This window comes from Clostridium sp. JNZ J1-5, from assembly GCF_053901425.1.
In genome coordinates this window covers 2,610,072-2,667,742 of record NZ_CM132773.1, presented here as the reverse complement: position 1 = coordinate 2,667,742, position 57,671 = coordinate 2,610,072, and the positions used below count along the sequence as shown (strand labels likewise).

Below are 57,671 nucleotides of genomic sequence, written 5' to 3'. Positions count from 1 at the left end.
AGTCTTAAAGCAGTTCTTGCTGCATCCATAGCAACATTTCCGCCACCTACCACAGCCACCTTATTTCCAACCTTAACCGGTGTTGCATAGTCTTCTTTATAGGCTTTCATTAAATTGACCCTTGTTAAAAACTCATTTGCTGATAATACTCCATTAAAATTCTCACCAGGTATACCCATAAATTTAGGAAGTCCTGCTCCCGATCCTATAAATACGGCATGAAAGCCTTCTTCTTCCATAAGTTTATCTATATTAGCTGTTCTACCCACTATTACATTAGTTTCAATCTTAACTCCCAATGATTTAATATTTTCGATTTCAGTTTTAACTACTGTATCCTTAGGAAGTCTAAATTCTGGAATACCATATACTAAAACTCCACCTGGCTCGTGAAGCGCTTCAAATATTGTAACATCATAACCTTTCTTAGCTAAATCACCAGCACAAGTAAGCCCAGATGGACCACTTCCTATTACTGCAACTTTTATATTTTTCTTTGGTTCAGTTTGTGAAAGATTAATATGATTTTCTCTTGACCAATCTCCTACAAATCTTTCTAATTTTCCTATAGAAACTGGTTCTCCTTTTATGCCTAGTACACATTTACCCTCACATTGTGTTTCTTGAGGGCAAACTCTTCCACATACTGCTGGTAATGAGCTATACTTAGCTATAGTTTTTGCAGCTTTTTCAAACTCTTTATTTTTAATATTTTCTATAAATTCAGGTATATTTATAGAAACTGGACATCCTTTTACACATAGAGGATTTTTACAATTTAAACATCTAGTTGATTCTTCTACCGCTTCATCTTCTGAATATCCAAAAGATACTTCATTGAAGTTAGTTGCTCTTACTTTTGCATCTTGTTCTCTTACTGGAACTCTCTTCATTCTATCCATTATATATTACCTCCACAACATCCGCAGCCTCCACCATTTTTATGATGATGTGGTTCTTCTCCTTGTTGTTCCTGCTTAATTTTCTCTCTTCCTTCTTCTGTTTTATACATGCTCTGTCTTCTCATAGCTTCATCAAAATCTACTAAATGGCCATCAAACTCAGGTCCATCTACACAAGCAAATTTTGTAGCTTCCCCTACAGATACTCTACAAGCTCCGCACATTCCTGTACCATCAACCATAAGAGGATTCATGCTTACAATTGTCTTAATTCCATATGGTTTGGTAGCAAGTGCAGCAAATTTCATCATTATTATTGGACCTATAGCTACAACTAAATCATACTTTTTTCCTTCATTATCTACTAAATCCTTAAACTTTTCTGTAACTAACCCTTTAAATCCATAAGAACCGTCATCAGTTGTAACATATACATTTTCTGCTACAGACTTCATTTCATCTTCTAAAATTAATAATTCTTTGGTTCTAGTTCCCATTATTACATCAGCTTTTACTCCATGATTGCGTAGCCATTTTACCTGTGGATAAACAGGGGCAGCTCCTACACCACCAGAAATAAATAGTATTTTTTTATCTTTCAATTCTTCAATATCTTCACTTACAAACTCAGAGGGTTGACCAAGTGGACCTACAAAGTCTTGAAAGCTATCTCCTTCTTCATATTTTGCCATATCTAGAGTCGAACGACCAACTGCTTGATACACAATTGTAACAGTACCATTATTTTCATCATAGTCACAAATTGTAAGAGGCACCCTTTCCCCCTTTTCATCTGTTTTTACTATTACGAATTGCCCTGGCTTAGCTGACTTTGCTACTCTTGGTGCTTCTATGTCCATTAGGTATATATTAGGTACTAACAGCTTCTTTTTTACAATTTTAAACATAATTCCACCCCATATTCTATTTATTTATTAAACTTATCATAAAGTTTATTAGAATTTCAAGTTCTAAAATGTTTATTTATACACAAATTTTATGTATATAATATAGTTTTATACTAATAATACGCAACTTTACATACTAATCCTGTATATTTATTCTTAACTATATGACAAACTTCACTTTATATTATAAATAATAAAAGTCCCCCAGTAAAGAGAACCATTTAAAATTAGCGTTAACTTTAGTTTTAAATAACAAAAGAGTTGTTTACATATGAAATGTAAACAACTCTTATTATATGTTCATACCAGATTATTTTGCGTAGTTGTGGAATCCTCTTCCAGACTTTCTTCCAAGTAAGCCAGCTCTTACATATTTTCTAAGTAATGTGTGAGCTCTATATTTTGAATCTCCTGTTTCTTTATATAATACATCCATTATTGCAAGACATACGTCTAATCCAATAAGGTCTCCTAAAGCTAAAGGTCCCATTGGGTGATTAGCTCCAAGCATCATAGCCTTGTCTATATCTTCAGCTGATGCTATACCTTCTGCTAATATACCTACAGCTTCATTTATCATTGGAACTAATATCTTATTTACAACAAATCCTGGAGCTTCTGCAACTTCTACTGGATCTTTTCCTATAGCTACAGACATTTCTTTTACAGCATCAAAAGTTTCTTGTGATGTTGCCATTCCTCTTATAATTTCAACGAGCTTCATTACTGGAGCTGGGTTGAAGAAGTGCATTCCTATAACCTTATCTGCTCTCTTTGTTGCTGAAGCAACTTCTGTTATTGATAATGAAGATGTATTTGAAGCAAGGATTGTTTCTGGTTTGCATATTTTATCTAATTCAGCAAATATTTGCTTCTTTATTTCCATATTTTCTACTGCTGCTTCTACTATTAAATCACAATCAGCTGCCATGTTTAGGTCAACTGTTCCAGTTATATTTGAAAGTATTTCTTCTTTTTTAGCTTCTTCCATTTTGCCTTTTTGTACCATTTTAGAAAGGTTCTTGTTTATTCCTGCAAGTCCTCTTTGTACGAATTCATCTTTTATATCTCTTACTATTACTTCATATCCTTTTACTGCAAAAGCTTGAGCTATTCCAGCTCCCATTGTTCCAGCACCAAGTACACATACTTTTTTCATATTGTTCATTACCTCCCCGATAAATGTTATATACCCTATTTTCTTAAATGTTTTTTTAAATGTTTTTCTATAAGATTTATAAAGTATATAGTTAATGTTTACTCTGAAAATCAGAGTAAACATTAACATCATACTATACTTTTAATTATTTATAGCTTTTAACTTGAGCTACTAATTCAGGTATAATCTTAGTGAAATCCCCAACTAATCCTAAATCAGCAACGTGCATGATTGAAGCATCAGCATCTTTGTTGATAGCGATTATGTAATCACTGTCTTGCATTCCAGCTAAATGTTGGATTGCTCCTGAAATACCTACTGCAATGTATAATTTTGGTCTTACAGTTTTTCCTGTTTGACCTACTTGTAATGCATGATCTATCCAGCCATTTTCTACAGCTGCTCTTGATCCTGCTACTGTTCCGCCTAATGCGTCAGCTAATTCTTGTAGTAATGCAAAGTTTTCTTTGCTTCCTACTCCTCTACCACCAGAAACTAATACTTCAGCTTCTCCGATATCTGCTACTTCTTTAGCTATTTTTACTGCTTCTACTACTTTTATTCTTAAGTCTGCTGCTTCTAATACTGGAGTTACTTTTTCTATTTTAGCTTCGCTTACTTTTGATTCATCTTTAGCTAATTTATCGAATACTCCTGGTCTTACTGTTGACATTTGTGGTCTGTGTTCTGTACACATGATTGTTGCCATTAAGTTTCCACCAAATGCAGGTCTTGTCATTAATAAGTGTCCAGTTCCTTCTTCTACATCTAATCCTGTACAGTCAGCAGTTAATCCTGTTCCTAATCTTCCTGCTATTCTTGGTCCTAAGTCTCTTCCTAAGAAAGATGCTCCTATGAACATTACTTCTGGTTTCTTTTCGTTTACTAAGTCGCATATTACTTTTGTATATGCATCTGTTGTAACGTGTGCTAATCTTTCATCTTCTGCATATATTACTTTATCTGCTCCATATGCTAATAATTCTTTAGCTATGTTATCTATTTTGTTTCCTAAAAGAACTGCAGTTAATTCTACTCCTAATTTATCTGCAATTTCTCTTCCTTTTCCTAATAATTCTAGAGCTACTTTTTGTAGTTCTCCATCTCTTTGTTCTGCAAATACCCAAACGCCTTTGTAATCTGCTATATTCATTAATCTTACCTCCACTCTACTTATATACTAAATGTAGTGTTTTTCTTTTAATTTTGAAGCTGCAAATGCTGCTGCTTCTTTAGCTGACATGTTAACAACTTCACCTTTACCTTTGTTTTCTTTTGGCCAAGATTTCTTAACCTTTGTAGGTGATCCTTTTAATCCTAATAATGCTTTGTCAACATCTATATCATCAGCACTCCATACTTGAACTTCTTTGCTGAAGATTTCAAATATGTTTCTTGCATCCATGTATCTTGGTTCATTTAATTCTTTTATAGCTGTTAATAGACATGGCATTTGAACGTCTAATACTTCATATCCATCTTCTAAAGCTTTAGTTACTTTTAATCCATTTCCTGCAACTTCTACTTTTTGTACATAAGTTACTTGTGGAAGTCCTAAATGTTCTGCTATTTCTGGTCCTACTTGTGCAGTATCTCCATCAATCGCTTGTCTTCCAGCTAATATTAAATCATATTCTAATTTCTTTAATGCTCCTGCTAATGCATGAGATGTAGCTAATGTATCAGCTCCTGCGAATGCTCTATCTGTTACTAATATTGATTCGTCTGCTCCCATTGCCATTGCTTCTCTTAATGCTGCTTCTGCTTGTGGAGGTCCCATTGTTATAACTGTTACATGTGCTCCATTAGCATCTTTTATTCTTAATGCTTCTTCTAAAGCGTGTTTATCTTCTGGATTTATTATTGATGGAACTCCTTCTCTTATAAGTGTTCCTGTTACTGGATCTATTTTAACTTGGTTTGTATCTGGAACTTGTTTTAAACAAACAACTATCTTCATTGTTCAATTCCCTCCTTAATTAATCTCTTATCTGAATAAGTCTCCTGAAATAACCATCTTTTGAACTTGAGATGTTCCTTCATAGATTTCAGTTATCTTAGCGTCTCTCATTAATCTTTCTACTGGATAATCTTTAGTATATCCGTATCCACCAAGCATTTGAACAGCTTTAGTAGTTACTTCCATAGCTGTTTCAGCAGCAAATAATTTAGCTGTTGCAGCTTCTACTCCATAAGGAAGTCCTGCTTGTTTATTAGAAGCAGCTTTGTATACTAGGTATCTAGCAGCTTCAATTCTAGCTTTACAATCTGCAGCCATCCAAGCCATTCCTTGGAACTTATATAATGCTTTTCCGAATTGTTTTCTTTCTTTCATGTATGCTACAGCTTCTTCTAAAGCACCTTCAGCTAATCCTAATGCTTGAGCAGCTATACCAATTCTTCCTCCATCAAGAGTCTTCATTGCGATTCCGAAACCTTTTCCTTCTTTTCCAAGTAAGTTAGCAGCTGGAACTACGCAATCTTCAAATACAAGTTCAGTAGTTGATGAAGCTCTGATTCCTAATTTATCTTCTACTTTACCTATTGAGAATCCAGGGAAAGATTTTTCTACTATGAAAGCAGATATTCCTTTAACACCTTTGCTCTTATCAGTCATAGCGATAACTATGAAAGTATCAGCATATCCACCATTTGTTATGAAGATTTTTTGTCCGTTAAGGATATAGTTATCTCCATCTTTAACTGCTACAGTTTGTTGTCCTGAAGCATCTGTTCCTGCATTTGGTTCAGTTAAACCAAAAGCACCAATTTTTCTTCCACTACATAAGTCTGGAAGGTATTTTTTCTTTTGATCTTCTGTTCCGAATGCATCTATTACAGCTGCACAAAGTGAAACGTGAGCTGAAAGGATAACACTGTGAGTACCACATTTCTTAGCTAATTCTTCAACAGCTAAAATGTATGATAAGTAGTCAGAACCTGCTCCTTCATATTCTTTTGAAAAAGGTAATCCCATTAATCCATATCTAGCCATTTTTTTAACGTTTTCTATTGGAAACTCCTCTGTTTGGTCAATTTCACCAGCGATTGGTTTCACTTCATTTTCAGCAAACTCTCTAACCATTTGTCTTACTAATTCTTGCTCTCTAGTAAATTCAAAATTCATTACCTTAACCTCCTATCTGTTTTTAAAGCCTTCTAATTTTCTCTTTTCAACAAATGCTGTCATAGCATCAGTTTGATCTTCTGTTGAGAAGCATTCTCCAAATATTTCTGCTTCAATCATTATTGCTGTATCCATGTCTACTTGCATACCTCTGTTGATAGCTTGTTTACATAGTTTTACAGCAATTGGTGCTCTACCTGCAATTTCACTTGCAAGTTTCTTTGCTTCTTCCATTAAAGCTTCTGGTGCAACTACTTTGTTTACAAGACCTATTCTAAAAGCTTCTTGAGCATTTATTATTCTTGTTGAATAAATCATCTCTTTAGCCATACCCATACCTACAAGTCTTGCAAGTCTTTGAGTTCCTCCAAATCCTGGAGTGATTCCAAGGCCTGCTTCTGGCTGTCCAAATTTTGCCTTTTCTGAAGCTATTCTTATGTCACAAGCCATTGATAATTCACAACCGCCGCCTAGCGCAAAACCATTAACAGCAGCTATAACTGGTTTTTCTAATGTTTCCAATTTTCTGAATACTTTGTTCCCAAGTACTGCAAAGTTTCTTCCTTGTAAAACATTCATATCTTTCATTTCTGATATGTCTGCACCAGCTACAAATGCCTTTTCTCCAGCTCCAGTTAATATTATTGCAAATATTTCGTCATCATTTGCAATTTGATCAATAACTACGTCTAGTTCTTTTAGGGTTTCTGAGTTTAAAGCGTTTAATGCCTTTGGTCTGTTGATAGTCAAAACGGCTACCTTATCCTCTTTTTGAAGTAGAACATTTTTAAATTCCATAATAATCCTCCCCACAGCTCAACTTAGCGCGTGTTATCGCGTTTTATTTTTTAATTGTTATGATATTAACAATTAAAATGAAAAAATTTTTTATTTTTTTACCATTAATAAAACCTACATTTATTATTATATAACTTATATTTGTATATTTCAATACAAATATAAGTTATTTTTGAAAACGTAATCATGCTTTTAATATCACTTAATAACTATTTTTTTCCATTTAATAAGTAGGTTAATGTCAATAAACTATCACTTAAATGTACATTTTCGACAATAACATCTTCACTAGTATATAAATCTACTGGTGCAAAGTTCCATATTCCTTTTACTCCATTAGCAACCAAAATATCACATACATTTTGTGCTGTTGTTCTTGGAACACATAAAACTCCCACATTAATGTCATTTTCTTTTAGAAAACTTTCTAATTCATCTATATCTTTTATTTCCACATCTCTAATTTTTATTCCTACTAATTTAGGATTAACGTCAAATATAGCTTTAAGTTTAAATCCTAATTTTTCAAAATTTGTATAATTTGCAATAGCCTGACCTATGTTACCTGCTCCTATAATAACTGTATTATACTCTTCATCTAATCCTAAAATAGAGCTTATTTCACCATATAAATCTTTTACATTGTATCCATAACCTTGTTGACCAAAATCACCAAAATTATTAAGATCTTGTCTTATTTGCGAAGCTGTAAAACCTATTTTTTCGCTCAATTCTTTTGACGAAATCCTATCTACATCATTTTTCATAAGCTCTTGTAGATATCTATGATATTTTGGCAGTCTTCTTATAACAGCCATAGAAATATCTCTTTTCTTATCCAATTTTCTGCACCCCTTATCTATTTTTTAACATTTTCCAAATAGCAAACTACTTTTACATAATACTATTATTCCTAAATATTCATTAATAATTTTACTATACTTGATTTGTTAATACAATAACGCTATTTTTTCTTTGCAAAAAATATTGTAAAAATGTATAGTTTTATATTAAACCCATCCTAATATTTCAATATTTTCCAAATTTCTTTTTATATTTTTGGTACAAAAGCTCAATTTCCATATAATTATTGTTAAATTAATAACTACTATTCTCTATAACAATTATAAATTTGCACTACAAAAATTTAATCTTCCATAGTACAATGTATTAGGGAAGGTGAACGAAATGATAGTTTTAAGTTGCAAAGATTTATCAAAAAGCTATGGCATAGATACAGTATTGAAAAAAATAACATTTAATATAGATGAAGGGGAACGCGTAGGATTAGTAGGTCCGAACGGAGCTGGAAAATCTACTCTTTTTAAAATTCTAAATAGACAAATGGATTCTGATAGCGGTGATATTTTTATTGATAAGAATAAAAAGATTGGCTATCTTGCCCAGCACCTCTCTCTTGAAACTAATAATTCTATATATGATGAAGTTCTTTCAGTTTTCCAAGACTTATTAGATTTAGAAAATAAGTTAAGTCACTTAGAAAATGAATTAAATAAACCGTATGATGCTTCAAATGCAGAATATCACAATAGAATAATCAGTGATTATACTACTTCATCAGAAATTTATACTAATCGCGGGGGTTATACATACAGAGCACAAATAAGCAGAGTTTTACAAGGATTAGGCTTTAAAGAAGAGGATTTTTCTAAGCCTATTCATATATTAAGCGGTGGCCAGAAAACTAGAGTAGCTCTATGTAAGTTATTACTTTCAAACCCAGATGTTCTTTTATTAGATGAGCCTACCAATCATTTAGACTTAGATGCAATTGAATGGCTTGAAGAATATTTAAAAACATATAAAGGAACAATTATTGTAATATCTCACGATAGATTTTTCTTAGATGCAATTACAAATAAAACTTTTGAATTAAGTAACGGATTTATTGAAACTTATAATGGTAATTACTCAACCTTTATAGAGCTAAAGAAAAAAAGCTATGAGGAGAAATTAAAGGCGTATAATCTACAGCAAGCAGAAATTAAAAGACAGGAAGAAATAATTGAAAGATATAGATCTTTTAATAGAGAAAAAAGTATCCGTGCAGCTGAAAGCCGACAAAAGGCATTAGATAAAATTGAAAAACTAGATGCTCCTACTATAGAAAAAAAATTAACTAGACTTAAATTTGATACTCAAATAAAAAGTGGAAATGATGTTCTCCATATTGAAAACTTATCAAAATGTTATGGAGATAAAATTTTATTTAGAAATTTGAATCTAGATATAAAAAGATCAGAAAGAGTTGCTTTAATTGGTGATAATGGTCGTGGTAAAACTACTTTATTTAAGATGCTTTTAGATGAAGTTAAAAGTGATACTGGAAGTTTTACTCTAGGGAAAAACGTCTTTATAGGCTACTATGACCAAGAACAATCTAATCTAGACAATGAAAAAACAGTATTAGATGAAGTTTGGGATGACTTTCCTCGACTTACAACCACTGAACTTAGAAATGCTCTTGCAGCTTTTTTATTTACCGGTGATGATGTTTTCAAAAAGATATCCTCATTAAGCGGTGGTGAGAAATGTAAGATTAATCTATTAAAACTTATGCTGTCTAAATCAAACTTCTTACTTCTTGATGAACCTACTAACCATCTAGATATAATGTCTCGTGAAGCTTTAGAAGATGCCATTCTTAATTATGATGGTACTATACTAACAATATCTCACGATAGATATTTCTTAAATAAAATTGCCGAAAAGATATACGAACTTAATGAAGATGGTATAAAAACATATCTAGGAAATTATAACTATTATATTGAAAAGAAAAGAAATCCTTTACGATATGCAGAACTAGAAGAATCTGAAGGAAAAACTAAAACTCAAATTCAATATGAAAAGAAAAAGAAAAGAGAAGAAGAAAAATTACAGCGAGAAAAACAATTAAAAGTAAAAAAATTAGAAGAAACTATTTCAGACTTAGAAAAAAGTATAGACGAACTTCATAATCTACTTTGTCTTGAGGAAGTCTATTCAAATCCTCAGAAAAGTGAAGAAATTAATAAGCAAATTTCAAAATATGAGTCAGACCTTGAAAAACTTTACTCTCAATGGGAAGAAATAATTTAAAAAACACCGATTAATTAATCGGTGTTTTTTGATGGAATTTATATTTTAAATGGGGTTGGATTTGGCACTACATTTACTGAAAATGTTTACATTAATGATTATACTATATCTTATGTATAATTTCCAGTATTTTTGTGCAATTTTTTTAATATTTTTATAATTTAATTCCACAGTATGGACAAAATATCGCTTTACTTTTAAACTTATTTTCTAATTCAGCTCCACAGTTAATACAAAACTTAATTTGTGGCTTACTGTTAAGCACACCTAATAATTTTTCCTTATCTACAGGTGTTTGGATAACAGCATCTACCTCCCTTTCCTCAAACTCCTCAAATTTTAATGGGTTACTTGAAGATAAAATGCATCTTGTATTTTTGCTAAATTCTTTTATTTTCTTTATAAGTACATCACCTGTTGTATTTTTCATAATTAAGTTTACTATAACTATATTAGGCAGAAACTCTTTAAACGCGTTAATTGCTCCGTATTCGTCCCCTATTTTTACCTCATATCCAAGTTTTATTAATATATCCTTAATTATAATCTGCTCCAACTTACAATCATTAACAACAAGTACCTTTTCCAATCCTTTTCTCACCCCCCAATTTTATTAGCAGTAAAGGATTTTTACCTCTTACAAATAATATATAAATATTATAGAATAATTCCTTCTATATAAAAAGGACTATCATAAAAATTTTCTAAAAATTAACTTATTCTTCTAAGTCAGCATCTTTTTAATCATAATAAATAGTATAGGTTTCATGTTATCTATATTATCCGGTTCTTCTAGTATTATTGAGCTATAACATACAGAACTTATAAGCTCAATAAGCATGAATATTACTTTTTCCTCCATATCTAAATCTATATCAATTCTCAATATCCTATTATTATCTGAAAAGAATTTTTTAATTCTCTCTACTTCTCCATGATTTTTAGGATCCCTTAGAGCTTTTCTAAATATTCCCCAAGATAAATTTTTATTTATAAGCTTTAATAGTTTTTTGTTTTCTTTTAAATATTCTATTACATAGTCAGTAAATAAAATTATCTTATCTTCAAAAGTAATAGTTTTTCCATTTAGGTCAGCTTCTATTCTATCTATTGCTTCTTTTAACAAAATAGAACTTTTTCTTAAAACTATTCTATCCATGATATCATATTTATCTTCAAAATATAGATAAAAAGTTCCTTTACCTACGCCGGCTTTTTTAGCAATATCATCTATAGATGTCTGATTTACCCCTTTATTAGTAAAAAGTTCATAAGCTGCTTCATATATTTTTTTTCTTTTAGCTAATTTTTTTTCAGCAACCTTTGTTAGTTCTTTTGATACTGTCATTAAACGGCCTCCACTTTACTCAAATTTTGCTTTAATTAAAATTTACAATATAGCTCACTATTATACAATATTTATTATCTCTCCCCTAATTTTAAATTAGGTATAGCATTTAATTCTAAAGGTGCTCTCTTTCCTTTTATAAATTCATAATATGCAGCACTACCTATCATAGCCGCATTATCTGTACATAATATAGGCTCTGGAAATAATACTTCTATTCCCTTCTTGCTTCCTTCTTCTATCATTGAGGCTCTAAGACAAGAGTTTGATGCAACACCTCCAGCTATAGCTATTTTATTTACACTTTTTATTTTGCATGCTTTTAAAGCATTTTCTACAAGAACGTCTACCACAGCTTTTTGAAATGAAGCCGCTACATCAGCTCTATTTATATCTTCATTCTTCATATCCATCTTATTTAAATAATTAAGTACCGCTGATTTAATACCACTAAATGAAAAATCTAAACAATCCTTATCATGGAAATTTGCCTTTGGAAAAACTATAGCCTCTCTATTACCCTCTTTTGATATTTTATCAATTTTAGGTCCACCAGGATATCCAAGCCCTATAGCTCTAGCTACTTTATCAAAAGCTTCTCCAGCCGCATCATCTCTAGTTTGACCTAGCACTTCAAATTCCCCATAATCTTTCATATATACAATAAAGGTATGCCCTCCTGAAACTACAAGACATACAAAAGGAGGTTCTAAATCTTTATATTGAATAAAATTTGCGCTAATATGACCTTCTATATGATTTACTCCAATTAAAGGTTTTTTTAATGCATAGGCAAGACCTTTAGCGTACTGAACTCCAACAAGTAAAGCCCCAACAAGCCCAGGTCCATAGGTAACTCCTATAGCATCTATATCATTAAATGTAAGCTTTGCTTCCGCCAATGCTTGCTCTGCCACTATACTTATTGCTTCAATATGTTTTCTTGATGCAACTTCCGGAACTACGCCGCCAAATTTAGTATGTATATCAATTTGTGATGATATTATATTAGATAATACTTCTCTTCCATTTACAACTACTGATGCTGCCGTTTCATCACAACTAGTTTCTAATGCAAGTATTTTTATATCAGTGTCCATATTTTCACCTTTCCTATATAAATAAATATTAATGTATCTGTTAATAATTTTCAGCAATAATTATACTTTATATAACATAAATCCGCAAATAATTAAGGTAGATTTATCTAATTTTAATATAGCACAAATTTAATATTAATTTAATCGAACATATGTGCTATAATTAACTTGCTAGATTCATCCTATTATTAAAGGAGTTAATATTATGTCTAACAATTATGCTAAAATTATAATACAAGGTTCTCCAATTTCTAAATCTAATTTTAAACTGTCTAATTTAAGCGGAAGATCCATTTTACCATTTAATTCCGGAAAATATCATGATAGATATGCGATATACGAACAGCAAATAGCATATGAGGCACGCCTTCAAAATCCAAATATTTGTTTTACAGAATCACTAATTGCTATATTGAAAGTGTACTATAAAAGTAAAAAAAGACATCCTGATACAACAAATATACCTAAAAGCATATTTGATGGCATAGAAAAGAGTGGACTTATAATAAACGATGCTCAAATAAGAAGGCTCATAATAGAAGAGTATTATGATGATAAAAATCCACGTTTTGAATTAGAACTATTTGGTGAAAGTACTTATTGTATGAATTATGAAATAAAAAAAAGAGAAGAGCCTATACCATCAATAGAATATTCTCCTCCTTCTAACAAAAAATCTGAAGGGTTATATCCTAAGAAATCTAAAAAAAATAATAATAGCCTTATTTCATGCGAAATCTGTGGTAATTTAATAAAAAATAAAGAAGATATTATATCTGCAAATAAAGGCAAGATGTTGATCTGTAAATCATGCCTAAAAAAATTATTTTAATAAAACCTATGGAATTAAAGTCCATAGGTTATTTGTTTATACTAAGCATATAACTTAAATTATATTATTTTCTTAACATAATCAGCAGCGTTTCCTCCTGCCCTGTACCCCTCTTCTGTTATTTTATCTACAAGGTTATGGACATATAGTAAATCTCCACAAGCAAATACCCCTTCTATCTCCGTTTCCATTGCGTTATTCACTTCTGGTCCTTTAGTAGAATAAGAAATTTTTATGCCTGCTCTTTTGACAAGTTCATTGTCAGGGAATAATCCAACAGATAGAACTATTGTGTCACAACTAATAAATTCTTCTGTTCCTCTTATAGGGGTTTTATCTTTATCAACTTTAGCAATAGTAACTCCCTCCACTCTATCATTACCTTGTATATCTAATACTGTATAAGATAGTTTTAGTGGTATGTTAAAATCATATACACATTCTTTTAAGTTCTTTTCACTTCCTTCAACATAATCCATAACTTCTACAATAGCTTTTACCTTGGCACCTTCTAGAATAAGTCTTTCTGCAATTATAAGAGCTATATCTCCTGACCCTAAAATTAAAACCTCTTTTCCTGGCATATATCCTTCTAAATTTATAAATTTTTGCACTGTTCCTGCAGTATATATTCCGGCACTTTTACTTCCAGCTATATTTATAGCCCCCCTTGGCTTTTCCCTACATCCTGTAGCTAAGATAACTGCCTTAGCTTTGATTTCAAGTATACCATCTTCTTCATTGACAGCTAGTACTACCTTATCTCTATTAAAATCAAATACATCTGTGTTTAATTTATATTCTATATTCATTTCTTTAATTTTTTTAATAAATATCTCTGCATATTCTGGACCTGTTAATTCTTCTTCGAAAGTCTCAACCCCAAATCCGCTATGAATACATTGATTAAGTATTCCTCCAAGACAACTTTCTCTCTCTAATATTAAGACCTTATTAATTCCTTCTTTTTTAGCTCTTATCCCCGCTGCTAGGCCTGCTGGTCCTCCACCTATAATGACTATGTCGTACTCTAGCATTTGAACTTCCTCCATTCATATTGCTCTCTAAAATATTTTACCATATTTCTATCAATCCAAAAATAAAAAATCTTGATTAAAAGCATTATACAATATACTTCTAGTCAAGATTTTAATATTCATATTGATAATCAACACCCTTTAAGGTTATTTTATCTAAATTAATATTTTTATCCTTTATATCTTCTGGAAAATATAAAATTGACCAAGGTCTTGAAGTATTTGCAGGCAATTCTCCAAATTCTTCTTTTACAAAATTAAAGTTAGCTGATGCAACTGTCTTTCCTTCTTGTATAACTTCTAGTTTTGCATCTATATCGAATATAGTATAGGGATGTCCGCTGCGGACAAATAGATCAATGACTAAAGATCCGTCTTCATGAAATTCTGCTTTCATTATGTTAAATGTAATTTTATCTTTAGGTACATCTCCTAACCTATTAAGAAAGACTTGTAATTCTTTTTTAGTTTGATCATCAATTTTAGATAAATCCGCCATAGGTCCAAAGCTATATTTTTGATTTTTAATATTATTTTGTTGTACATTAACATTTTTATTGTCTATCACTTTATTAGAAGGTTCTATATTATCTGTTGTACATCCTAAAAATAAAAAAATAGGTAATATGATCAAAATAATTACTTTCTTCATATTATATATCTCCTAATATAATATTTAATACTATATGCAAAACAGTGTAATTATATCACTCTATCTTCTTACTGTCTACGGAAGCACATACATTAAATTGAGAAATTTTAGACTTACTCTATTTTACCTTTTCTCCACAGTTAGAACATATTTTAAAAGAAGATTTAATTACCTTCCGCACTTTTTTACATACAACATTATTAACGTATCTTAATTCTTTTTCTTTACTATTAATTCCCAAAATATCGAAAAAAAACATAATTATGTTCTCCTCTAAAAACCATTGATTTCAAAGCTATTATAGACAAAATACAAAATGAAGGCAAATAAGTTAGCCTTCATTTTGTTTCCTTATCTTATAATACCATATTTATACCGTACTAAAGCTATTGTTCCAAGAACATTTACTTTTATTTAATTTATATTTTACAATTTAAATCTTTGTATTAGATTATTTAGTTTTTCAGCAATTTCAGCTTGGCTTTGAGAAGTAGCCGCAACTTGTTCCATGGCTTGTGTAGTTTCCCTAATACTAGTCATTATTTCAGTAGAATTAGCAGCTGTTGTTTGTGCTGAAGATGCAATATTTTGAACTACTTTAGCTATTTCATCTACTGTTGCATTTATTTCTTCAGACATGGATGCTATATCTTCAGACATTTTACTTACAAATTGAGCATCTTCATCATAGCTGTTTCCTGTATCAACTAACAAATCATAATCTCCTTTAACATCTTTATCAATAAATTGAAGGATATCCTGAGAGTTAGTTGATAAATTTTCAAAAGAATTTTGTACTTTTATAATAACATTTTGAATATTTTTTACATTATTTGAAGATTGTTCTGCAAGCTTTCTTATTTCATCTGCTACCACTGCAAATCCTTTACCCTGTTCTCCTGCCCTAGCAGCTTCTATTGCTGCATTTAAAGCAAGTAAATTAGTTTGCTCTGCAATTTGTGCTATAGAATCAGCCATTATCTTAATTTCATTAACAACTTTCCCCTCTTCTATAGCCTTAACAATATTACTTTGTTTTAATTCATATAGGTTTATTGCAGATATTTTTGATGTATTTCCTTTTTCTTTTATCTCTTTTGCTCTTTCTTTTATTGTTAAAGATTCATTACTTCCATCTGTTGCCCTATTAGAAAGTTCACTTACACCTGAGTTCACTTCTTGCACAGAAGCAGAGATTTCTTCTGTAATAGCACTTGCTTCTTGTGTCTCTTTTACTATTTCTCCAGTAAAATTGTTTATACTCTCAAATTTTGAAGTTATTTCTTCAACAGTCGCAGACAGTTCCTCACTTGTAGCGGTTACTTCTTCAGATTGCTGGATAATTTCATTTACTAATTCTTTTATATTATGCCTTGCATTATCTAATGAAGTACCAAGTTGCCCAAGCTCATCCTTGCTATTAAGATTTATTTTTTTAGATAAATCTCCATTACCAATAGCCTCTGCAAATTCTAAGCCCTTTTTTATTGATTTTGAAATATATATTGCAATAATCATTCCTAAAGAAATTGCTACAATTAAACCTATTATCATAAATAAAATCAATAATTTACTTACATTATTATGTAATGATACATTTTCATCATTTTTTTCCTTTGCCATAGTTTCATTTAACTTTATCAATTCGCTTATGGAATTAAACATATTAGATCTTGCCTTCTGAAATTCTGGCCAATACTTTTCTGCTTCACTATAATTATTTTGTTTAACAAATCCAATCATTTTATCTCTAACGATCCTGTAGGTCTCAAGGTGTCCTTTAAATACATTCCAAATGCTCCTAGCTTTATCTGATAAAGGTAGCTTATCATACACCTCCATATATCCTATATTCTCTTTTTTTAATTGTTCTAATTTATTTAACCTTTCTTGCTTTCCAACTTCATTTCTATCTATAAACACTAAACCTTGGAGCTCTGCCCTTATGTTTAATAAATTTTCCGTCAACAAGTGTAGCTCATTAATGCTATTAATGTTATAACTATACATTGTCTCTCCATTTTTACTTATTTTTTCAACGCTATAGATTCCAATGCCACCCACAAGTATAATAACTAGAACCATAGATGTAAAAGATAATAATAGTTTAGTCTTGATTTTTAAATTTTTGATTATTCCCACCTTTATCACTCCTTTATTATATTATGTTAATGTTTAATTATATTAAACGATTTCATTATTAAAACAATATTTTATAATAACTATTATCGTTTAATTTTTATTTTAGTTTATATTTTATATAATAATGCTAATACTAAATATTCAAGAATTATTCTACTTATAAAAACTATAAGATGTTTTTAATTTGAACAGCTTGTCTATCTCATTTTTTAGAAGTAGTCTGTAAAAATAGTATCCCTGAACTATGCTTTCTCCTATTTCTTTAATTAATGTATAATCTTAATACTAAATTGTTATTTTAACATATGAATTGTAAAATTAAGCTCTGAATTTTTCTTCAACTATACCTATCTGCTATAAAAAAATTCATAAAAAATCAGCTAACTGTAATTTTTGATTACAATGCAGCTGAATTTTTAAAAATATACTTAGCTTACCAAAATTTATAATAAAATTAAAATTCGAATTATCATTTTATGGGAAAATAATATTCTGGAGTATTTTCATTAATAATCTTGAAAGTATAACCTAGTTTTTTATAGTGATCTATAATTCTTGGTAGTGCTTTACAAGTATTTTCATGCATATAATCACAATGCATTAATAATATAATATTATTATCATTATCTATTTTTTTTTGTAGCCTCTCTAAACAATTTATCTGGAGGTGCTTTTGGATTCATTCCATCGGGAATAACCATATTCCAATCATATATCTTAAAATTAAGATTATGGAGTTCTTTTAAAAATTCTTTATTTAAACGACTTCTACTTCCACCAGGAAATCTAATTATACTTGGTGAAACATTTACAACCTTTTCTATTTCATCTCTGCAACTATACATTTCTTTAATAAATGCTTCTTTGCTGCAATATATATTTTTAAATTTATGTGTATAGGTATGCAGTCCAATACTGTGTCCTTCATTGCAAATTCTCTTTACAACTTCTTCATATCCCTTAATTTGATTTCCTATAATAAAAAAAGTTGCATTAACGTTTTTTTCTTTTAATACATCTAGCACTTTAGGCGTAACGCTACTTGGTCCGTCATCAAAGGTCAAATAAATTATCTTTTCCATCTGAGTTTCTTCAGTAAAATATTCTTTTGAATTTACTTTATCGATAAAACCAAAATTTATAAAAATATTAGCAATAAAAATATATAGCATATAAAGGGCAACTCTTTTATTTCTAGTCACGTTTTCACCCACCTTCCAAAAATTAATCTTAAACTTTAAGCTAAGATAAAATTTAATTTATAAAAATTTTTTGTAATAATTAATCATATAAAAACTTCTTATATTAGTCTTAACCAATAGATAAATTATATTAATGTTTAATTTTCCTAATAGTTAGTTAATTAACTAACTATCTTTTATAGTACTTTTATTATATATTCATAATTTTTTTAAAAAAATAAATGTAAAATGTAAATTTTGTAGTAAAAAGGAGAAAATCATTTAAAAATATATTGATTTTATTTGCAAATCAATATATAATAAAACATATTTGTTAATAAATTAACTATCGATTTTTATTTTTTAATATTGCTTATTTTAGTTATATTAGTGTAGATAATAATATTAATAATATTTAATTATTTACTTATGCTACTATTATTGAACAACTTTAACCTTGGAGGTGCTTTTAATGTCAATAAACAATGCCAAAATTTCTGTAATAGGAGCTGGCTATGTAGGATCTACTATCGTTCACGCTTTAACACTTCAAAAAATTGCTTCAGAAATAGTTTTAGTAGATTTAAATAACGATAAAGCTAAAGCTGAAGCTTTGGATATAGGACACGCTACTTCTGCTCTTGGTGATGTAAAAGTTATACACGGAGAATATAAAGATACTAGCGATTCTGATATTGTAATCATAACTGCTGGTATTGGCCCAAAGTATGGAGAAACAAGACTTGATATCGTAAATAAAAATCTAAAAGTTTTTAAATCTATGATACCTGAGATTGTTAAATATAACCCCAACGCTATACTCTTAGTGGTATCAAACCCTGTAGACATATTAACTTATGTTACTTATAAACTGTCTGGCTTCCCACATAATAGAGTTTTAGGTTCCGGAACAGTTCTTGATACATTAAGGTTAAAATATACTCTTGAAAAAAAATATAACATCGATTCAAAAGATATAGATACTTTAATAATCGGAGAACATGGAGATTCACAAGTTCCTTTATGGAGTCAAACCAACATCCATGGAATAAACATAGACTCCTACTTTAAAGCCATCAATGAAGATTTTAATAATGAAATAAAAAAAGAAATTGGCAAACAAGTTGTAAATTCTGCATACGATATTCTTCAAGGTAAAGGATATACAAATTTCGGAGTTGCTCTTGCTGTTACCCGAATAGTAAAGGCTATAGTAAATGATGAAAATGCCTTACTTCCTATATCTGCACTATATAATGGTGAATACGAAATAGATAATGTATACATTGGAGCACCATGTATGATAGGTGAAACTGGGCTTAAAAAAATATTCCAAATACCTATAAACCAAGAAGAATCTTCTCAGCTTAGAGCTTCTGCAAACAGTCTTAAATCATTAATAAAAGATTTAGATATTTAGTAAAAAAGGAGTTAAGTTACACAATCCTGTAATTTAACTCCTTTAAAAGTTTTTCCTATTGAATGAGTTATCTTCATCAATTATTTACTGACATCTGACTTTAGAATTGAATATACTTCCAAATCTACAACACCTTTACCTGTCCATATAAAACCTTGCCTAATTGTCCCTTCCTTTATAAAACCATTTCTTATTAAAACATTTTGTGATTTAACATTAATTGGCATAATATAGGCTTGTATCCTATTTACATCTATTACCTCAAATAAATAATCCATCAATATCTTAACAGCTTTAGTAGCAATGCCCCTCCCCCAATACTTTTCATTTAATGTATATCCAATATTGACTAAATTTACACGTTGATTAACCTCAAAAATTTCAGCAATTCCAACAAGCTTTTGTGAGGCATCGTTTAGGCAGATACCTAGGAAAATAGTTTTCTTCTTTTTAAAGTCTCTTTCAAAATGGGAAATCATATTTTCAACAGCATCTATAGTTTTTTTAGCATTTCCAGGTTTATAACTATATAACTTCTCATTACTATAAATTTCATAAAGATCATTTAAATCAGATATTTCAATTTTTCTTAAAGTTAAATCCTTTGACTCAATACACTGAAACTCATTAAATAATACATCATAATTCATATTTCTTAAATCCATCCTTTTTACATTCTGGTAAATGATTCTTAAAAAAGATTATACCATGATATGAAGTTTCGTTGCATTTAATAGAAAGATTATATATTAGAGTCCAGATTCATAAGAAGCATTTTTAAAATATTTTTTAAACAAGCAGTAGAGAACAATTCTGCATCAACTGCTACAGAGTTTTCAGCTATTTTATTGAATAAGGATCAGGAAGGTATGATAAAACTTATATCAAATGATTAAAAATATTTTTAAATAAAAAAATCACACAAGCTCTTATATACTTAGTGCGATATTTTTTACTTTGTTTAGTTTTTGTTTTTTCCGTTTTGGAAATGGCATGGGCAATAGGACTTGAACCTGCAGCCAACGGTTTTGGAGTTCTATTTTGGCTCTAAACCATTTCCCATACTATATATGTATACACCTACATAAGTTTTAAGTTTATTAATCTATATAGTTTGTGCTAATTAGTATACTACTTAAAAATAGCCTTTGCAATAAAATATTTACTTCTCTAGAATAAAATAAAATCTCTGAAATTAATCAGATGTAAGTTTTTTAGTTTAATTTTACAACTACTTGCCCACTAGTTAAAAGTGAACCATCAAATTCCATTTCTAATCCAGTTTGACCTTTTGGAACTTCAACTACATATACACCTGTAAGCTTTCTTCCAGCACCAACAGTTCCATCTAATTGTCCAGCTTTTGCCGCAGTTTGACCCATAAGAGAATACTCACAAGCTCTTCCATCTTTGTCTACAACTTTAAACATCATCATTGATGAAACAGCTTGTTCTTTATCAGATGTATTTTCCACAGTGCAATCTATAGCAACAAACTCATTTCCGTCTTTTGGTTTTGAAAATTCATCGCCTTTTACTGTATATACCTTATTTACTGTAAATCTGAAATTACTTAGTTGAACTATATCTCCAACTTTAAAAGTTTTAGTTTCGTTTTTATTAGTTTTTGCACTTGTTGTAGATGCAGTAGTAGGCTTAGTTTCGCCTACTTTTTTAGGCTTATTTCCTATTGATGCAATTCCACCTAATATAGATAATATAATAATTCCAGTTAAAATTTTGTGTTTCATAAAAAAGTTTCTTTGATCTTTTCCACAATGAACACACTTTTTCACACCTTTTGCAATCTCTTGTCCGCATGCTTTACAATTTATTAATTTCGGCATTAAAATTCCTCCTCGTATAATGTTAATTTTCGTATTTTATCTTATCATATTTTATATAATGTGTAATTATGAAACCTGTTCCTCCGAAGGAAGAATTGTGTAAATATAATAAATCTTATTTCTACCTATTTTTCACTAAAATTAAATGTTACTACTCAGATTGGTCTTAGAGATTTTGCATTAACAAAAATTTGTACTTATTAAGCAAAAATGTATTTGAAAAATATCTCATCGTCAGCATCAAATTGTGTTTTCTGTTGTAAAAATCCAATTTCTTTGTAAAGTTTAATTGCTACAACATTTTGAGGGTGCATGCTTAGCCATAATTCCCCTTTAGCCGCAAATGGTTTCATTAAGTCCAATATCAGTCCTAGAGCTACTTTTGCATACCCGTTTCCTTGATAACGGTAATCAATCATAAATTTGAGCAAATTCATATCTCCATCATTATCTAAAAGACAACATGCAAAACCTACAATGATATTATCATTGTATATTCCAAATACATTCATATTCGGATGATGTTGAACCATTTTTAGTATCTCATCAAAATCAACATTTACATAATCCTTCTGGTATTCTGCTATTTCTAATTGTCTAATTTCATCTAACAAAGTGTTTTTAAATTTTTTTATTGTTATCATTCAATCTCTCCAAGTTTATAATTTGATTACGAATCTATTCTACGATTGTGAATTAACAAAACTAGGTTTTCTCGTATAATTTTCTCTTCATAGTTTGTATCCTTAATTAGCTTGTTTACTTTTTTAGCACCCATTCCTAGTTTTTCTGACAGACTTTCAATACAAAAATAGTAAATTCTAATTTTTTTTCATCCATTACAGCACCTCCAAATATACTTGTTTTATTCTTTATATTATCTATATCATGACCTTTATTTACTTTAAAATATAACTAATTATAATTCATAGCTACATATTTATTAAATCACCTTTATACAATCTTAGCTATATGAAATGATTAAAAATATTTTTATATAAAAAAATCGCACAAGCTCTTATAAACTTAGTGCGATTTTTTACTTTGTTCAGTTTTTGTTTTTTCCGTTTTGAAAATGGCAGGGGCAGTAGGACTTGAACCCACAACCAATGGTTTTGGAGACCACTACTCTACCAATTGAGCCATACCCCTTCGACACGATTAATATTATATCATGCATATTAAACATATGCAACATATTTTTTAATACTTATTTAATTAACTTAAAGCACCTAAACTCTTAAATTTTTTATATCATATATAATTTACCATAATATATACTTAAAGCATGTATTGTGGCAAATTATACTAATTAAACTATAGATTTTACAAATACTATGTTTTATAATAAAAAATATTGTGTTAGAATTATTATAAAATTAATGATAACATTTCAAAGTGAGGTAAAAACATGAATATAAGTCTATCTAAGACTATACGAGCTATGTCTATAGCTCTTGATTTAGCTGAAATTAGTTCAATTGGGGATAAAGAAGATATAATTGAAGATGTATCAAATATAAATTATTCAGATCATGAATTTACTAACCATTCAAAACGTACTGCTTATATAGCACTTAGAATAGGATATGCTTTAAACTTATGTAAGCAGGATATGAAAAATCTCCATTTAGCTGCTATTTTACACGACATAGGAGCAACAAATAGTTTGAAATCTAGTCATATTCCAGGAGGGTATATAAGGGAACACTGTATAAAAGGCTATGATATATTACAGCCCTTTTCTACTTTTAATAAGATATCAAATATAATTTTATATCATCACGAAAACTATAATGGTACTGGTCCTATGAATTTAAAAGGAAATAAGACTCCAATAGAAAGCCAAATTGTAAGATTAGCTGATTTAGTTGAACTATTATATGAAGAGAACGTTCCTCCATATAAACAACAAACTAGAATAATCAATTGGGTAAAATCTAATGCTGGTATAATACTTTCACCAGAAGTTTCTAATGCATTTTTTGATGTTGCATCTAAAGATTTATTTTGGTTTGACTTAGAAAACATAGCCTTTATAGGCTCTATTTTGGATAATATCTCTCCTAAATTAGATATTTATCTAGACTTAGATGATTTTGAGACAATAGCCTTTATTTTTTCTAATATAATAGATTCTAAGAGTAATTTTACAGCTAGACATTCTATAGGAATTTCAGAACTCGCCCTTAAAATATCAAAATACTTAGGATACTCAGAAGAAAAGTGCAAGAAAATGAAAATAGCAGGCCTTCTACACGATATTGGGAAACTAGCTATACCATCTAAAGTATTAGACAAAGAAGGTCCTCTTGATAAAGACGAGTTTTCTATAATAAAATCTCATGTATATTATACTTACATAATATTGGACAAAATAGACAATATTGAAGATATAAGAGATTGGGCTTCTAATCATCATGAAAAATTAAATGGTAAAGGTTACCCTGCTGGATTGTCTTCTGAAGCTTTAAGTGAAGAATCTAGAATTATAGCAGTTTGTGATATATATCAAGCATTAACAGAAGATAGGCCATACAGAGATGGATTAAGTAAAGAAAAAGCTCTATCTATGATGGACAGTATGGCAAATGAAAATCTTATTTGCAAAAGCGCTCTAAATCATTTAAAAAACGCTTTATCCCTTAGCTAGCAACTATAAAAACTTACATAGGTTGAATTTTAAATTCAATAAGGCACTCTTAAAGAGTGCCTTTGCTTGTTATCTACTTTTATTTTATCCTATTTTAGTATAAAATAACTAGTATAGCTATTTGGTTATAACGTATTAAACTTAGGAGTGAATATACATGGAGTTTATAATTGATAATGTTGATAAAACTATTAATTTAGGTGTTGAAATAGGTAAAAGAGCACAAAGCGGAGATATAATTTGCCTAATAGGTGACTTAGGCACTGGTAAAACTCATATTACAAAGGGCATAGCCACAGGACTAGGCATCCAGGACCATATAACTAGTCCCACTTTCAATATAGTAAATGAATATAATGGAAGGCATAAATTATACCATTTTGATGTATATAGAGTTAACGATCCTGATGAAATTGAAGCTATAGGCTTTGATGAATACATATTCGGAGATGGTGTAACCATAATTGAATGGGCAAATTATATAGGAGAATTAATTCCAAAAGAACATATTAAGATTACAATAGAAAAGCTTCCTGACAAGGGAGAAAACTTTAGAAAAATAGATATACAATTTAATGGCAGCAGATATGATTACGTAAAGGAGATTAAAATATGAGAGTTCTTAGCGTAGATTCTTCATCAGCAAGTGCTTCCTGTGCTATTGTAGAAGATGGAAAATTACTTGGAGAAATAACATTTAATGATAAAAAACAGCATTCTATTATATTAATGCCTCAAATAGATGCCTTGCTTAAAAATTTAAGTTTAGATTTAGATAATATTGATGGGTTTGTAGTATCAAGTGGTCCTGGTTCCTTTACAGGTCTTAGAATTGGCATGGCCACTATAAAAGGGTTAGCTCAGGGCACAAATAAACCGCTTATTGGTATTTCTTCTTTAGACGGCCTAGCTTACAATTTGGCTTATACTAGTGGAATTATATGTCCAATAATGGACGCCTTAAGAGATAATGTTTATACAGCTTTATATAAATTTACTCAGGGAAAATTAGAAAGGCTTACAGACTATATGGCTCTTCATATCGATGAACTAATTTCTCTTATAAAAGATAATGAATCAGAATCCGTTAGCTTTATAGGTGATGGTGTATATAAATTTAGTGAAAAGCTTTCTAGTAGTCTTAACAACGTATACTTTGCTCCTGCAAACATAAATTTAACTAGAGCATCTTCCCTTGGTGAACTAGGATTGCAAAATCTAAAAAAGGGACTTAATGATAGCCTATTAACCTTTTCACCTATTTATCTTAAAAAGTCTCAAGCTGAAAGAGAATATGAAAATAAAGTAAGGGGACTTACAAATGAATGATTTATTTATCTGCCCTATGGATGAGAGTAATGTTATAGATGTTCTAGAAATAAATAATATATGTTTCAATCCTCCATGGAGTTTGGAATCTTTAAAAAATGAATTAAGAAATAAATTTACAAGATATATCATAGTAAAAAAAGACGATATAGTTATAGGTTATGCTGGAATATGGATTATTATAGATGAGGCCCATATAACAAATATCGCAGTAGATCCTGATTTTAGAGGTATAGGTGCAGGCAATGTTCTCATCGAAAATATAATCGATATCTGTAAGGAATTAGAAATACCATCTATAACTTTAGAAGTCAGAGAAACTAATACCGTAGCTAAAAATCTATATAAAAAGTATGGTTTTATTGAAGAAGGTATTAGAAAAAATTATTACGAGGATGGTACAAATGCCGTTCTCATGTGGAAAAGAAACGTACTTTAAGTATAGTGCGGCAAAATAGCGACCTTGGTAACTACAAAATAAGGTGCTAAAAATCGAAGTTATATAATTCAACAGAGAATCTTCGCTACGTTAAGAACTTCTAAGACTTGCTCAAAATTCCCTTAATGAATTATATAACTTCTAACTTTTAGTACCTTAAATTAGACTAACTATATGAAGTCAAGGTAATTTTAAAAGAAAAGTTATATTTTTAGTTTCTTAAAAAAGTGCATGACAAATAAAGCAACCTAGTTGCCTTTTTTAAAAAGTCAGGATTACATTTGTGGAATAAATGTGGTATTGGTTTTTAAAAGATAAAATACAACACGTATAAGCTTTTTAGCAACATGGCTCATGGCAACATAGTAATGCTTACCTTCTGACTGTTTCTTTGATAAGTATAATGCAAAGGTTGAATCTCTCATTGAAACAGTTCTAGATGCAGTAAGTATAGCCCAACGGAGATATGTAGAGCCACGTTTTACCATCGGTGTATGAGAAGCACTGTATTTACCAGATTGATATGTAGAAGGATCTAATCCAGCGAATGCTAAAAGTTTAGCTGGGCTTGTAAACTTCTCTATATCTCCAATTTCAGAAAGTATTATAGCTGCTAGAGTATATGAGATACCTGGAATACTCATTATTGGAGAATTAATCTCGGTAACAACTTCTTTTATTTGAAGGTCTAAAGCATCAATCTCAGCTTGAACTGATTGAATTAACCTAATAGTTTGTTGTAATTCAAAAGATAAAGATTTTGTGCTAGTTCCAATTGAATGCCTAGCGGCTTCTTTTAAAGCGGTAGCTTTATCTTTTCCATATTTGCCCCTAGAAGCCTTACTTAGAATACTAGTAAGCTTAGTGAGATGGCAATTAGCCACGTCCTGCGGACCAGGTAACTCCGACAGGAGGCAATAAGAGGAATTTTGATGAATTGACCAAAAGTATTTAGGTAGTTCAGGAAACATGATATCTATTAGTCTTGTTATTGATATTTTTAATTTTCCTCTATAACCGATTAAACGATATCTATGTCTAGTTAGTGACTTTAGCTCTTGAATCTGATATGATACTGGTGAATAGGATTTTGTATCATCAGAAAAGAGCATTTTAGCAATAACTAATGCATCCGTTTTATCGGTCTTAGTTTTCCTAAGGGTTTGAGCCTTACGGAAAAGATTTGTAGCTAAAGGGTTGAGAATAGAAAGCTTGAAACCTTTAGCATACAAGAAGTTTTGGAGATTAGTGCTATAATGACCTGTTGATTCAAGTCCTATTTTTACGTTAGAAATATCCTTGTCAGGCAGAGAGGAAAGAATTGAGAAATAAAGCAATTCAAAGCCTTCACGAGAATTGGATATACGTAAAGAATCATTAATAATAACACCATCTGAATCAACGATACAGCAGTCATGCTTCTCTTTAGCTACATCGATTCCAATATAAATCATAAGAACACTCCTTATAGTTTAGTCCGCTATGTTCCACTCACTTTATGCTAAATGTATCCTTGCTCTATATAAAACGTCATGCGTTATCTAACTAATTAACAAATAAGCATAAAGCTGTGGTTATATCCTAATTTAAATAGTCTAGCTATATGTAAAAAAACTAATCCACAGCGTCTTATGTTATTATAGTAAATTATCTTTAAGAAAGGAAAAGTATAATGAATTTACTATGAGTTCATTATACAAGGTAAAACAAGGTCGCTATTACTTACACTATAAATATATGAGTAATTGTAGAGGATGACATGATTTTAGGAGTAGCCTGTTGAATCTGTATCAGTGAATAAAAGATAGATTATTTTATAGGATGCTTTTTTATAAATTGTTTCGAAAAATATCCACATGCTACCGCATTTATTAAAGGTAATTTTTTAGCCATCTTCACAATATATACTTAGTAACTTTACAGTGTGGCTACGCCATGCAAAATTATCATTTTGCTTTTTGAAGTCCTTTTAGTATTTACTGTAGTATTTATTAGTTGCAAATAATTAAGGCATGTAAGATTACTGGCTAGCATATATGTGTCAATTGAAGAAACTTTGAAGGAATAACTAGTAGTACTAAAGGTTTCTCAATGATACATATATGCGTTAGCCAAGTAATTTTACATGCCGCTATTTTGTCGCACTATATTTATATTATTAATTTTCAAAAGCACCTTTTTTACTTTTTTCAACTTCTTCTTTATGAAGTATTGGTGAAACGCTTTTATATATAGGTACTGTTATTACTGATACTACAATTCCTTTTAATAAATTAAAAGGTAATATAGACCACATTACTAGATCTTTTACATTCTTTATGCTTGGATTAACTTTAGCGCCCATAGCTACGAAAGCCTCTATTGGAGCCTTAAAAGCTTTAGCATATAAAGGTAAAAATATAGTATAGTTTAATACAGATGCTACTATAGACATTGCTATTGAGCCTGCTAATAATCCCAATATTGCTGTCTTTTTAGATTTTTTTATCTTATATATACTTCCAGCAGTACCAACTAAGATTGCTCCTACTATAAAGTTAGCAAACTCTCCAACAAATCCAGTCTGAGTTCCCTTAAATATTAATTTAAGTATGTTTTTAAATAATTCTATTCCTACTCCTTCCACAGGTCCTAATGCAAAGGCACCTAGTAAAGCTGGCAGATCACTTATATCTATCTTTAAAAATTCTGGAAAAAGTGGTACTGATACCTCGAAGAACATAAGAATAAATGCCATTACTGATAGCAGTGAAATTTTAATCATTGTGTTTAGTTTTCTATTTTTCATCTTAATACCCCCTGTTTCTATCTTCAAGGGTATGGGCAGTTTAAAAATCAAAAAACCCTGACAATTTAAAAATAGCCAGGGCAAAAAAATCTAATGTAACTACCTATACCTTCTTCCATCCAGACTTTACTGTCGGTCTTGGAATTTCACCAAGTCAGCCGTATTCCTACGGGTCGCGGACTATACCGCCGGTCGGGAATTACACCCTGCCCTGAAGATACAATATTTAATTTATACATTTATTATATACTTTTTATATTTAAAATTCAACTTAATTTTTATGATTCTATTTCTTTCATAGACAATGATATTCTACCTCTTTTATCATCCACTTCTATTACTCTAACCTGAACAATATCTCCAACCTTAACTATATCAAGAGGATGCTTTACAAACTTATCTGCTAATTGACTTATATGAACTAAACCATCTTGATGTACTCCTATGTCTACAAAAGCTCCAAAGTCAGCCACGTTTCTTACAGTTCCATTTAAAACCATCCCAGGTTTCAACTGATTTATATCTACTATGCCTTTTTTAAATATAGGTTTAGGAAGTTCTTCTCTAGGATCTCTACCCGGTTTCTTAATCTCTTTTATTATGTCTTGAAGTGTAGGAACTCCAATTCCTATATTTTCTGCTAATTTATCTATTCCAGCTTCCTGTACTTTGCTGTCAATATCCACTAATTTTCCTATTTTAACATCTGCTTCACTATAACTTAAAATGTTTAAAAGAGCTTTTGCAGCTTTATATGATTCTGGATGTACTGCTGTGTTATCTAAAACTTCCTTACTTTCTGGTACTCTTAAAAATCCTGCACATTGCTCGTAAGCCTTTGGTCCCAATCTTTTAACTTTTAAAAGTTCTTTTCTATCCTTGAATTTACCATTTTCTTCTCTATAATCAACTACATTTTTTGCAATAGTAGAATTTATTCCTGATATATATGATAGAAGTGAAGGTGTGGCTGTGTTTAAGTCTACCCCAACGCTATTAACTCCATCTTCTACAATTCCTTTTAAAGATTCATCTAGTCTTTTAGGCGTTACATCATGTTGATATTGTCCAACTCCAATTGATTTTGGATCAATCTTCACAAGCTCAGCCATTGGATCCTGAAGTCTTCTTCCAATGGATATAGCTCCTCTAATAGACACATTTATATCAGGATATTCCTTAGAAGCTAATTCTGATGCTGAATAAACGGAAGCTCCTGCTTCAGATACTACTACATAAGATAAATCTTTTCCCTTTTCCTTTTTAACTTCATCAATGAGTTTTGCTATAACTTCTTCTGATTCTCTGCTAGCTGTACCATTTCCAAGAGATATAACATCTACATTGTGTTTGTATACTAATTCCTTAAGTTTCGCAATAGAACCTTCTATATCATTTTGAGGTGCTGTAGCATATACTGTTGCAATGTCTAATAGTTTTCCTGTATCATCTAAAACAGCAATCTTACAACCTGTTCTAAAACCTGGATCATATCCTAGAACTACTTTCCCTTTTATAGGAGCCTGCATTAAAAGCGCTTTTAAATTAGCCTTAAATATTTCTATGGCGCCTTCTTCTCCTTTGTCTGTTAATTCGGCTCTTATTTCTCTTTCTATTGAAGGATAAATAAGTCTTTTTAGTGAATCTTCAACAGCTTCTTGTATGTATTTATCTGTAATAGAGTTTCCCTTTAATGAATTTCTATTTAAATAATCTATTATCTTATCTAAGTTACTAGTAACCTTTACTGATAATATCTTTTCCTTCTCTCCTCTATTTATAGCAAGTATTCTATGAGAAGGAATGTTACGAACAGCTTCAGAGTATTTATAATACATCTCATAAGGGGTTGGCTCTTCACTACTTCCACTGCACTCTATTACTCCTTCTCTTCTTACAAATTCTCTTATCCATTTTCTAAATTCCGCCTCATCAGAAATTATTTCTGCTATTATATCCTTTGCTCCGTTTATTGCTTCCTCTACAGAATTTACTTCCTTATCTTCATTTAAAAATTGTTTTGCATATTCATCTATTTCTCCTTTAAACTCTCCACTTAAAATAGTTTCAGCTAGTGGTTGAAGTCCTTTTTCCATTGCAATAGTAGCTCTTGTTCTTTTCTTTGGCTTATAAGGTCTATATATATCCTCAACTTCCGTTAAAGTTTCACACTTTTCTATGCTTAACTTTAATTCTTCAGTGAGCTTACCCTGTTCCTCAATAATTCTAATTACATCTGCTTTCCTATCTTCTAGATTCCTAAGGTATGTTAATCTTTCTGCTATATTTCTTAACATTACATCATCTAATCCGCCAGTTCTTTCTTTTCTATATCTTGCAATAAACGGCACTGTATTGCCATCATCTAACAACTCTATAACACTATCTATTTGTTTTATTGCAACTCCAAATTCTTTAGATAACTTTTCATTAATTTTAGCCATAATATCCTCCATTTCTGATTAGTTCAATATATCCTCTTTAACTTATTCTAGTTTTGCAATCTAAAACCTTTCACTAAAATAAGAATTATTAGTTAACATTTGCCTTCATAATTTTACCCTAACCTAAATAAAAAGTCCAATAATTCATCATATACAACTTTATACCTTCATAACTATAGTTATATATTAATTTTTAAGGAGTAATTTATGAGAAGATTGATAAGTCAAATTATATTGTCAATATGTTTAATTATATTAAATCTTAGTTTCCAAATTTATTATGCAGTTCATCCTTTTAATAATAAAAACGTACTTAGCACAATAAATTATCTATGCTCCGATTACTTTAAGGGTAGGCTTACTGGGACTATAGAAAATAGGGAAATTGAAGAATATATTAAACTTAAATTTATAGAAAATAACTTAAAACCCTTTATGGGAGATTATACCCAGTCTTTTAAAATTAATTACCCCCATAGGATAACTGGAGAACCTCGTCTAAATATAATTGATAATGAAGGGAATACAATAAAACAATTTGATTACGGTAAAGATTATAAAGAAGATATGCTTAATTTTAAAAACAATACAATTAAATTTGATAAACAAAATCCATCAATAATTTCAAAAGATACTTTAATTCAAGTGGAGGAAAATCTAGACTATTTCCTATTTTATGTACCTTCTAAAGACAACTTAAATTTTAGAAGCTCTTTTGTTAACACTGCCCGCTGGAGTATGTGCGTAATGGTGACTAATAATACATTAAATTTAATAAATAAGTATTTAAGTGAAGGTTATTCAGTTGATTGTTTTATCCCTTTTACTATCAAAGAAGCCATGGCTAGAAATATTATGGGTTACATAGAAGGCAGTAATAGTTCTTTAGCTCCAATCATTATATCTGCTCATTTTGACCATTTGGGGACAGACTTAAATAATACTATCTACAGAGGGGCACTTGATAATGCTTCTGGTACATCCTTTATGCTTGAAATGGTTAAATATATATCTTCCCTAGGAAAACCAGAAAGAAGTATACTTTTCCTAGGATTCAATGCTGAAGAATTTGGTTGTGTTGGGTCATCTGAATTCGTTAAAAAGTATAAAGAAAATATAATGAATAGTAAGGTCTATAACTTTGATATGATTGGCAGTGACAAAGGGGTTCCACTTTGTATTGTAGGAGGTAAAAAAGATACTGCTAAAACTGATTTTCTAAGATCAGTGTCAAATACCTGCTCAGATGAGAAAATTCATTTTAATTATCTTTTTGAAGATGCCAGTGATCATAAAGCCTTTAGGGAAAATAATATAGACGCCATAACTTTCTGTGATAATGATAATTCAAAGATCCATACGCCAAATGATATTCCTGAAAATATAAGCCTTACTGCTATTGATAGATGTTTTAATGTAGCATCAAAAGAAATAGTAAAATATGCTTTTAATAATAACCTAATGATTCTATACTATAGAGAAGCACTACTATCTTCCTTAATAATTTTAGTAGTCACTATATTTATTTCCAGTAGAAAAAAATATAAGTATTAGTTAACTCTATATTTTAACTTTAAAGCAGCTTTAGCCTATCAATGGAAAGTTTTAAATGAATGTAAAAATCAACATTAATGGGGCTGCCGCATTAAGGAATTTACATACAATATATACTGTTTTGCAAGTTTAAAGTTAAAACAATATATTGTAGTATTTATTCTTAGTGCCACAGCCCCATTATATCAATTAAATTCTATATTCACATTTTCAAATCCCATGCCTTTTAATATTGCATCTAGCAATATTTTAGCATTGTCATTTGCCTTCTGTAAAAATCCTTCTGATATAATTTTTTTCTCTAACTGAATTTTATTTTTATTCAGCTCATCAAAAATCTGTTGACTATCTACTTGATTAAATATAGTATATCTTTCATCTAAAATAGTTACATTCTTAGTATCTATAACATTATCTAAAATTTTTGCTTCCTTTATTTTTATATCAACTTTATTACTTTTCTTATCCACAGTTATCACCGTATCTTTCAAATCAACTCCAGCTTTTATATATCCAGTATATCTTACCAAAAGTGCTTTTGTAGTAAATGGTACTGAAAAGTCACTTATTTTTTTACTATCTTTTATAAAAAATACATCTGTATAAGTATTTTTACAAGTAGCAAGTTCAGAAATCTTAGCAAGCTCGCTGGCTATTTGCGTGCTGCTAACAGTGTTTTCATGTGTGAATTTTAAATTTATCGTTACTAAAAAAACTATTGCTGCAATAACTATAAAGGCTAAAAATATTACTTTCCCTTTTCTAAAAAAATTGATCATTTTAAATTTATCTCCCCCTTAAATCTAGTAGTCATGTAATATATAGATAAACTTTACCTAAATACAATGTCTTTTAATTGCTCTAAACTATTTATTTCATAAACTGGTTTAATATCGGTATCATTTTGCAACCTTTTAGGATTAAACCAGCATGTATCTATCCCAAAACTAATACCGCATTTAATATCCGATTTTAAACTGTCTCCTACAACTAATGCCGTCTCCTTATGCATATGCCCAACCTTTTTAAAGGTATATTTAAATATTTCTGGATTAGGTTTTGCTACTCCAATTTCTTCTGATATGACTATAGTATGAAAAAATTTTGCAATTTCAGATTGTCTTATTCGAACATCTTGAACATCAACGAGTCCATTTGTTACTAATGCAAGTTTAAAATTTCCTTGCAATTCTCTTAAAATATCCACAGCTCCATCTAAAACAAAGCAACTTTTGCACAATTTATCCATATATAGTTCATTTGCTTTTTTAGGATCTAAATCTAAATTAACAGCTTTAAAAAACCTTTTAAATCTTTCTACTTTTAAATCTTCAGCAGATATTAGTTCTTTCTCAAATTCATCCCAAACAGCTTCATTAATTTCTCTATAGGCTTCTAAATAATTTTCTCTACTGTAATCTAAATTAAAATATGCCATAGTATTTTCAAAAGCATCTTCCTCTGCCCTTTTGAAATCTAGCAGTGTTTCATCCGCATCAAAGATAATAAGCTCATATTTCATCCTTATCCCTCCAATAATTCAAAGAGTGGTTACGCATACTTATTATAATTACATTATATGAATTTTATAAATTACTATGTTTAAATAAATAAGCCATCACCTTTAAATTTATCTGGTGATGGCTTGTTTATATTGATTCTTATTTGAATATTGTATTGTTCTTAATATCTACATTATTAAAAATAACTCTATCTTTATCTTCATCATTAACTAAATCTTTTACACAATTATTTTTTATACTGCCTCCGTTTACTATTACTTTAGAATAAAGATCAACTTGGAATAGCGCATAGCCCGTATCATAATCATCATTTATCATATTATTATATATATTACATCTATTAAATTCTACACTACCACTATCATATATCTGAATCAAATCATACTCTCTACAATCATAAAAATTTGAATCATTAAACTTTACATTCTTGGATTCATTTATATCCATAATACCATATGAACATTCTTTAATAATTGAATTATTGAAGAAGAAATTTTCAACATCATATAGCGTTACCCCCATAGTACCACAGCCAAACAATTCAGCATTATTTATATTTATATTTTTGCTGCTATCAAAGTAAAGTACACCTCCTGTGCAATAGCCTTCATCTGGATAGTGTCCTGCAATTATATTTTCAATGTTAATGTTATTGCAATTGCTAAAATTAAGTACAGTTGCATATCTTGGCTCAACAAGCAACTGTACTTTTGCCCCTTCTTCGCCTTTAATTGTTAGATTGTCTAAGTTTCTAATTATTAATTCCATTCCATCAAAAACTTCTCCGTATCTAATATATTTATTATTTAAAACTAGAGGAGCTAACAAATTGTAGTCACCAGCTTTTAAGATTAATGTCCTATTAGGCCCTATATTCTCAAGTAATTCTTTCGTGTTTTTGACTTCTATTATTGTATTTTGAACTATGCTAAATGGCATTTTAACATTATTATTTAGTAAACTTCCATCTTTAGCTTTTAAGTCCTTAATATATAAAGTGTATCTCTTTCCCTCAACATACTTTTGACTTGGTATAACCTGTATTTCTGTATTATCAAAATTCAATTTTATAGATGTAGAAACTAGATTTTCATTTTCATCCACGACATAAATATTTTTCCCTATGGCTGTGGTACTGTCTATTGATTTATTAAATTTGATTTTCCATTCCTTATCATTGGCAACATTTGTTTTCTCAGTGATTGACCCCCATTTTATAGTGTCTGTTATCATTTCCTGACTAGATAAAGCATGAACCTTTGTTAAATTAAGAAACGAAAGAATTAGTAAGGTTAAGCACAGAATAAATGTCTTTTTGAATTTATTTTTACTCAAAAAAATCCCTCCTTATATTATCTTTCTTCCTAATATTCTATATTAATACTTAATTTCCCTTTAAAAATATGTAAAAAGCATTAATATTATCAACTTTTTATTTATGGCTCTGTTTTAAAGATTGTTGAGTTCATTATACGAAATCAACAATCTCTTAAAACGTAGCCTATTATATGAGTTTTTCTGCAGTAAACTTTTTTGATATCATATTCACAAGAACATAGTCTAAAATAAATAGAATTGCTCCTGCCACCACTACCATCATATTATTAAGTAAAAATAGCCCTGTGGTCTGTCCTACAATTAAAAATAGTACTGGAAGCACTAACAAGCCACCTATTTGCTGGGCTTCTTGGAAGCTCTTAGATTTAGCTGATATAAGGACAGTAAAAGTTAATGAAAATAGTGTTATTGCTGGAGTTAGCCATAAAATTATAATGATCCACTTTATATCCGGAAAAATTATTCTATTAAATTGAAGAAATCCTCCAATATTGATTACAATTCCAAATAAAATATAAGACACTAAAGTTATTACATATGAGGGGATAAAGATACTAAGTATCTTCGCCTTTAATAGCTGTTCCATAGTTATTGGGGTATAAAGTAAAGTTTCCATGGTTTTATGCTCTTTTTCTCCTACAAAACTACTTGCCCCTAACATGCTAGAAAGCATTATGGGAATTATTAAAAACAGTGCTGGAAACATAAAATTTAAAGCTGATTTTAATATTAGTTGCCCTTGTGGTAATTCTTTATATTCCTTTGGTAAATTTTCTATAAGCCTATCCAATCCATTTATTGCTTCAATTCCCTTACCGCCAAAATGACTAGCTACAACTAAAACAGTTGGAATAATCACCATCATGATTATAGGGACAATTATCATAGGCACATAAATTTGCTTTGATCCAGTTATTTCTCTTATATCTTTATACATTAATGTTCTTTCAATTCTATTCATTATTATCACCCCTCATGTAACTAAAGTATAACTTTTCTAAATTCCATCTTTCATGATTTACTTCATATACCCTTCCGCCACTATTTAATATATTATATAAAAGCTCTGAGGCCTCTTCATCATTAGATATAGACTTCTTATAGATACCTTCTTCATAACTAACCAAGCCATATTTACTTCCATCAAACTTTCCTCTTATCCTAAGAGTTATTCCCGCCCCCTTGTCCTTTATAAGTTCATGAAAAGTACCTATTCCAAGCATCTTCCCCTTATTTATAAATCCATATAAACTACAAATTTCTTCTGCATACTTTAACTGGTGAGTACATAAAAAAATAGTTACCTCCTTCTCATCTGCTAATCTTTTTATAAGCCTTGTGACATTTAAAGCGGTTTCTGGATCTAGTCCAGATGTTGGTTCATCTAAAAACAGAATCTTTGGCTGATGAATTAATGCTATAGCTAGAGATATTCTCTTTTTCATACCTGTACTATATTCTTTTACTTTTTTATCTTTAGCATCATAAATTTCTAGTTTCTCTAATATGTCTCCGCTTCTTCTCTTTATATCTTCCTCATCTATTCCATGCATTCTTCCAAAAAATAATAAATTTTCTTCGCCAGTAAGATTTTCATATGAAGAAGCACTTTCTGTCATAACACCACTTATTCTATGAATATCTAATGGACTTTTTATTATATCTTTATCTAAAATTTCAGCACTACCGGAACTTGGAGTTAATATTCCATTTAAAATTCTCACTGTAGTAGTTTTACCTGAGCCATTTGGGCCTAAAAATCCAAATATTTCTCCTTTTGGTATAGAAAAGCTTATATTATCTAGAACTTTATTACTTCCATCATAAGATTTTGTAAGATTATTGATATTTATTGCATTCATGCTATCACTCCTTTTTCCTTAATATAACGCTGAACTTGAAAAAAAGTTCATATACATTTTAAATATTAATAATTTAGTCTATAAATATTTTTATATATTTTACTCACAAATATAAATTGGCTTATAGCTAAACTAGCTATAAGCCAAAATTATGTTTAATATAAACTTGGTGTCTTAATATTTTTATTTCTCTTATTTACATATAAATTCCCTTTAGAATCTATTTGAGCTAATAAAACTTCTTCTACACTACTCACTCCAAAAGGCTTTAGCTGTTGATATAGCCAATTTTTATCTTGCTTTAAAAATAATAAATTATCCTCCATAATTCTTCCATCTATAATTAGAGAATAACTTAAATTAATTGGTGAAGTAGTGATTGACAAATCTGATGGTTGAATTGGTCTTGATTGTGACTTAGGTATAACTGATATTCTTCCATTTGGCTCAACAATAACAAATTCTATATCAGCTAAATCTTGATATCCTTTTAACCTTAATTCAGACATTAGTAATGGAATGTTTATACGGCTTCTTTTTAGCTCATCTTTCAATATTTTTCCGTTAACAACTAAAACTAAAGGAGTTGCATCTATATTATAAAAAAATTTACTTAAAGATATAATTCCTATTAATACTGCAACAATAGTTACAGCTAACCCGCCTACGGTAGCCTTAGTAACAATTTTATAGACTAATGGTTCAGCAGTTATATTGCTTAAAATCATAGTAGCTGCTAAATCATAAGAAGTCATATCAGCAATTGATTTTTTACCTAAAAATCTTAAACATGTCCAAGTAACTAACATCATTACTCCAGCCTTTGACAATAGTACGATAATCTCCATATAGATTATATTCTCCTTTCAAGGTATAGGTAAAAATCTTTTAAAGTTTTCCCAAAGCTTTTCTGCAATCATTGTATTTGACAGTGCTTCTGAAGCGTTTTTATTTTCAGTACTTTTTATTATTCTACTTATAGCATCTTCCATTCTTGAAAAATCCTCTTCCCCATAATTTAAAGCAATAAATGGAACTAACTTTTCCCATGTTTCTTCTAATTTAATCGCCTTTAAGTTAGCTTCATTCCACTTTTTATTAGTAATACATTCCTCTATATTCAGTAATTCTCCCGGGAAATTATATCTAGTAAATACTTGTGACCTAATTGAAAAATAACTTATGAATATTATTACTATTAGTAAGAACAGTATCACATCTATTGTTTTACTCCTCATTGTACCCACACCTTTGTTAATTATATAAGTATACTTATTTTTATAGTTTGCACCTAATTGCAAAAATATGTAGAAGATATGAAATGAGTAAATCTCATTTAAATATATAAAAATACTTCTTTATTTATAAAAGAAATTTAAATTTCAATTCTAAATAAAGAAGTAGATTCTAAATTACTAAGCTATACTATTATTTCTATCCTCTATATTGAGGTTCCTCATCCTTTACGAAATCAAGTCTACCTTGTATTGCTTGTGCTACATTTTCAACATTTGTTGATAATTGACTAAACATTTGTTTAGCTTCTTGGCAATCTGTATCTAGTGAAAATGTTTTTAAATCTGATGCTAATCCTTTAGCCGAAGCTAAAGCTTGTTCTAACTTATTTCCTGTTGGCATTTTCATCTCTCCTTTTCAATCTTATTAATAGTAAACTCAACAATAATAGTTTGACCTGTTAGTTTTAATTTATGAGTTTAAGTAAATAAAAAAGAAATTATATATTTTCCACTATTACAAATTTTTCTTAATAATAATTTAGTAACTCATATCTATATATCCGCATAATATGTAATGAGACAAGCTTTCTTTAAGCATTGCTTCAATTCCCATTATATTGAGGAAGGAGTAAAATATATGAGTAATAGACACACAGAAGTTGTAATACTAGTGTGCAGACTAGGCTGTGGCTTTGGATGGAATAACGAATTTATAGTTGAAAGATGTAGCCATAGAAGAATACCTGGCGGCATACGCTGCAGCGAAGCTATAGAAAGACTTCTTAACGCTGGATTTAGGCTAATAAGTACTGAATCTATTGATTGTGGACAAGTTGTATATACCTTTGTAAGACACCACCATAGACCTAGACCAAGACGTGAAGCTCCAACAGTTACCGAACCTGAAGAAAATCACATTCAATGTTAATATGAAATTTAATAAAAATTTTAGACTGATATAAAAATTAATATTTATTTAAAGTAAAGAACTAAAATAAAAAGAGTCCCTCATATAATTAAATTTCAAATATGTGGGACTCTTTATCATTAAATATTTTTATTAGCTTTTAAAAATTCAGTTATAAATAAATCTATATCTCCATCCATAACTGCTTCTACATTCCCAATTTCCTTGTTTGTTCTATGATCCTTTACCATAGTATATGGTTGAAATACATAAGACCTTATTTGACTTCCCCAGCCAATATCTTTCAGATCTCCAGTAAGATCTTCTACCTTCTCTTTATGAGCTCGTTCTTTAAGTTCTACTAACTTTGACTTAAGCATACTCATAGCAGTATCTTTGTTTTGAAATTGACTTCTTTCACTTTGGCTCTGGACAACTACTCCTGTTGGTAAATGGGTAATTCTAACTGCTGAATCTGTTTTGTTAACGTGTTGCCCACCGGCTCCACTAGAACGATATGTGTCTACTCTTAAATCTTCCGGCCTTATTTCTATATCTTGACTTTCAGTTAACTCTGGAAGCACTTCCATAGATGCAAAAGATGTTTGCCTTTTTCCATTAGCATTAAAAGGAGAAATTCTTACTAAACGATGAATACCTTTTTCCGCTTTCAAGTATCCATATGCAAATTCTCCAGACACTTTTAAACTCACACTTTTAATTCCAGCTTCATCCCCAGGTATTAAATCTAGTGTTTCAATTTTATATCCTTTTGATTCTGCCCATCTTGAGTACATTCTTAAAAGCATCTGAGTCCAATCTTGAGCGTCAGTTCCGCCAGCTCCGGCATGTAGAGTTAATATTGCATTATTTTTATCGTATTCTCCTGAAAGTAAAATCTGTATTTTAAAATTATCTATTATTTTATCTATCTCATTTATTTCGCTTTCTATTTCCTCTACAGAAGATTCATCCTCTTCTTCTATGCTCATATCAATTAGAACTTCTAGATCTTCTAATTTTGACTTAGTATTATTATAGCTGTCTAATCTATCTTTTAATCCCTTGGCTTTTTGTGTTACTTCTTGGGCCCTATTAATATCTTCCCAGAAATTTGGTTCCTGCATAGTATTTTCAAGCTCTGATAATCTTTTTTCTAGTATTCCTATGTCAAAGTGAAACCCTCACTTCATCTAAATTTCTTTTTAATTCAGATACTCTATTTCTAGCTTCTTCTAACTGAATTATCATTTAATCACATCCCTCATTAATTTTTATTGAATATAATATAATTATAAGTAAAAAACCCAGCACAGCTGGATTTTTACTTTGGTTATCTTGACTTATTTTCCACAACAATTCTTGTATTTTTTCCCACTTCCACAAGGACAAAGATCATTTCTACCTATTTTATCGTCTTTTCTTCTAACAGGCTCTTTTTTTAGAGAATCATCTCCGCCCATATTTGTTGAAGTTTCTTTTACAACTCTCTCTCTTTCCATAGTAGCAGGACTTGCAACTTGAACATGGAATAAGTACTTAGCAGTGTCTACTTTTATACTCTGTATCATTTCTTCAAACATTTCGCTACCTTCAAATTGGTATGCTTGAACAGGATCCTGTTGTCTATATGCTCTAAGTCCCATACCTTGTTTTAGGTGATCCATATTGTCTATATGATCCATCCACTTAGTATCAACAACCTTTAATAAGATTACTCTTTCTATTTCTCTCATTTGGTCAGATCCTATAGCCTCTTCTTTTTGTGCATAGATTTCTTCAGCAATTTGAATTAGCTTTTCTTTTATTTCATCATCAGACATAACTTTTAGTTCGTCTACAGCAACAGTTCCCTTTGGAAGATATATTTCTTCTAAATAAGAGATAAGCTTATTAATATCTTCTTCTAATTCTTCATCTAACCCTGACATATGAGCACTAACTGCCTGTGCAATTACGTCTCTTATCATCTCTTGAACGTCATCTTTTAATGATTCTCCTTCAAGAACTTGTGATCTTTGTTTGTATATAACTTCTCTTTGTTGATTCATAACATCATCATATTTTAAAACAGTTTTTCTAACATCAAAGTTATTTCCTTCAACCTTCTTTTGAGCATTTTCTATAGCGCTACTAACTAATTTACTCTCTATTGCGTCTTCATCACTTAAACCAAGTTTTTCAACTATTCCTTGAAGTCTTTCTGATGCAAATATTCTCATTAGGTCATCATCCAAAGATACATAGAATCTTGAGAATCCTGGGTCTCCTTGACGTCCAGAACGTCCTCTTAATTGATTATCTATACGTCTTGACTCGTGTCTTTCTGTACCTATTACCTTAAGACCACCAAGGTTTGTAACTTCTTCTGCAAGTTTAATATCAGTACCACGGCCTGCCATATTTGTAGCAATAGTAACTGTACCCTTCTCACCAGCATGAGAAATAATTTCAGCTTCTTGTTCATGATATTTAGCATTAAGAACTCTATGAGGTACCCCTTTTCGCTTTAACATATCAGAAAGAAGTTCTGACTTTTCGATACTTACTGTACCAACAAGTACTGGCTGCCCTTTTCTATAAGTTTCTTCTATATCATTAACTATAGCTTTAAATTTAGCTTTTTCTGATTTATATACTACATCTGGTGAATCCATTCTTGCTACTGGCATGTGAGTTGGTACAACTATTACATCTAATCCATAAATCTCTCTAAATTCGCCTTCTTCTGTCTGGGCTGTTCCAGTCATACCAGAAAGTTTAGAGTACATTCTAAAATAGTTTTGGAATGTTATAGTTGCAAGAGTTTTCGATTCTTTTTGTATTTTTACTCCTTCTTTAGCTTCTATAGCTTGGTGAAGACCATCACTATATCTTCTACCTTCCATAAGTCTTCCTGTAAATTCATCTACTATTATAACTTCATCATCTTTTACCATATAATCTTTATCACGTTTCATCATGTAATTGGCTTTTAATGCTTGAACTACGTGGTGCTGAACTTGCATGTTTTCTGCATCAGCATAGTTTTCTATATGGAAGAACTTTTCTGCCTTATCTACTCCTAAATCTGTTAATATTACTGAGTTAGTTTTTTCATCCTTTGTATAGTCTTCCTCTTTTAATGACTTAGCAAAGAAATCTGCAACTTTATAAAAATCGGTAGACTTTTCCCCTTCTCCAGAAATTATTAATGGGGTTCTAGCTTCATCGATTAAGATAGAGTCGACTTCGTCAACTATACAATAATTTAGTTCTCTTTGAACTCTTTCCTCTTTATATATAACCATGTTATCTCTTAAGTAATCAAATCCAAATTCATTGTTTGTTCCGTAAGTTATATCGCTATTATATGATTCTCTTCTTTCATCATTATTTAATTCATGTACTATAACTCCTGTAGTAAGTCCTAAGAAACCATATAATTCACCCATTTGATCTCTATCTCTTTTAGCAAGATAGTCATTTACTGTAACTACATGAACACCTTTTCCTGATAATGCATTCAAATAAGCAGGTAGTGTTGCAACTAGTGTCTTACCTTCACCAGTTTTCATTTCCGCAATTCTTCCTTGATGCAAAACTATTCCACCCATAAGCTGCTCTCTAAAATGTTTCATTCCTAAAACTCTTCCTGAAGCCTCTCTTACTACTGCAAAAGCTTCTGGGAGTATATCCTCTAATGTCTTACCTTCTTCTAACATTTTTTTAAATTCAGTAGTTTTATTTCTTAATTCTTCATCAGTTAAGTTTTTTAATTTATCATCATAAGATTCAATTTTATCAACTATAGGAATAATTTTTTTTAGTTCTCTTTCACTATATGTACCAAATAACTTCTCAAATAATCCCATTTACTTCATCCTCACTAACCATTTTTATATTTTATAAAAAATCCTTAATTTAACTACACTTATTGATTATAACATCTAATTATACTGGGTTCAACAGCATAGATTTTAAATAATTATTACATTTGTATAAAATTACTATCTTATTATTTAAATTAAATTTGCTACTTTATTTATTTTAAAAACAAGTAAAAAGGAGGTGTTTTACCTCCTTTAATTACTTTTATCTAATATTCTGGTTCTATTAATCCATATTGACCATCTTTCCTTTTATATACAACATTTACTTCGTTAGTATCAGCATTAGTATATACAAAGAAGTTATGTCCTAGAAGTTCCATTTGAAGTATAGCCTCTTCGTCATTCATTGGTTTTACTGGGAATCGCTTTGTTTTTGCTATTTTAAATTCATCATTTACATCTGCAGATGAATTATAATCAGGTATAAACTGGAACTTTAATGCATCACCGTATTTTCTTCTTTCTAATTTAGTCTTTTGTTTTCTTATCTGTCTTTCTAATTTTTCTAGTACTATATCTATAGCAGAATACATATCATCATTACCTTCTTCTGCTCTCAATATAACTCCATTGAAAGGAATTGTAACCTCAACTATTTGCCTATTCTTTTGAACACTTAAAGTTGCATTTGCTTCTACACTAGGACTAAAATACTTTTCTAGTTTAGATAATTTTCGTTCAACTGCCTCTTTCAATCCTTTTGTCACAGTTATGTTTTTTCCATTTACTGTTATGTTCATAAAGCCAGCCCCTTTCTTATATATCTTCTAATATATTAGGAGATATGGTTGGTTAGTATTTGTATTATTATTTGTGCTATTTATTATATTTTATTACTAATTTAAATTAATAACTTTAGTTCTGCAAAATAAAAATTCAATTTGGTAATGTTGCCAAAAAATAAATATGGCACACTGACGGTTTCCGTGATATATAAAAGTTACCACACAATCATAATCACGGGGGGTTATCAGTATGCCAAGCAATAATATTGTATCCATTAATAATGAACTTTACAACTACTTAAATGATGTAAATTATGGAATGAATAAACCACAATTTCATCATCTAACCACAATTATAAATGGATTAATAAATTTACCTGGCAATAAATCTTTATTAAATATTTCAGAACACATATTAAGTGCTAAAAGTAGCAGCTGTATATATAGGTTTTTAAGCCGTTCCAAATGGGACGATAGTCTCATTGATAGAAATCGCATTAGCTATTTAAAGCTGCACTTTGAAAAACTTATAGAACCAAAATCCGTAGGATTCTTAGTAATAGATGATACGGTAAATCCTAAAATACAAGCAAAGAAGATGGAATGCTTAAGCTATAATCACTCCCATACAGAGGGTAAAAATCTTTGGTCTCACTGTGTGGTTACTTCTAATTTTGTTGTAGGAGATATATCTATCCCCTTAAACTATAAAACCTATTTAAGTGAAGAAAATTGCTTAAAACATAACAAACCATTCATGGGAAAGTCTGATATTGCAGTTGACTTCATAAGCTCATTTGAAAAGCCATCTAATTGCGATAAAGTATATTGTCTTGTTGATAGTTGGTACACTAGCCAGAAGCTTGTAGATAGCAGTTTAATGCAAGGTTTTTACCTAATCGGTGCGTTGAAGTCCAATAGGAAAATATCTCCTTTAGGAATTTCAATGCAACTGAAAGAATTCGCCAAATATATTGATCCTTCTACCTTAGATGTAGTTACCGTCAAGGGTAAGAAATATCGAGTATATAAATACGAAGGCAAAGTTTCAAAAATTGAAAATGCGCTAGTTTTAATCTGCTATGAAGCTGATGGCGAAGGCTTTAAAGCCCCTGTATATTTAATGTCGACAGACATAGAGCTTGATGCTCAAACTATAATAAAATACTATCTAAATAGATGGAGTATTGAAACTAATTATAAATACCTTAAAAGCCATTTAGCCTTTGATAAATATAAGGTCCAAAGTATACTCTCTATCGAGAGATATTTCTTGCTTGTATTTTTAGCGATGAATTTCTTAGAAATATATAGAATATGTCATCTTACTTCAATGTACACCGTAGGTGATACCATCAGGCTTATTCAAAGCCTATCGGCTAAGGAACTTGTGTGCTTTGTTTATGAGCAAGCTAAGAATGATATACCTATAGAAATAGTGTTTAACAAGTTAAAATTGGTTTCTTAAAAAAGGCATAAAATTCTATAGGATAACTATACTCACGTATAATGGAAACTAATTCACAAAGGTGATTTTATATCTACAATTGGTAAAATAGCTTTTTAAATTAAAGAAGTTAAGTTAATAACAAATTATTCAGGCTGAATTTACAGAATATTAACGCATTTTATTCTCATATACAATTATTTTCCTCTTTATATTTCTCTATTAATATATAACCTCTAGAGAGATAATTTGAAGCTTTTATGATATAATAGAATTTAGGGGCATTATTATGTTGCTTCTTGCAGCGGTGGCTATGTACACCTCTTTTGCACCATGCTCTACCATGTCTTTTGCACAGTAAAAAGCTGTAGCGCCTGTTGTTACTACATCATCTATCAAAAGTATAGTCTTACCATGGATTTCTTTACTGTTAATACTTTTATAAGAATTTTCTAAATTATTCCATCTTTCCTCAGCATTTAACCCTATTTGATCTTTTGTATCCCTTATTTTCTTTAAGAGTGGTATAACCTTAGTATTTGTATCATTTCCAATTAGTTTAGCTATATACTTGCTTTGATTATATCCTCTTTTTCTAAGGCTCTTCTTTGTTAAAGGCACATAAGTAATTATGTCAAATTTTAAATTATGTCTTTTAATAGTAGACAACATATACTCTACTAAAGCTTCACCAGCTTTAAAATCGCTTTTATATTTCAATCTAGCTATTAACTCTTTTACCAGACCTGAATAATAAGCTGCGCTATAACACTTAAATTTATACTCCTTAACTGAAATGTCAAAAGCATCGTTGCATGGTTTAATTTTTAGGGTGCAATTTCTGCATAATAACTTTCCATTTCCAGTATACTCTTTACATGATATACACTCTTCTCCTGAACTATATATAACATCTAATATGCAATCTACTAAATATTTTATATCCTTAATAAATCCATTTCCCATGCTTCTTTATTGAAGTATCTTGTTATACTTCTAGATATGTCAATATCCTCAGTTTCATTATTTCCAAGAAATACAACTTCACCTCTAAGGTTTTTCTCACTTCTTCCTACCTTTCCACAAAGATAAACTAACTTTTTATAATCAAAATATTTATCATCAGCAAAAAATACCATAACATTAACATTATTTAAATCAAACTTTATATCATTAAAATGATTGGTAATAATTATTCCATTCTTTGCACTAATAAACTTATATAAAGTATTTTTATCGTTATTATTCTTTACATAATATAATGTACTTTTTACAAACTTGCTGCAGTACTTAGATAAATAATTATATACATTATTCACCCTATCTTCATCTGGAACATATACAATAACCCTACCACTACAGCTTATTGACCATTCTAAATACTCATAAATTACATACGGTATATCTTTATTTATATCTATTCTGGTAGAAATAAATTTCGGCTCTACTATAGGGCAATGATTTGCCCTTACAGGAAAGATTACTTCTCTGCTTCCATTAAAAATTTTTTCTATTGAATAGACTAATACTTTACCATTATCTTTACATTTCCTTATTGAAACTTCTGCAATATTCTCCTTCTTGTAAAATGAAAAACTTTTTATATCATCATAAATAACTAAATCAAATTCAGCTTTGATTTTATCTAGATTATTATGTTTGGATATAACTAAAAGTGCTCTATTATAATCACTATTTTCTTTAAAATATACATATTGCCTGAAACTACTTAACTTTTTTATATCCTTTATAAGTTGAACATCGCTAGTTTCCTCATTGGTTATATATAAAACCTTCTTATTATTTTTTGTGAAACCTAATATTAATTCTAAAAAAAGTTCAGCTAAATTATATGGTGGTGAAATTAAATTCATAAATTTTTCTTTTCCCAGGCTCCAATCAATTATTTCTTTAATTACTTTTTCTTTTGTACCACTATAGCCTGTATTAGCTAGATACATTTCACTCTCATCCCCTTAGGATAAACTTTTATCATTAACAACATCACCTTCTAGTATATTCAATATCCTCCATTTTAGTGCCGAATACCTTTCATAACTTCTATTATTATTAATCATAAAACTAACAGCTTTTTGAAGCCCCACTAAGACTACCATTTTTTTAGCTCTAGTAATTCCTGTATAAAAAAGATTTTTATTCATTAAAAGTGGCGGGCCCATAAACATTGGCATAATAACTACTGGGAATTCACTTCCTTGACTCTTGTGAACCGTCATAGCATATGCAAGCTCTAGTTCATCCAAATACATATTGTCATAAGTAATTTTTCTTTCTTCATCAAAAACTACATTTACTTTATCTTCATCTATTTCCCATACGTAGCCTATGTCTCCATTAAATACTCCGAGACCCTCTTCTTCCCCTTCCCCGCTTATTCTGGTCCATTTTAAGTTATAATTGTTTTTAGTCTGCATAACCTTATCTCCAACCCTAAATATATTGTCTTTAAATTCAATTTCACTTTTTATTTTGTCTTTAGGGTTTAATATTTGTTGAAGTCTCTTATTTAAACTCTCTACTCCTAGTATCCCTTTTCTCATTGGAGTTAATATCTGAATATCCTTTATTTTATTCCAATCTCTATTAAACTTTGGCAGTCTTTCATAAATAAGCTCTACCAATGTATCTAAAATTTTTTCTGGATCTTCTCCCTTTAAAAAATAAAAATCTTTATTTTTTTTATTTAGAATAGGCATTTCTCCATTATTAATTTTATGAGCATTTACTACAATCATACTTTCTTCAGCTTGCCTAAATATATCTTTTAATCTTACAACCTTTACGCACTTGCTCTCTATTAAATCTCTTAATACATTTCCTGGTCCTACAGAAGGTAATTGGTCTGCATCACCAACTATTATAAGTCTTGTTCCCATAGGAATTGCCTTAAGTAAGTTATTCATAAGCAATATATCTATCATGGATGCTTCATCAATTATCAATACATCGCATTGTAATGGAGATTCTTCCCCTCTTGAAAATTCCATATCATCTTCATCGCTAAATCCAAGCTCTAAAAGTCTATGTATGGTCTTAGCTTCTCTTCCAGTAGCTTCACTCATTCTCTTAGCTGCTCTTCCAGTTGGTGCTGCCATAAATACAGTCATAGCTGAGTTTTCAAATATTTCTGTTATACATTTTATTATTGTAGTCTTCCCTGTACCAGGTCCCCCTGTTATTATTTCTAACCCATTTTGAAATGCACCTTCTATGGCCTCAATTTGAGTTGGAGCAAAAGTAATATTATTATTTTTTTCAAAACTTTTTATTTCTTCATCTATATCAATTTTAATATTATCATAGCTACTGGTGGAAAGCGTAAGTATCTTGCTTGTAACAGATAGTTCACAATAATAATAAGGCATGGTAAATACACATTCCTCATTGTTGATTATCTCTACCTTAAGTTTTCCATTTAGAACGGATTCCTGTATATTTTGAATTATATCTTCATTTGGAATTCCTAGTATACTTTGGGCTTCTTTAGTCAACTTAGTTAAAGGCATGTATGTATTTCCCATACTACAAAATTGATTTACTATATATCTTATACCACACTGTATTCTAAATGGAGAATTACTCTCTATCCCTAGGCTTCTTGCTATTTTATCAGCTGTTTTGAATCCAATACCTGAGATTTCATCGGTTAAAGCATATGGATTCTCTTTCACTGCATTTATTGAATTTGCTCCGTATCTTTTATGGATTTTAATACATTGCTTAACAGTAACTCCATAAGTCTGAAGGAACACCATTATATTCCTTATCTCTCTTTGTTTTGCATAAGATTTAGATATAGTCTCTATCTTTTTTATTCCTATACCATCTATTTCTTTTAATCTTTCTATATTTTCATCTAATATCTCTAAGGTTTCTTCCCCAAAGTGCTCTACAATTTTTTTTGCAGTAACTGGTCCTATTCCTGATATTATACCTGAAGATAGATATTTTTCTATTCCCTCTAGTGAAGTTGGAACTATCTCTTCACATGAACTCACTTTAAATTGTTCACCAAATTGAGGATGATTAAACCATTCACCCTGAATTTTTAAATTTTGCCCTTCTGATATATAAGGTATGAATCCAGTTATAGTGATTTTCTTTTTCTTATCCTTTATATGTGCTACTACATATCCATTATTTTCGTTTTTAAAAACTATTCCCTCTACTGTTCCTTGTACTTCAGCCATAAAATCGCTCCTAAAATATAATTAACTTAAGTTAATTATAAGGTATATGCCTAACACTTCTCAACTATTATGTATTATTTAATATTTTTACCATGATTTTATTTAATAAACCTAAAGCTACTTATCTGCTCCATATAAAAAAAGCTAATATCACTATGATATTAGCTTTTTATACTAAAATGTTTAATTCAATTATTATATATATTTTTTGATAGCTTCTACTTTATCTAGCTGTTCCCATGGAAGTTCTACATCAGTTCTTCCAAAGTGCCCATAAGCTGCTGTTTGTCTATATAATGGTCTTCTTAATTCTAAATCTCTAATTATTGCACCAGGTCTTAAGTCAAATACTTTGTTAACTATTTCTACTATTTTATCGTCTTCAACTTTTCCTGTTCCAAAAGTATTTACTAAAAGTGATACTGGGCGAGCAACACCTATCGCATAAGCTAAACCTATTTCAAGTTTATCTGCAACTCCAGCTGCTACCAAGTTTTTAGCAACCCATCTTGCTGCGTAAGCTGCTGATCTGTCAACTTTTGTTGGATCTTTTCCTGAAAAAGCTCCGCCACCATGTCTTCCGTATCCACCATAAGTATCAACTATAATCTTTCTTCCTGTTAATCCTGTATCTCCATGTGGTCCACCGATAACAAATCTTCCTGTTGGATTTATGTAGTACTTTGTTTTGTCATCTAACCATTCATTAGGAATTATAAATCTTATTACATGTTCCATAAGATTTTTACGTATTTGCTCTTGTGTAACTTCTGGATCATGTTGAGTTGAAACAACTATAGCATCTATTCTTACAGGTTTATCATCCTCATATTCAACTGTAACTTGAGTTTTACCATCCGGTCTTAAGTATGGTAATATACCGTTCTTTCTAACCTCTGTTAATCTTCTTGAAAGCTTATGTGCCATACTTATAGGAAGAGGCATATATTCTGGTGTTTCATTAGAAGCAAATCCAAACATAAGTCCTTGATCTCCAGCTCCTATTGCCTCAACTTCGTCTTTTTCACCTTCTCTTGACTCTAGGGCTTCATCTACACCCATAGCTATATCTACTGATTGTTCATCAATTGCTGTCAATACAGCACATGTTTCAGCGTCAAATCCATATTTAGCTCTTGTATATCCTATATCTGTAACGACTTCTCTTACAAGCTTTGAAATATCAACATAACAGTTCGTGGATATTTCTCCCATAACCATAACCATTCCAGTTGTAACCGCCGTTTCACAAGCTACCCTTCCATTAGGATCTTTTTCTAAAATAGCATCCAAAATAGCATCTGAAATTTGGTCACACATTTTATCTGGATGTCCTTCTGTTACTGATTCTGAAGTAAACAATCTTCTCATTCTAAAATCTCCTTTCTAAAAAAAAATAAAACCCCTTCTTAATTGAAGAGGTTGATTGCGTGATTATCATGATTTCTTATCTTGCAGATTAAATCTGCAGGAATTAGCACCTTAGTACAACAGTACCGGTTGCTGGGTTTCACAGGGCCAGTCCCTCCACCTCTCTTGATAAGATTTTTTCTTATCTATTATTTAATTTTACTTAAGCAAAATAATATTATCACAGTATAATATCCATGTCAATAACATGAAGCTTAACTTATCATTAATTTTACAAATATTTATTTTATACAAATATTTAATTTGATTTATATAAATTTAAAAATAGGAGGTTTTAACTGAATTTAAAATCAACATTCATATAAAACAAAAATAAAAAAAGACATCAACATTGATGTCTTCTATGGTGGAGGAGGATGGATTCGAACCATCGAAACGAAACGTAACAGATTTACAGTCTGCCCCCTTTGGCCACTCGGGAACTCCTCCATATTAACTTTTAAAAAACTTAACAGCTACCAACTTCTCTAAAAATAAATGGTGGGCACAACAGGGCTCGAACCTGTGACCCCCTGCTTGTAAGGCAGATGCTCTCCCAGCTGAGCTATGCGCCCATTTATTTATATGGTGGAGGAGGATGGATTCGAACCATCGAAACGAAACGTAACAGATTTACAGTCTGCCCCCTTTGGCCACTCGGGAACTCCTCCGAAATTGGTGCTGGCACCAGGACTTGAACCCGGAACCTACTGATTACAAGTCAGTTGCTCTACCAGTTGAGCCATGCCAGCATGCTTATTTATTTTTTATTTTCAGCGTTTTACCGCGTCAACGAATATTAGTATACCTAGAACTAGCACTTATTTCAACTCTAACTTTTGTTATTTAAATGAAATTACAAGCATATTGCTCTTAATTTCACCACATTACTTCGAATTACTTATACATTTATATCAATTATTCATCTCCTTTTTCCTTTTAATTCTATTATATTTTCTTTTTTTATTAATTTTTATTTCATATAGTATATATGCTTTTCATATAAATTATCAAGGAGGTGTCGTTCTTGAATAAAGTCAGAGTCCACTATAAAGATAATCTATCTTATTACGAAATAGCATATTTTTTAAAAGATTACATGGATGAAAATTCTGTTATAGTATGTATTGGTACTGACAGATGTATAGGAGATTGTCTAGGGCCATTAGTAGGAACATTATTAAAAAATGAAAACTTCCCACTAAAAGTATATGGAACTATTTCTGAACCTATACACGCTTTAAATATAGATAAACAGCTTCAGCAGATAAAAAAACTTCATCCCTCTTCTAGTATAATAGGCGTTGATGCTTGTTTAGGAGAAATGAAAAACATAGGGGAAATACAAGCTCGCGATTATCCTATACATCCTGGAAAAGGTGTAGGTAAAATTTTACCTGAAGTTGGGGAAACCTCCATAATAGGTATTGTGGACTCTAGTGATAATAACGAGCTATTTACAAATAGGAATATACGCCTAGATTTAATTATGGAAATGGCCAAAGTCATTACTCACTCTCTAATCCATTCATATTACCTTTCACAATTACATGATAAAAATATGGATAACATAATATAAATATCATATGTTTTAAGCTATCCTTAACTTCTCATAATTCCAAAATAATTTTAAATAAAATATACGCTCCATAATTTTAAGATTATAGAGCGTATATTTTATAACTTATATAATAAGTATATATATTAGTCTATTAGGTTTATATCCTGCCCCTTATAAGATGCATCAATCTTATCTAGGTAGCTTAGTACATCTCCAGTGCCTAGAGCAACTGATGAAACTGAATCTTGAGCAACATGTACGGGAACTTTAGTTACTTCCTCTATTAACTTATCCAATCCATTTAATAAGGATCCGCCACCTGTCATTACAATTCCTCTATCAGCTATATCTGCTGCTAATTCAGGTGGAGTTTTTTCTAAAACTGAGTGAGTACAATCTGCAATAGCATTTACCGCCTCACTCAATGCTTCTCTCATCTCTTCTGAGGATACACTTATATTTTTAGGGAGTCCTGTTATTAGATCTCTTCCTCTTATTTCCATACTTATATTCTCTTCTCTTTTATATGCGGTTCCAATATTCATCTTTAATTCTTCTGCTGTTCTTTCTCCAATCATGAGTTTATGTTTTTTTCTTATGTACTTTATTATTGATTCATCGAAGCTATCCCCGGCAACTTTAATGGAACTTCTTACAACCATTCCACCAAGAGAGATTACTGCTATGTCTGTCGTTCCCCCTCCAATGTCTATTACCATATTACCACTAGCTTTTGTTATATCTAACCCAGCTCCAATAGCTGCTGCCAAAGGCTCTTCTATTAAGAACACTTTTTTTGCTCCTGCATTAACAGCTGCGTCCTTAACAGCTCTCTTTTCTACTTCAGTAGCTTCACAAGGAACACAAATTACAACTCTAGGAGCACCTACTCTTCTTTTTCCACAGGCTTTTCTAATAAAATGTTTTAACATCTTTTCTGTTATATCATAATCTGATATTACCCCATCCCTTAAAGGACGAATTGCAACTATGTTGCCTGGAGTTCTTCCAATCATTTGTCTAGCTTCTTCGCCTACTGCCAATACTCTATTTGCATTTTTATCAATGGCTACAACTGAAGGCTCCTTCAAAACAATTCCTTTCCCTTTGATATACACTAGAACTGTTGCTGTACCTAAATCTATTCCCATATCTGTACTCATTCTAAAAAACATTCCTAATTTCACTCCTGCTCTTTCGTATTATATTACATTGTATATTTTCTACTATTATCTATACTTATTATATACGTTAATACTCATTTATTCCATAGTATTACAAAAAAAACCTTTATTTTTGAGCTTAATTAGGAATTATTAACCTTCTATTGTTTTATATTTCATTTTAGTTGCTTTACCGCCCCTAATATGTCTTTCTGATTTATTTAAATCCAATACATCCTTAGCCTCTTTAGCTACTTGAGGATTAATTTTAGGTAACCTCTCTGTCATATCTTTGTGTATTGTACTTTTACTTACTCCGAAGACTTTGGCTGTTTTTCTTATTGTAGCTTTAGATTCTATTATATATCTTGCTACTTCAAGAACTCTTTCTTCAATGTAATCTTTCAAAGTGCTACCTCCTTAACCTTATATATTTATAAATATGCACTTATGTTATTTTAAATTACTATATAACATCTTATTATTTGGCCATTTTCCGAATTTAATCGGAAAATGGCTTTTAATGTTAACCTAATATTTTATATACTTTTCTGGATTTTCACTTGAAAATTGTGGCTCTTCTTTTGCATTTTTAAGAACCTCAAAGTGCAAGAAATTATTTCCTATTTCTTCAGACATTCCTCTTAAAGAACTATTTCCAACTTTACCTATCTCTTGACCTTGGGTTACTTTATCACCTTTTTTAACTTTTACTGCTTTATCTAAGTTTCCATAAGAAGTGGTTTTGCCATTCTCAGGATGATAAATAGTAATAGTTGTTCCAAATGATCCTTTTTCTTCTACTAACTTTACTTCACCGTCTGAAACTGCCTTGACTGGTGTACCAACATTTGCTTTTATGTTAATACCAAAGTTAGGTCTATATGTTTTAGAAGTTTCCCACCATACTGGAGTTTGAGAGTATTTCATCACTATTTCTCCATCCACTGGCTTAATAAATTTAGGTTCTGTAGTCTTTGATACTGATACTTCTTTTTTTGTTGGAACCTCAATTCCTGTTTCAGCTTTTTTCTCATTATTTCTTACTTGAACCGCATTATTAATTTCTTTATCCTTTTGTGATATAGAAACTTCTCTTGGTTTTTGAGAATCAACTTTTACATTTTGTGAAGCTTGCGGCTTATTTTCTACTTTTTTATTATTTTTTGTTGTTATAGCTGCAACTGTTGCTATAATGCACAAACATAGAAATAAGACTACATAAAAACCTTCCTTCTTAAAAAAATTTGAAGAATTTTTGTTAGTATTTTTGTTCTCCATATAAACACCTCCTTTTTGTAGTTTGTCCTTTGGCTAATAAAAAATACATATATTTTCAAATTTTCTTTCCTTTTTTTTCATTATTTTTTTACATGATTCTCCAAAATATTTGTTTAATTTCATGTAAATTACATGAATCAGATGAAATTATATAAAAAAGCAGTAAAATATTATTTCTAATAAATAAAAAAAAACGCCGACTTTTCGGCGCAAACATTATTTACTTTTCTTTTAGTTTAGTTATTTTTACTCCTTGATAGTAATGTTCTAGTATTGTTTCGTAATTATCTCCTTCTTTAGCCATGGCATTGGCTCCCCATTGACTCATCCCAACACCATGCCCATATCCTTTGCATGTTACAACTATATCTTTACTATTAAACTTTATAGTAAAATTAGCTGAATTCAAATTTAATATACTCCTTAATTTCTGGCCTGATATATATTCGCTTCCAACTTTTAACTTTGTAACACTTCCTCCTGAAGTCCTTTCAAGTATGGACATTTGGCTTTTTAAATTACTGCTTTTTAATTTAATCTTTGGATTCCATTTATTTAATAAATTTATAAATTCACTATAGCTAAACTTAAATTCTGTTATATACTTAGGTGATTTCTCTTCTCCTGGGCTTTCAACACTTTTTAGATATGGCTGTTCTCTATTAAATACATCTACTGCATCCTCAGTTTTTCCCCCACTTGTAGAAAAGTAGTATGGTGCCATTACTAACTCATTATTGTATGTTAATACTTCTCCTTTAGTTTCCTTCACAGCCTTAGTTAGCTTCTCCCAATACTTGTCCCTATTCTTCTCGGGCCAAAGTTTCATTCTGTCTTCTTTATACATATACACTTGAAATTCTACTGTATTATTTACATCTGCTCCCAATGCTTTCGGACTTTTTCCCCCTCCAAAGTTTTCCTTATGTGCAAGGCCATATGTTCTTGCAGCTACAGCTTGAGCTTTTAAAGCCTCTATTTGAAATTCTGCTGGCATCTCTGCTGCTAATACTCCTAATACATAATCTTCTATATTCATTCTATCTATCCTGCTCTTCTCAGATATGTACACATCTATTTTAAGTTCGTCCTCACTATAGCTTGGTTTAATTTTATTTATATTATAATTATCATATTTTAAGATATCACTTTTATTTTCATCTATTGACTTCTTTCTTTCTCCTAATCCTATAATTAAAATTGAAAGAATCATTATGAAAAGTATAAGTGAAAGTATAGCTATTATAATCTTTTTCATATGGTTTTTCTCCTTATATTTTGTAGATTTAATATGTATCCATATATTTCTATTAAAACATTTTATAAAATATTACCTAGCAATAATAGAATCCATTGGTTTTATATAAATATACTAGAAAAAAGTTATTTAATTAAATACAAAAACGTCAGTACACTTGTACTGACGTATGCCAAATGTTTATTCTTGCTAATCATTCAAATACTTATACATGCCTTAAATTAATCCTCATCCTCAATTCTTTGTATATCCGCACCTAATTTTTTAAATTTTTCTTCTATATTTACATACCCTCTATCTATATGATATACATCACCAATTGTTGTATATCCTTCAGCAACTAATCCAGCAATTATAAGTGCTGCACCTGCCCTTAAATCAGTAGCTTTAACATCACTGCCAGTTAGATTTTTCACCCCCTCAATTACTGCACATCTTCCATCTATTTTTATGTTTCCACCCATTCTTTTTAATTCATTTGCATGCATAAATCTATTCTCAAAAATTGTTTCTGTTATTAAACTAGTACCTTCTACAGTACATAATAAACTCATCATTTGCGCCTGCATATCTGTTGGAAACCCTGGATAAGGCATAGTTTTTATATCTACAGGGCTAAATGTATTATTACCATCTACAATTATGCTATTTCCCTGCTTTTCCATACAAACTCCCACTTCTCTTAATTTAGCCACAACTGGTTTTAAATGTTCTTCGTCTATACCATTAATCTTTATTTTACTTTTACTTATTGCTGCTGCAGCCATAAAAGTTCCTGCTTCAATTCTATCTGGTATTGGCCTATATTTAACTCCCTTTAGACTTTTAACTCCAATAATATTTATTGTATCAGTTCCAGCTCCAGTTATTTGCGCTCCCATACTATTTAAAAAATTAGCTAAATCTTGTACCTCTGGTTCACCAGCTGCATTTTCTATTATTGTTTCTCCTTCAGCTAGAACTGCTGCCATCATTATATTTTCTGTAGCACCTACTGAAGGAAAATCTAAATATATCTTATTTCCAATTAACTTATTAGTATATGCTTCCACATAACCATGTCCAAAATCAACCTGTGCTCCCAATGCAGTAAGACCCTTTAGATGCAGGTCT

General features: G+C 30.3%; 51 protein-coding genes, 5 tRNA genes, 2 pseudogenes and 2 riboswitches (2 of these 60 cut by a window edge). Of the genes and pseudogenes, 11 read left to right on the top strand and 47 right to left on the bottom strand.

Annotated features, from left to right (window positions below; all coding sequences use genetic code 11):
* The 8 genes from gltA to ACWW38_RS12840 form a co-directional block, all read right to left on the bottom strand.
* Window positions 1-902, bottom strand: the 5' portion of a protein-coding gene (gltA, locus tag ACWW38_RS12875) for an NADPH-dependent glutamate synthase (RefSeq protein WP_456257948.1). The gene continues 490 nt to the left of window position 1, outside the view; 902 of the gene's 1,392 nt are visible here — the first part of the coding sequence; the start codon lies at window positions 900-902; the stop codon falls past the left edge of the window.
* Entirely contained in the window at window positions 902-1,810 is a 909-nt protein-coding gene (locus tag ACWW38_RS12870) for a sulfide/dihydroorotate dehydrogenase-like FAD/NAD-binding protein (protein WP_456257947.1), read from the bottom strand. The genes gltA and ACWW38_RS12870 overlap by 1 nt, the downstream gene beginning before the upstream one ends.
* 310 nt (window positions 1,811-2,120) lie before the next feature.
* Window positions 2,121-2,969 carry a 3-hydroxybutyryl-CoA dehydrogenase gene (locus tag ACWW38_RS12865; protein WP_456257946.1) on the bottom strand — a complete coding sequence of 283 codons (849 nt, stop codon included), beginning with the start codon at window positions 2,967-2,969 and terminating at the stop codon, window positions 2,121-2,123.
* 145 nt (window positions 2,970-3,114) lie between these two features.
* On the bottom strand, window positions 3,115-4,122 hold the full coding sequence (locus tag ACWW38_RS12860) for an electron transfer flavoprotein subunit alpha/FixB family protein (protein ID WP_456257945.1): 1,008 nt from the start codon (window positions 4,120-4,122) through the stop codon (window positions 3,115-3,117).
* Between the two features lie 27 nt (window positions 4,123-4,149).
* Complete coding sequence (locus ACWW38_RS12855) at window positions 4,150-4,929, bottom strand: electron transfer flavoprotein subunit beta (protein ID WP_456257944.1); 780 nt, start codon at window positions 4,927-4,929, stop codon at window positions 4,150-4,152.
* Between the two features lie 27 nt (window positions 4,930-4,956).
* Window positions 4,957-6,096 carry an acyl-CoA dehydrogenase gene (locus tag ACWW38_RS12850; RefSeq protein ID WP_456257943.1) on the bottom strand — a complete coding sequence of 380 codons (1,140 nt, stop codon included), beginning with the start codon at window positions 6,094-6,096 and terminating at the stop codon, window positions 4,957-4,959.
* Between the two features lie 12 nt (window positions 6,097-6,108).
* Window positions 6,109-6,894, bottom strand: coding sequence for a short-chain-enoyl-CoA hydratase (locus ACWW38_RS12845; protein ID WP_456257942.1), 786 nt, complete (start codon window positions 6,892-6,894; stop codon window positions 6,109-6,111).
* Window positions 6,895-7,103: 209 nt separating this feature from the next.
* On the bottom strand, window positions 7,104-7,736 hold the full coding sequence (locus tag ACWW38_RS12840) for a redox-sensing transcriptional repressor Rex (RefSeq protein WP_456257941.1): 633 nt from the start codon (window positions 7,734-7,736) through the stop codon (window positions 7,104-7,106).
* 346 nt (window positions 7,737-8,082) lie between these two features.
* Here ACWW38_RS12840 and abc-f point away from each other — a divergent pair, with 346 nt between their 5' ends.
* On the top strand, window positions 8,083-9,996 hold the full coding sequence (gene abc-f, locus ACWW38_RS12835; protein ID WP_456257940.1) for a ribosomal protection-like ABC-F family protein: 1,914 nt from the start codon (window positions 8,083-8,085) through the stop codon (window positions 9,994-9,996).
* Between the two features lie 154 nt (window positions 9,997-10,150).
* On the opposite strand, the gene ACWW38_RS12830 is transcribed toward abc-f, so the two are convergent.
* The 3 genes from ACWW38_RS12830 to tsaD all read right to left on the bottom strand — a co-directional run bounded on the left by ACWW38_RS12830 (window position 10,151) and on the right by tsaD (window position 12,444).
* Window positions 10,151-10,585 carry a response regulator gene (locus ACWW38_RS12830; RefSeq protein ID WP_456257939.1) on the bottom strand — a complete coding sequence of 145 codons (435 nt, stop codon included), beginning with the start codon at window positions 10,583-10,585 and terminating at the stop codon, window positions 10,151-10,153.
* A gap of 135 nt (window positions 10,586-10,720) precedes the next feature.
* Complete coding sequence (locus ACWW38_RS12825) at window positions 10,721-11,344, bottom strand: TetR/AcrR family transcriptional regulator (RefSeq protein WP_456257938.1); 624 nt, start codon at window positions 11,342-11,344, stop codon at window positions 10,721-10,723.
* 74 nt (window positions 11,345-11,418) lie between these two features.
* Window positions 11,419-12,444, bottom strand: a complete 1,026-nt coding sequence (gene tsaD, locus ACWW38_RS12820) for a tRNA (adenosine(37)-N6)-threonylcarbamoyltransferase complex transferase subunit TsaD (RefSeq protein WP_456257937.1) — start codon at window positions 12,442-12,444, stop codon at window positions 11,419-11,421.
* 205 nt (window positions 12,445-12,649) lie between these two features.
* Between tsaD and ACWW38_RS12815 the strand changes: the two genes are divergently transcribed.
* Entirely contained in the window at window positions 12,650-13,276 is a 627-nt protein-coding gene (locus ACWW38_RS12815; RefSeq protein ID WP_456257936.1) for a RusA family crossover junction endodeoxyribonuclease, read from the top strand.
* Between the two features lie 71 nt (window positions 13,277-13,347).
* Here ACWW38_RS12815 and ACWW38_RS12810 read toward each other — a convergent pair.
* The 5 genes and pseudogenes from ACWW38_RS12810 to ACWW38_RS12790 all read right to left on the bottom strand — a co-directional run.
* A pseudogene (locus ACWW38_RS12810) lies at window positions 13,348-14,313 on the bottom strand (NAD(P)/FAD-dependent oxidoreductase); the annotation flags it as partial.
* A 112-nt stretch (window positions 14,314-14,425) separates the two neighbouring features.
* Window positions 14,426-14,965: an SLAP domain-containing protein gene (locus ACWW38_RS12805; RefSeq protein WP_456257935.1), complete on the bottom strand. Its 540-nt coding sequence runs from the start codon at window positions 14,963-14,965 to the stop codon at window positions 14,426-14,428.
* A gap of 118 nt (window positions 14,966-15,083) precedes the next feature.
* Complete coding sequence (locus ACWW38_RS12800; protein WP_456257934.1) at window positions 15,084-15,224, bottom strand: hypothetical protein; 141 nt, start codon at window positions 15,222-15,224, stop codon at window positions 15,084-15,086.
* A 167-nt stretch (window positions 15,225-15,391) separates the two neighbouring features.
* Complete coding sequence (locus ACWW38_RS12795) at window positions 15,392-17,107, bottom strand: methyl-accepting chemotaxis protein (RefSeq protein ID WP_456257933.1); 1,716 nt, start codon at window positions 17,105-17,107, stop codon at window positions 15,392-15,394.
* A gap of 469 nt (window positions 17,108-17,576) precedes the next feature.
* A pseudogene (locus ACWW38_RS12790) lies at window positions 17,577-18,279 on the bottom strand (polysaccharide deacetylase family protein).
* 481 nt (window positions 18,280-18,760) lie between these two features.
* On the opposite strand from ACWW38_RS12790, the gene ACWW38_RS12785 reads away from it, so the two are divergent.
* Entirely contained in the window at window positions 18,761-19,708 is a 948-nt protein-coding gene (locus ACWW38_RS12785; RefSeq protein ID WP_456257932.1) for an L-lactate dehydrogenase, read from the top strand.
* A gap of 80 nt (window positions 19,709-19,788) precedes the next feature.
* On the opposite strand, the gene ACWW38_RS12780 is transcribed toward ACWW38_RS12785, so the two are convergent.
* The 4 genes from ACWW38_RS12780 to ACWW38_RS12765 all read right to left on the bottom strand — a co-directional run bounded on the left by ACWW38_RS12780 (window position 19,789) and on the right by ACWW38_RS12765 (window position 22,707).
* Window positions 19,789-20,358 (bottom strand): GNAT family N-acetyltransferase, encoded by a 570-nt coding sequence (locus ACWW38_RS12780; protein WP_456257931.1) that lies wholly within the window; start codon window positions 20,356-20,358, stop codon window positions 19,789-19,791.
* Between the two features lie 564 nt (window positions 20,359-20,922).
* A complete protein-coding gene (locus ACWW38_RS12775) occupies window positions 20,923-21,459 on the bottom strand; it encodes a DUF4352 domain-containing protein (protein ID WP_456260463.1) in 537 nt (178 codons plus the stop codon).
* 296 nt (window positions 21,460-21,755) lie between these two features.
* On the bottom strand, window positions 21,756-22,199 hold the full coding sequence (locus ACWW38_RS12770; RefSeq protein ID WP_456257930.1) for a GNAT family N-acetyltransferase: 444 nt from the start codon (window positions 22,197-22,199) through the stop codon (window positions 21,756-21,758).
* A 432-nt stretch (window positions 22,200-22,631) separates the two neighbouring features.
* Window positions 22,632-22,707: transfer RNA gene (locus ACWW38_RS12765), tRNA-Trp, on the bottom strand.
* Between the two features lie 259 nt (window positions 22,708-22,966).
* Here ACWW38_RS12765 and ACWW38_RS12760 point away from each other — a divergent pair.
* From ACWW38_RS12760 to rimI, 4 genes are all read left to right on the top strand, one after another.
* A complete protein-coding gene (locus tag ACWW38_RS12760; protein WP_456257929.1) occupies window positions 22,967-24,208 on the top strand; it encodes an HD-GYP domain-containing protein in 1,242 nt (413 codons plus the stop codon).
* A 157-nt stretch (window positions 24,209-24,365) separates the two neighbouring features.
* Window positions 24,366-24,824, top strand: coding sequence for a tRNA (adenosine(37)-N6)-threonylcarbamoyltransferase complex ATPase subunit type 1 TsaE (gene tsaE, locus ACWW38_RS12755; protein WP_456257928.1), 459 nt, complete (start codon window positions 24,366-24,368; stop codon window positions 24,822-24,824).
* Window positions 24,821-25,537 (top strand): tRNA (adenosine(37)-N6)-threonylcarbamoyltransferase complex dimerization subunit type 1 TsaB, encoded by a 717-nt coding sequence (gene tsaB / locus ACWW38_RS12750; RefSeq protein WP_456257927.1) that lies wholly within the window; start codon window positions 24,821-24,823, stop codon window positions 25,535-25,537. The genes tsaE and tsaB overlap by 4 nt, the downstream gene beginning before the upstream one ends.
* Window positions 25,530-25,976 carry a ribosomal protein S18-alanine N-acetyltransferase gene (rimI, locus tag ACWW38_RS12745; protein ID WP_456257926.1) on the top strand — a complete coding sequence of 149 codons (447 nt, stop codon included), beginning with the start codon at window positions 25,530-25,532 and terminating at the stop codon, window positions 25,974-25,976. Before tsaB ends, rimI begins: the two co-directional genes overlap by 8 nt.
* A gap of 275 nt (window positions 25,977-26,251) precedes the next feature.
* Here the strand turns inward: rimI and ACWW38_RS12740 are convergent, their stop codons facing one another.
* From ACWW38_RS12740 to ACWW38_RS12730, 3 genes are all read right to left on the bottom strand, one after another.
* On the bottom strand, window positions 26,252-27,430 hold the full coding sequence (locus ACWW38_RS12740; protein WP_456257925.1) for an IS110 family RNA-guided transposase: 1,179 nt from the start codon (window positions 27,428-27,430) through the stop codon (window positions 26,252-26,254).
* A gap of 704 nt (window positions 27,431-28,134) precedes the next feature.
* Window positions 28,135-28,764, bottom strand: coding sequence for an ECF transporter S component (locus tag ACWW38_RS12735; protein ID WP_456257924.1), 630 nt, complete (start codon window positions 28,762-28,764; stop codon window positions 28,135-28,137).
* Window positions 28,765-28,867: 103 nt separating this feature from the next.
* A riboswitch (FMN riboswitch) is annotated at window positions 28,868-28,987 on the bottom strand.
* A gap of 55 nt (window positions 28,988-29,042) precedes the next feature.
* Window positions 29,043-31,208, bottom strand: coding sequence for a Tex family protein (locus ACWW38_RS12730; RefSeq protein ID WP_456257923.1), 2,166 nt, complete (start codon window positions 31,206-31,208; stop codon window positions 29,043-29,045).
* A 207-nt stretch (window positions 31,209-31,415) separates the two neighbouring features.
* Here ACWW38_RS12730 and ACWW38_RS12725 point away from each other — a divergent pair, with 207 nt between their 5' ends.
* A complete protein-coding gene (locus ACWW38_RS12725; protein WP_456257922.1) occupies window positions 31,416-32,762 on the top strand; it encodes a M28 family metallopeptidase in 1,347 nt (448 codons plus the stop codon).
* A 185-nt stretch (window positions 32,763-32,947) separates the two neighbouring features.
* Here the strand turns inward: ACWW38_RS12725 and ACWW38_RS12720 are convergent, their stop codons facing one another.
* The 8 genes from ACWW38_RS12720 to ACWW38_RS12685 form a co-directional block, all read right to left on the bottom strand.
* The gene (locus tag ACWW38_RS12720; RefSeq protein WP_456257921.1) at window positions 32,948-33,541 is read right to left on the bottom strand and encodes a DUF4230 domain-containing protein; all 594 of its coding nucleotides are present in this window, start codon (window positions 33,539-33,541) and stop codon (window positions 32,948-32,950) included.
* Between the two features lie 53 nt (window positions 33,542-33,594).
* Window positions 33,595-34,284: a YjjG family noncanonical pyrimidine nucleotidase gene (locus ACWW38_RS12715; protein WP_456257920.1), complete on the bottom strand. Its 690-nt coding sequence runs from the start codon at window positions 34,282-34,284 to the stop codon at window positions 33,595-33,597.
* 139 nt (window positions 34,285-34,423) lie between these two features.
* Complete coding sequence (locus tag ACWW38_RS12710; RefSeq protein ID WP_456257919.1) at window positions 34,424-35,620, bottom strand: right-handed parallel beta-helix repeat-containing protein; 1,197 nt, start codon at window positions 35,618-35,620, stop codon at window positions 34,424-34,426.
* Between the two features lie 169 nt (window positions 35,621-35,789).
* Window positions 35,790-36,584, bottom strand: coding sequence for an ABC transporter permease (locus ACWW38_RS12705; protein ID WP_456257918.1), 795 nt, complete (start codon window positions 36,582-36,584; stop codon window positions 35,790-35,792).
* A complete protein-coding gene (locus ACWW38_RS12700) occupies window positions 36,577-37,485 on the bottom strand; it encodes an ABC transporter ATP-binding protein (protein ID WP_456257917.1) in 909 nt (302 codons plus the stop codon). The genes ACWW38_RS12705 and ACWW38_RS12700 overlap by 8 nt, the downstream gene beginning before the upstream one ends.
* Window positions 37,486-37,640: 155 nt before the next feature.
* Entirely contained in the window at window positions 37,641-38,333 is a 693-nt protein-coding gene (locus ACWW38_RS12695; RefSeq protein WP_456257916.1) for a DUF421 domain-containing protein, read from the bottom strand.
* A gap of 18 nt (window positions 38,334-38,351) precedes the next feature.
* The gene (locus tag ACWW38_RS12690) at window positions 38,352-38,723 is read right to left on the bottom strand and encodes a hypothetical protein (RefSeq protein WP_456257915.1); all 372 of its coding nucleotides are present in this window, start codon (window positions 38,721-38,723) and stop codon (window positions 38,352-38,354) included.
* A gap of 196 nt (window positions 38,724-38,919) precedes the next feature.
* Window positions 38,920-39,123: a DUF1657 domain-containing protein gene (locus ACWW38_RS12685; protein ID WP_456257914.1), complete on the bottom strand. Its 204-nt coding sequence runs from the start codon at window positions 39,121-39,123 to the stop codon at window positions 38,920-38,922.
* A 237-nt stretch (window positions 39,124-39,360) separates the two neighbouring features.
* Between ACWW38_RS12685 and ACWW38_RS12680 the strand changes: the two genes are divergently transcribed.
* Complete coding sequence (locus ACWW38_RS12680; protein ID WP_456257913.1) at window positions 39,361-39,651, top strand: hypothetical protein; 291 nt, start codon at window positions 39,361-39,363, stop codon at window positions 39,649-39,651.
* A gap of 119 nt (window positions 39,652-39,770) precedes the next feature.
* Here ACWW38_RS12680 and prfB read toward each other — a convergent pair.
* From prfB to hpf, 3 genes are all read right to left on the bottom strand, one after another.
* Window positions 39,771-40,881, bottom strand: a protein-coding gene (prfB, locus tag ACWW38_RS12675) for a peptide chain release factor 2 (RefSeq protein WP_456257912.1) whose coding sequence is annotated in 2 segments (ribosomal slippage) — window positions 39,771-40,802 and window positions 40,804-40,881 — 1,110 coding nt in all. Because the reading frame shifts where the segments join, the coding sequence is not laid out codon by codon here.
* A 92-nt stretch (window positions 40,882-40,973) separates the two neighbouring features.
* Complete coding sequence (gene secA / locus ACWW38_RS12670) at window positions 40,974-43,484, bottom strand: preprotein translocase subunit SecA (RefSeq protein WP_456257911.1); 2,511 nt, start codon at window positions 43,482-43,484, stop codon at window positions 40,974-40,976.
* Window positions 43,485-43,708: 224 nt separating this feature from the next.
* Entirely contained in the window at window positions 43,709-44,242 is a 534-nt protein-coding gene (gene hpf / locus ACWW38_RS12665) for a ribosome hibernation-promoting factor, HPF/YfiA family (protein ID WP_456257910.1), read from the bottom strand.
* A gap of 235 nt (window positions 44,243-44,477) precedes the next feature.
* On the opposite strand from hpf, the gene ACWW38_RS12660 reads away from it, so the two are divergent.
* Window positions 44,478-45,695: an IS701 family transposase gene (locus ACWW38_RS12660; protein ID WP_456257760.1), complete on the top strand. Its 1,218-nt coding sequence runs from the start codon at window positions 44,478-44,480 to the stop codon at window positions 45,693-45,695.
* A 237-nt stretch (window positions 45,696-45,932) separates the two neighbouring features.
* Here the strand turns inward: ACWW38_RS12660 and ACWW38_RS12655 are convergent, their stop codons facing one another.
* The 8 genes from ACWW38_RS12655 to ACWW38_RS12620 all read right to left on the bottom strand — a co-directional run bounded on the left by ACWW38_RS12655 (window position 45,933) and on the right by ACWW38_RS12620 (window position 52,047).
* Window positions 45,933-46,640 (bottom strand): ComF family protein, encoded by a 708-nt coding sequence (locus ACWW38_RS12655; protein ID WP_456257909.1) that lies wholly within the window; start codon window positions 46,638-46,640, stop codon window positions 45,933-45,935.
* Window positions 46,613-47,635, bottom strand: a complete 1,023-nt coding sequence (locus tag ACWW38_RS12650) for a hypothetical protein (protein WP_456257908.1) — start codon at window positions 47,633-47,635, stop codon at window positions 46,613-46,615. Before ACWW38_RS12650 ends, ACWW38_RS12655 begins: the two co-directional genes overlap by 28 nt.
* A gap of 15 nt (window positions 47,636-47,650) precedes the next feature.
* Window positions 47,651-49,885, bottom strand: a complete 2,235-nt coding sequence (gene recD2 / locus ACWW38_RS12645) for an SF1B family DNA helicase RecD2 (RefSeq protein WP_456257907.1) — start codon at window positions 49,883-49,885, stop codon at window positions 47,651-47,653.
* 195 nt (window positions 49,886-50,080) lie between these two features.
* Window positions 50,081-51,256, bottom strand: a complete 1,176-nt coding sequence (gene metK, locus ACWW38_RS12640) for a methionine adenosyltransferase (RefSeq protein ID WP_456257906.1) — start codon at window positions 51,254-51,256, stop codon at window positions 50,081-50,083.
* Window positions 51,257-51,329: 73 nt separating this feature from the next.
* A riboswitch (SAM riboswitch) is annotated at window positions 51,330-51,431 on the bottom strand.
* Between the two features lie 229 nt (window positions 51,432-51,660).
* Window positions 51,661-51,745, bottom strand: a tRNA-Tyr gene (locus ACWW38_RS12635).
* 49 nt (window positions 51,746-51,794) lie between these two features.
* Window positions 51,795-51,870 (bottom strand) — tRNA-Val (locus ACWW38_RS12630).
* 11 nt (window positions 51,871-51,881) lie between these two features.
* A tRNA-Tyr gene (locus tag ACWW38_RS12625) sits at window positions 51,882-51,966 on the bottom strand.
* 5 nt (window positions 51,967-51,971) lie between these two features.
* Window positions 51,972-52,047: transfer RNA gene (locus tag ACWW38_RS12620), tRNA-Thr, on the bottom strand.
* Window positions 52,048-52,322: 275 nt separating this feature from the next.
* Here ACWW38_RS12620 and yyaC point away from each other — a divergent pair.
* Window positions 52,323-52,874 carry a spore protease YyaC gene (gene yyaC / locus ACWW38_RS12615; RefSeq protein WP_456257905.1) on the top strand — a complete coding sequence of 184 codons (552 nt, stop codon included), beginning with the start codon at window positions 52,323-52,325 and terminating at the stop codon, window positions 52,872-52,874.
* Window positions 52,875-52,999: 125 nt separating this feature from the next.
* Here the strand turns inward: yyaC and mreB are convergent, their stop codons facing one another.
* The 5 genes from mreB to murA form a co-directional block, all read right to left on the bottom strand.
* On the bottom strand, window positions 53,000-54,031 hold the full coding sequence (gene mreB / locus ACWW38_RS12610) for a rod shape-determining protein MreB (RefSeq protein ID WP_456257904.1): 1,032 nt from the start codon (window positions 54,029-54,031) through the stop codon (window positions 53,000-53,002).
* 141 nt (window positions 54,032-54,172) lie between these two features.
* Window positions 54,173-54,427, bottom strand: coding sequence for a sporulation transcriptional regulator SpoIIID (gene spoIIID, locus ACWW38_RS12605; RefSeq protein WP_456257903.1), 255 nt, complete (start codon window positions 54,425-54,427; stop codon window positions 54,173-54,175).
* A gap of 123 nt (window positions 54,428-54,550) precedes the next feature.
* Window positions 54,551-55,300: a peptidoglycan DD-metalloendopeptidase family protein gene (locus ACWW38_RS12600; RefSeq protein ID WP_456257902.1), complete on the bottom strand. Its 750-nt coding sequence runs from the start codon at window positions 55,298-55,300 to the stop codon at window positions 54,551-54,553.
* A 220-nt stretch (window positions 55,301-55,520) separates the two neighbouring features.
* Entirely contained in the window at window positions 55,521-56,558 is a 1,038-nt protein-coding gene (gene spoIID, locus ACWW38_RS12595) for a stage II sporulation protein D (protein WP_456257901.1), read from the bottom strand.
* A gap of 221 nt (window positions 56,559-56,779) precedes the next feature.
* Window positions 56,780-57,671: the 3' portion of a UDP-N-acetylglucosamine 1-carboxyvinyltransferase gene (murA, locus tag ACWW38_RS12590; RefSeq protein ID WP_456257900.1), read on the bottom strand. 374 nt of this gene lie beyond the right edge of the window; 892 of the gene's 1,266 nt are visible here — the last part of the coding sequence; the start codon falls outside the window, past its right edge; the stop codon is at window positions 56,780-56,782.

What these genes read in the sequence shown, in the direction of transcription:
- ACWW38_RS12705 (WP_456257918.1), bottom strand. Translation starts at nt 36,584, where the DNA reads ATGAATAGAATTGAAAGAACATTAATGTATAAAGATATAAGAGAAATA.
- metK (WP_456257906.1), bottom strand. Translation starts at nt 51,256, where the DNA reads ATGAGAAGATTGTTTACTTCAGAATCAGTAACAGAAGGACATCCAGAT.
- secA (WP_456257911.1), bottom strand. Translation starts at nt 43,484, where the DNA reads ATGGGATTATTTGAGAAGTTATTTGGTACATATAGTGAAAGAGAACTA.
- spoIID (WP_456257901.1), bottom strand. Translation starts at nt 56,558, where the DNA reads ATGAAAAAGATTATAATAGCTATACTTTCACTTATACTTTTCATAATG.
- ACWW38_RS12715 (WP_456257920.1), bottom strand. Translation starts at nt 34,284, where the DNA reads ATGAAATATGAGCTTATTATCTTTGATGCGGATGAAACACTGCTAGAT.
- ACWW38_RS12600 (WP_456257902.1), bottom strand. Translation starts at nt 55,300, where the DNA reads ATGGAGAACAAAAATACTAACAAAAATTCTTCAAATTTTTTTAAGAAG.
- ACWW38_RS12770 (WP_456257930.1), bottom strand. Translation starts at nt 22,199, where the DNA reads ATGATAACAATAAAAAAATTTAAAAACACTTTGTTAGATGAAATTAGA.
- ACWW38_RS12735 (WP_456257924.1), bottom strand. Translation starts at nt 28,764, where the DNA reads ATGAAAAATAGAAAACTAAACACAATGATTAAAATTTCACTGCTATCA.
- ACWW38_RS12680 (WP_456257913.1), top strand. Translation starts at nt 39,361, where the DNA reads ATGAGTAATAGACACACAGAAGTTGTAATACTAGTGTGCAGACTAGGC.
- abc-f (WP_456257940.1), top strand. Translation starts at nt 8,083, where the DNA reads ATGATAGTTTTAAGTTGCAAAGATTTATCAAAAAGCTATGGCATAGAT.
- ACWW38_RS12655 (WP_456257909.1), bottom strand. Translation starts at nt 46,640, where the DNA reads ATGGGAAATGGATTTATTAAGGATATAAAATATTTAGTAGATTGCATA.
- tsaB (WP_456257927.1), top strand. Translation starts at nt 24,821, where the DNA reads ATGAGAGTTCTTAGCGTAGATTCTTCATCAGCAAGTGCTTCCTGTGCT.
- ACWW38_RS12815 (WP_456257936.1), top strand. Translation starts at nt 12,650, where the DNA reads ATGTCTAACAATTATGCTAAAATTATAATACAAGGTTCTCCAATTTCT.
- ACWW38_RS12720 (WP_456257921.1), bottom strand. Translation starts at nt 33,541, where the DNA reads ATGATCAATTTTTTTAGAAAAGGGAAAGTAATATTTTTAGCCTTTATA.
- tsaD (WP_456257937.1), bottom strand. Translation starts at nt 12,444, where the DNA reads ATGGACACTGATATAAAAATACTTGCATTAGAAACTAGTTGTGATGAA.
- ACWW38_RS12860 (WP_456257945.1), bottom strand. Translation starts at nt 4,122, where the DNA reads ATGAATATAGCAGATTACAAAGGCGTTTGGGTATTTGCAGAACAAAGA.
- mreB (WP_456257904.1), bottom strand. Translation starts at nt 54,031, where the DNA reads ATGTTTTTTAGAATGAGTACAGATATGGGAATAGATTTAGGTACAGCA.
- ACWW38_RS12845 (WP_456257942.1), bottom strand. Translation starts at nt 6,894, where the DNA reads ATGGAATTTAAAAATGTTCTACTTCAAAAAGAGGATAAGGTAGCCGTT.
- ACWW38_RS12825 (WP_456257938.1), bottom strand. Translation starts at nt 11,344, where the DNA reads ATGACAGTATCAAAAGAACTAACAAAGGTTGCTGAAAAAAAATTAGCT.
- ACWW38_RS12695 (WP_456257916.1), bottom strand. Translation starts at nt 38,333, where the DNA reads ATGGAGATTATCGTACTATTGTCAAAGGCTGGAGTAATGATGTTAGTT.
- ACWW38_RS12865 (WP_456257946.1), bottom strand. Translation starts at nt 2,969, where the DNA reads ATGAAAAAAGTATGTGTACTTGGTGCTGGAACAATGGGAGCTGGAATA.
- recD2 (WP_456257907.1), bottom strand. Translation starts at nt 49,885, where the DNA reads ATGGCTGAAGTACAAGGAACAGTAGAGGGAATAGTTTTTAAAAACGAA.
- ACWW38_RS12660 (WP_456257760.1), top strand. Translation starts at nt 44,478, where the DNA reads ATGCCAAGCAATAATATTGTATCCATTAATAATGAACTTTACAACTAC.
- ACWW38_RS12700 (WP_456257917.1), bottom strand. Translation starts at nt 37,485, where the DNA reads ATGAATGCAATAAATATCAATAATCTTACAAAATCTTATGATGGAAGT.
- ACWW38_RS12800 (WP_456257934.1), bottom strand. Translation starts at nt 15,224, where the DNA reads ATGTTTTTTTTCGATATTTTGGGAATTAATAGTAAAGAAAAAGAATTA.
- ACWW38_RS12805 (WP_456257935.1), bottom strand. Translation starts at nt 14,965, where the DNA reads ATGAAGAAAGTAATTATTTTGATCATATTACCTATTTTTTTATTTTTA.
- ACWW38_RS12685 (WP_456257914.1), bottom strand. Translation starts at nt 39,123, where the DNA reads ATGCCAACAGGAAATAAGTTAGAACAAGCTTTAGCTTCGGCTAAAGGA.
- ACWW38_RS12725 (WP_456257922.1), top strand. Translation starts at nt 31,416, where the DNA reads ATGAGAAGATTGATAAGTCAAATTATATTGTCAATATGTTTAATTATA.
- rimI (WP_456257926.1), top strand. Translation starts at nt 25,530, where the DNA reads ATGAATGATTTATTTATCTGCCCTATGGATGAGAGTAATGTTATAGAT.
- ACWW38_RS12785 (WP_456257932.1), top strand. Translation starts at nt 18,761, where the DNA reads ATGTCAATAAACAATGCCAAAATTTCTGTAATAGGAGCTGGCTATGTA.
- hpf (WP_456257910.1), bottom strand. Translation starts at nt 44,242, where the DNA reads ATGAACATAACAGTAAATGGAAAAAACATAACTGTGACAAAAGGATTG.
- ACWW38_RS12780 (WP_456257931.1), bottom strand. Translation starts at nt 20,358, where the DNA reads ATGAATTATGATGTATTATTTAATGAGTTTCAGTGTATTGAGTCAAAG.
- tsaE (WP_456257928.1), top strand. Translation starts at nt 24,366, where the DNA reads ATGGAGTTTATAATTGATAATGTTGATAAAACTATTAATTTAGGTGTT.
- ACWW38_RS12855 (WP_456257944.1), bottom strand. Translation starts at nt 4,929, where the DNA reads ATGAAGATAGTTGTTTGTTTAAAACAAGTTCCAGATACAAACCAAGTT.
- ACWW38_RS12650 (WP_456257908.1), bottom strand. Translation starts at nt 47,635, where the DNA reads ATGTATCTAGCTAATACAGGCTATAGTGGTACAAAAGAAAAAGTAATT.
- ACWW38_RS12850 (WP_456257943.1), bottom strand. Translation starts at nt 6,096, where the DNA reads ATGAATTTTGAATTTACTAGAGAGCAAGAATTAGTAAGACAAATGGTT.
- ACWW38_RS12690 (WP_456257915.1), bottom strand. Translation starts at nt 38,723, where the DNA reads ATGAGGAGTAAAACAATAGATGTGATACTGTTCTTACTAATAGTAATA.
- ACWW38_RS12760 (WP_456257929.1), top strand. Translation starts at nt 22,967, where the DNA reads ATGAATATAAGTCTATCTAAGACTATACGAGCTATGTCTATAGCTCTT.
- ACWW38_RS12775 (WP_456260463.1), bottom strand. Translation starts at nt 21,459, where the DNA reads ATGAAACACAAAATTTTAACTGGAATTATTATATTATCTATATTAGGT.
- ACWW38_RS12870 (WP_456257947.1), bottom strand. Translation starts at nt 1,810, where the DNA reads ATGTTTAAAATTGTAAAAAAGAAGCTGTTAGTACCTAATATATACCTA.
- ACWW38_RS12740 (WP_456257925.1), bottom strand. Translation starts at nt 27,430, where the DNA reads ATGATTTATATTGGAATCGATGTAGCTAAAGAGAAGCATGACTGCTGT.
- ACWW38_RS12730 (WP_456257923.1), bottom strand. Translation starts at nt 31,208, where the DNA reads ATGGCTAAAATTAATGAAAAGTTATCTAAAGAATTTGGAGTTGCAATA.